Here is a 56,840-nt window from a genome sequence, read left to right as displayed (position 1 = left end):
GCGATTCCGCACGATCGGACGACGGCGGAGCACGGGTTGGGCTTCGAAAAGACGAGGAAAAGCCGGCTAAACAGCGACCAGGACTTTTAAGGTGACTGGCCCGCTAGGTGTGGTGAGACTGCGTGCGCGGGCAATACAAGGCGATGTTGCCGGAACGGCTTACCTTCAGCGTCGAGTGTCGAGTGCTTTCGGGCTGTCGGAAATCATGGCACGGATGGAGCGCGAGCGGAGATGGCATGGAGGCACTCCCTGATGAATAAGTCATCAAGCGTAGTGCGGACTGACTCACAAAGAATTACCTACGGATTACTGTATTTTTCTTGCGGTTTCATTTGGCGTACTTATGAATTGCGTTTCATGCATTAATTGCGCTAACCGAAAGACTCTATTGCGGGCGGCTGACTGCCATCCATACTACACCTGTTGTATGATATGTATACAGCGTATTCAAGCGGATGAAGAAGTGCCAACGCCGGCCAGCAAAACCGCGGATCTGATGCGTGAACAGCTGGCGGGCGAGTGCCGCGCTGCGCTCGACGTGCTGGACGACGCGAGTAAATAGCCTGAGGGATACATCATGATCAATACTCAAAGCGCCCGCATTCTTTCCCGGTACAAGTCTTGGGCCGACAGCGTGTTATTCGACGCGATCGAACAGCTGCCGCCTGGCGAAGCCGAGAAAACCCGCCAGACTCTGTTCAAGACAATGGTCGGCACGTTGAATCATAACTACGTGGTCGATCTCATCTGGAAAGCGCACCTGGAGCGCAAGGAGCACGGCTTCACGTCGCGCAATGTGATTGTGCACGCCGATCTGCGTGATCTGCGTCACGCGCAACGGCAAATCAATGAGTGGTTCGAAGGCTGGGCCGATGAGCAAACGGACGAGTCGCTAGACGAGCAGCTGTCGTTCGCATTCATTTCCGGCGAACGTTCGACGATGTCGCGCGGTGCCATGTTCATGCATCTCGTGAACCATGCGTCGTATCATCGCGGGTGGGTTTGTGAAATGTTCTTCGACGTTCCGGCCAGGCCGCCCACCACCGATCTGCCCGTCTTTCTTGCATCACACCCCGAGTCGAGCTTCACACGCGAAGCGGCAAATGTCAGGTGATGACGAAGCATCTGTTGCTGCCGATTTCTCGAAGTAACAAGACTGCGGTTCTATGCCGTGAGCACGTAGCGGACACTCGGTGGTGGGTCACATGACAGGTGTATGCAAATGATGCGGATCGGCCAGCATCTCTGCGACGCGCCGCAAGACGTCACGGCAATCATCTTTGTCCTGTGGCCCACCGAGGCAGAGACGGATGCTGTTCAACGGATTCCCATCCGTTGAAAAGGCCGCGCCGGCAACTGCGGCCACGCCCTGACTACGCAGCTGCAGCGCAAGCTCGGGCGCGCTCCAGCCGCACTGCGCAGGAACAGGCAGCCACAAATGGAAGCCATCGGGATGTGCATCGTATTGCCAGTCTGCGAGTTCCTGTGACGCTACTGCCTGACGCACATTCGCTTCCTTGCGGATCGCGTCTAGCATTTCGTGCGCGGTGCCGTCGTTGACCCATTGCGTGGCGAGCATGACGGTAAGCGGGCTGGGCATGACTGTCGTCGCGCGCAATGCGCCGGCAATACGTTGTGTTTGCCTCGCAGTGGGTGCCCGTAGATAGGCTATGCGCAGACCCGCGCCGAGGCACTTCGAGAAGCCCGTCACGTACCAGGTCAGTTCGGGTGCGAGTGAGGCCAGCGCGACGGGCGTGCTCATGGGCAACCAGCCATAGGCGTCGTCTTCGATGATGGGAACGCTGTAGCGCAGCGCGACATCGGCAAGCGCTTCGCGGCGCTGCGTGGACAGCGTCAGCGTGCTCGGGTTCTGCAAGGTCGGATTGCAGTAGAACGCACCGGGCTTTTCCGTCTTGCAGAGCGCTTCGAACGCATGCGGCAGCGGACCTTCTTCGTCGCGCGGCAACGGCTGCAGGCGCACGCCGAGTTGCGAAGCAATTGCCTTGATGCCGGGATACGCGAGCGTGTCGAGACAAATGGTTTCGCCCGGCCGCGCAAGCTGTGACACCAGTGCGACGAGCGCGCTGTGAATGCCCGGGCATACGAGCACGGTATCGTCTTCGCAATCGGGCAAGCGGTCCTTCAGCCAGGCGCGTGCGGCGGCGCGGTCATCGGGCATGCCGCCAAAATCCTGGTAGCGCAGCAGCCGATAAGGATCGGTTTGCGCAAAGAGATTTGCCGACGACTCTCTCAAACGCGCTGCAAGCTCGGGCGGCTCAGGCGGCATGTTCATGGACATCTCGACGCTGCTGCCACCCGCGAGCGGCAAGGTCTGCGTGCGTCCGCGCACGAACGTGCCGCTGCCGGCGCGCGCATCGAGCAGGCCGCGCTTGCGCGCTTCCGCATAGGCGCGCGCGACGGTCGTGTAATTCAGCTGTAATGCGCCCGCCAGATCACGAAGGCCGGGCAGACGGTCGCGTGGGCGCAAGCGGCCGCTGGCCAGATCTTCTTCGATCAGATCCGGTATCACGAGATACGCCGGTTTGCGGCTTGCAGTCAGCCGCTTGAGCCAGTGGTGCGTGAGACTGTCCATGCTGCTGTTTCCCATGCAAAAGCCTATGCGCTGATGTGAATGTCTTATTCAAAGTACCACGCGAATCGCGCGAGAAATTAATCGGTTTTCATGCAATCAGAAACTTGATCGCATTGATTGGATGAATGCACGCTTGCGGGGTATCGCGCACCATCCGCACGCAAAACGCGCTGCGTCGTTGTGCGAACGGGTGCGCGCGAATCGGTCGCAAATTGCCCAAAACCCATGTCGGACAAGGCTCACAAAGAAATTTTCGGGTCGCTCGAACAATCGCGGTTTGATTGATTGGAAGTTGATTGCATGAACCGGGCCGGAAATTGGCATACGTGTTGCGTTAAGTAACTCGCCAATTGGGTTATTTCCCGTTGAGCAATCCGATCAATTACGCCACTTATTGGAGAGCGATATGCCCGCCGTCAACAAACCGCTGCATCAGAAAGGCGATTACCTGGTCGACTACGAAGAGAAGGTGTTTCCTGACGTCAAGGCCGAACCCGGCGAGAAAGCGCTCGTCACCTTTCACACGGTCGCATTCGAAGGCTCGATCGGCTTCGTCAATCTGCTGCAAGCCACGCGTCTGCAGCGAAAAGGCTTCGATACGTCCGTGCTGCTGTACGGTCCCGGCGTCACGCTCGGTCTGCAACGCGGCTTTCCGACGCTCGGCGACGAAGCGTTCCCCGGCCATCTGAACTTCAACAAGCAGCTCGTCAAGTTCATGGAAGAGGGCGGCAAGGTCTACGCATGCCGCTTCGCATTGCAGGCGCTGTACGGTCATGGCGAGGCTTCGCTGATTGAAGGCATCCGGCCGATCAATCCGCTCGACGTGCTCGATCTGCAACTGCTTCATCGCAAGGAGAACGCGCTGATCATCCATACGTGGACCGTCTGAGCGCGCGGGTGCCCATCATGTCCGACCAGCGAGTCATCCGTGCAGCGGCGGCGCAGATTGCGCCCGACTTCGAGCGTCCCGGCGGCACGCTCGAGCGGGTCTGCGCCGCCATCGACGAAGCCGCGTCGAAAGGCGTGCAGCTGATCGTCTTCCCCGAGACGTTCGTGCCGTACTACCCGTACTTTTCGTTCGTGCGTCCGCCCGTCGCGTCCGGTGCCGATCATATGCGGCTCTATGAGCAGGCAGTCGTCGTGCCGGGCCCTGTCACGCAGGCGGTGAGCGAGCGCGCGCGACGTCATGCGATGGTGGTCGTGCTCGGCGTGAACGAACGCGATCACGGCAGCCTGTACAACACGCAACTCGTGTTCGACGTCGACGGACGCCTCGTGCTCAAGCGCCGCAAGATCACACCGACCTTCCATGAACGGATGATCTGGGGGCAAGGCGACGCGGCGGGACTCAAGGTCGCGCATACGGGCATCGCGCGAGTCGGCGCACTGGCGTGCTGGGAGCATTACAACCCGCTCGCTCGCTACGCGCTGATGACGCAGCACGAAGAGATTCATTGCAGTCAGTTTCCGGGCTCGCTCGTCGGTCCAATCTTCGCCGAGCAGATCGAAGTGACGATCCGTCATCACGCGCTGGAGTCCGGCTGCTTCGTCGTCAATTCGACAGGCTGGCTGAGCGACGCGCAAATCGAGTCCGTGACGGCTGACCCGAAGCTGCAAAAGGCGCTGCGCGGCGGTTGCATGACGGCGATCGTGTCGCCCGAAGGCCAGCATCTCGCCGAGCCGCTGCGCCAAGGCGAAGGCATGGTCGTCGCGGATCTCGACATGTCGCTGATCACGAAGCGCAAACGGATGATGGACTCCGTGGGCCACTACGCGCGGCCCGAACTGCTGAGTCTCGCGATCAACGATCGCCCCGCGACGCCTGTTGTGCCGATGTCGATGTCGTTCGAACGCGCGGGCGTGGACGTAGCGCCCGGAATCATCAATGGAGGTCAGGATGAATGCGAGCATGAGCCCGTTGCCGGCTGAGCCGCGTACGCCGCGTCAGATGACGGAACTGCGCACCGAGTTGCAATCGGCGGGGCTGCGCCTCGTCGATCCGAACGCGGGTGCAGCGAGCCGGCGCGGCGGTGCGGGTCCGTCGGATCACAAGGCCGTGACGGTGGACGGCGTGACCATCATGGTGCCCGTGCACACCAGTTCCGCATGGAATTCGCCGTTCGTCGCGGGCGTGCCGGATGAAACGGGTGCGAGTGCATTGCTGCGCGGGACGATCCCGATTGCCAGCATCAGCTTTCCGAAAGCGCCGCGCTTCACGCAATTGCAAACGCTCGACGGCGTGCCGTACTCGCACATTGCGACACTGCACAGCACCGACGTGCTCGCCACGACGGTGCTGCAAACCTGCATCCGCTACGAGAGCCGCAAGAAAACATGCAAGTTTTGCGCGATTGGTCAGTCGCTCGCGGCGGGCCGCACGATTGCGCGCAAGACACCGGAGCAACTCGCCGAGGTGGCCCGCGCTGCCGTGTTGCTCGACGGCGTGAAGCACATGGTGCTGACCACCGGCACGCCGCCGACGCCGGATCGCGGTGCGCAGATCCTTTGCGAAAGCGCGTTTGCGATCAAGGCCGCCGTCGATCTGCCGATTCAGGCGCAATGCGAGCCGCCCGACGACGATGCATGGTTCGAGCGCATGAAGGCGAGCGGCATCGATACGCTCGGCATGCATCTCGAAGTAGTGACACCGGAGGTGCGTGCGCGCGTGATGCCGGGCAAGGCGAGCGTGCCCATCGCACGCTATATGGAGGCGTTCCGCGCCGCTGTCGCCGTGTTCGGCAAGGGGCAGGTCAGCACCTACATCCTCGCGGGTCTCGGCGACACAGCGGCCGCGATCCTGTCGATGTCGCGTGAACTGATCGACATCGGCGTGTATCCGTTCGTCGTGCCGTTCGTGCCGATCAGCGGCACGCCGCTCGAAGATCATCCCGCGCCTGCGCCTGAATTCATGAAGTCGATTCTTGCACCATTGGGCGTCATGCTCCGCGACGCACAGATGCGCTCGGCCGACATCAAGGCCGGTTGCGGCAAATGCGGTGCGTGTTCGTCGCTGGCATCGTATGAGGCGTGATCATGTTCTGCGAAACCATTGATGAACTGGATGCCTTGCCGCTCACGTTCACGCCCGCCGAGTACCGCGTGAAATGGGCGACGCTGCCGTGGGAAAGCAAGGAAGCGTATGCGTTGCGGCGTGCGGTGTTCTGCGTCGAGCAAGGCATCTTCGTGGGAGACGACCGCGACGAAATAGACCGTGATGCGAAACTGCTGGTGGCACTCAGCTGCATCGCAGGCATGCCCGAGCAGGTGGTGGGCACGGTGCGCATACACGAAACGCAGCCGCGCACATGGCTCGGCTCGCGGCTCGCCGTGCATGCGGCGTTCCGTTCGCATGGCAAGCTGGGTTCGACGCTGATACGGCTTGCTGTGAGCAGTGCACACGCGTTGGGATGCGATACGTTCCTTGCTCACGTGCAAAGCCAGAATGCGCCGCTGTTCCGGCGGCTGCACTGGCAGACGGTCGCGGAGGAGACGCTGTTCGGGCGGCCACATCATTTGATGGAAGCTGACCTGGCGCATTATCCGCCGTGCTTTACGCCGGAAAGCGGATTTGTCACTTCGTCGCGAGGCCGCTCATGAGTCTGCGCGCGCTGGTCGAACGGCTGCGCGAAAGCAGGGGCTTTCGCCACAAGACGGATATTGCGGGCGTGGTTGCATCGCTTGCGTCGCGCTTGCCCAATGGCACACGCGATCTTGCGCAAGCGGTCGCCGTGGGCGACGACTGCGCCGCGCTCGCCGACGGCGACGGCTATCTGCTCTTCGCCATCGAAGGGCTGGTCAGCGACTTCGTCGAAACGATGCCCTGGTTCGCGGGCTACAGCAGCGTGATGGTCAATATCAGCGACGTGTATGCGATGGGCGGCCGACCGCTTGCCGTCGTCGATGCGCTGTGGAGTGATGGGCTCGAATCGGCGGAACAGATTCTGGCGGGCATGGCGGCGGCATCGAGTGCGTATGGCGTGCCTGTCGTAGGCGGTCATAGCAATACGCGCAGCACGGAACCGCAACTCGCAGTGTCGATACTGGGCCGCGCGCGGGCGTTGCTGTCCAGCTTCAACGCACGGCCGGGCGACAGCCTCGTGATGGCCGTCGATCTGCGCGGCCGTTTCGAAGACCCTTATCCGTTCTGGAATGCATCCGTTGGCGCACCGGCCGCACGTCTACGTAACGATCTCGAACTGTTGCCGCAACTCGCGGAAAGCGGCCTGTGCGATGCGGCCAAAGATATCAGCATGGCAGGCGTGCTCGGCACGTCGCTGATGCTGCTCGAATGCTCGGGCGTCGGCGCGCGTATCGATCTCGATGCGATTCCGCGCCCTGATGGTGTCGATTTCGAACGCTGGCTGAGCGCGTTTCCAAGCTACGGCTTTCTGCTTTCCGTGCGCGATCAGCATGTGCATGAGGTGCACGCGCATTTCGCGCAACGCGGACTCGCAAGCGCGACGATCGGCCGCGTGGATGCGTCTCGCGAAGTGGTGCTCACGCGGCAGGCCGACGCAGCGTTGCTATGGAGCTTCAAAGACAGTCCATTTATCGGCGCGCCAGTGGGAGCGCAGGAATGAACGGCACGCGGATGCGCATTGCGCTGTTCACCCATTCGGTGAATCCTCGCGGCGGCGTTGTGCATACGCTCGAACTCGGGCGCGCGCTGTATGAAGCGGGACAGGATGTGACGATCTTTGCACCCTCTGTCGGCGGTGCGCCGATGTTTCGCGCTTCACCTTGTCGCGTCGTACTCGCGCCCGCCGCGGCGCACGGCAACGATACCGTGACGATGGTGCAAACGCGCATCGATGCGCTCAAAGCAGCGTTGCTTGAAGAAGGCGGTGCGGCTTTCGACGTGCTGCATGCACAGGATGGCATCGGCGGCAACGCGCTGGCGGAATTGCGCGAAGCGGGTGTGATTCGCGGGTTCGTGCGCACGGTTCATCATCTCGATGCATTCGACAATCCGCGTCTGAGTGCATGGCAACGACGCGCATACGCGGAGGCCGACACAGTGCTGTGCGTCAGCGATACCTGGACGCGCAAACTGCGCGACGAGTTCGGCATCGCGGCATCGACGGTCAATAACGGCGTGGACATAGCGCGCTTTCAACATGTCGAAGGCGCGGATCTTTGCAACGGGCTCGGCCTCAATGGCGAACCGGTGGTGCTGGCAGTAGGCGGCATCGAGCAACGCAAGAACACATTGCAACTGCTGGAAGCATTCGCCTTGCTGCGGCAAACGCATGCCAGAGCGCAACTCGTGATCGCAGGCGGCGCGAGCCTGCTCGATCACGATGCCTATACGCAGCGCTTCGCTGCGCGTGCAACGGAACTGGGATTTCGTATCGGCAAGCACGCACCGATCGTCGTTACCGGTCCGCTCGAGGACGCAGCGATTCCTGCGCTGATGCAACGCGCGGACGTCATATCGATGATGTCGTTGTGCGAAGGCTTCGGCCTCGTCGTGCTCGAAGCGCTGGCGGCGGGCGCGCCTGTTGTCGTATCGCAGATCGAGCCGTTCACCGGCTACCTCGACGAACGTGTCTGCTGCTGGGCGCAACCCGCTGACGCCGCCAGTATCGCCGACGGGCTGCGCCGCGCGTTGCATGAACGCGGCGGCATCGACTTCGAACACGCAGTGCCCGACCTTCTCGCGCGCTTTAGCTGGCGCGAAAGCGCACACCGTCATATCGCGCTGTATGGAAATCACGTGCAGCGCATCATGCAGCCACTCGGTGCGTGAATCTCTCACTCAAAGGAAATGTGATGCCAGTCATGCACTTCAAGGTCCAGTGGCCGGACGGCACCGAGGCCAACTGCTATTCCCCTTCGACGGTGGTTGGCGAATTCTTCGTCGCCGGGCAACGCTACGCGCTCAGCGATTTCGTCGACAAGGCGCGCGAAGCGCTGCATATCGGCTCGGAGCGGGTACGCGAGAAATACGGCTTTGCGTGCTCGGCGGCGATGGATCAGCTCGCACAGATCGAAGAACTTGCGCAGCGTTTTGCCACCGACCCACACGCGGAAGTCAAGGTCGTCGAACTCATTTGAACCCCGAAAGCAGGAACGAATCATGTCGAACGCAAACACTGTCGCATCCGATGCGCTGAACGATGTCCCGCACCACACGGTGATCGTGGTGGGCGGCGGGCAAGCTGGCTTGTCGATCAGCTACTACCTCAAGGAGGCGGGCATCGATCATCTTGTGATCGAAAAGCATACGGTCACGCATACGTGGCGCTCGCAGCGCTGGGATGCGTTCTGCCTCGTCACGCCGAACTGGCAATGCGCGCTGCCGGGTCATCCGTATCGCGGCGACGATCCGCACGGCTTCATGAAGAAGGACGAGATCATCGCTTATCTGGACGGTTTCATTGCGATGGTCGATGCACCCGTGCTCGAACACACGGAAGTCCGCAAGGTCAGGCGCCTGCCGTCGGGCGGTTACTTCGTGTCGACGTCGAACGGCGACTTCACGGCCGATCACGTCGTGGTCGCCTCGGGTGGCTATCACACGCCCATCGTGCCGCGCATGGCGGAGCGTCTGCCTTCGAGGATCGTGCAGCTGCAGTCGTCGCATTACCGCAATCCGCAGGCGTTGCCGGAAGGCGCCGTGCTCGTGGTCGGTTCGGGGCAATCGGGTGCGCAGATCGCCGAAGACCTGCATCTGGCGGGTCGCAAGGTGTTTCTCGCGGTTGGGGAAGCGCCGCGCTGCGCGCGCTTCCATCGCGGCCGCGATGTGGTGGACTGGCTCGCGGACATGCGGTATTACGACATGCCCGTCGATCAACATCCGCTGCGCGAAGGCGTGCGCGACAACACGAACCATTATGTGACGGGGCGCGATGGCGGAAGGGATATCGATCTTCGACGCTTCGCGCTCGAGGGCATGGAACTGTACGGCAGGCTCGACGATCTCCGCGACGGCTGCCTGCGTTTCGCGCCGAACCTGACGAGCAGTCTCGATAGCGCCGACGACACGTACAACCGCATCAACGCGAGCATCGACGCATTCATCGACAAGCAGGGTATCGACGCTCCACCTGGCGTCCCCTATGAGCCGGTGTGGCGCCCGGAAGGCGAGCGCACGTCGCTGGATCTCGCGCAGAGCGGCATTACGTCGATCATCTGGTGCATTGGCTTTACGCCCGATTTCAGCTGGATCGATGCGCCCGTGTTCAATGGACGTGGCTATCCTGCACACAATCGCGGCATCACGCCGCAAGCAGGCTTGTATTTCATCGGGCTGCCGTGGCTGCATACGTGGGGATCCGGGCGTTTCTCCGGCATCGCGCGCGATGCCGAGCATGTCGTCGGCGCGATCCGGGTGGCGCTCGACCAGACATCGACGAGCCTCGCGGCGTGAGCATGATCCAACGTTATCGGGCGGGCATGCCGCAACTGAGCTACACGGGACTGTCGGAGAACTGGTTGCTCAAGGAGTGCGGGCATCGCCATTGGGAAGTGCTCGCCGCTCACGCGGGCCACGCGCAGCCCGACTTCCACGACGACAACGGCGGCCGCTCTTACGCGGCCTTCACGGCAATCCGCCTGCAGACCTGCGGTCTCGATTCGATCGCCGAAAACGACGCGTTCGAGATCCGCAGCACGCTTTGCAGAACGGGGCCTGTGCGCCATTTCAGCACGCACCATGTCGTGCGCGATGACCTGACAGTCGCGGAAATCGGGATGTCCTCTGCGTTCGTTACGCGCGGCGAAGCGCGCAGCAATCGTTCGGCGGCGCGGGCGGCGCTTGCGTCACTGGCGGGTGAAATCGTGCCGATGCCCGAAGAGGCATTGGACATGACACAGATCGGCAAGCGACTTCGAGCATACGACCGTGATGCAATTGCCGACCTCGCGCCGGCCACGCTCGAGCCGATCGAGTTCTTCCCATGCCCGAATAGCGATTTCAACGGCGCTGACTTCCTGTACTTCGCGAGCTTCCAAGCGTTCGTCGATCGCGCCGAGTGGCAATGGGGGCGCTTTGGCGAACCGCCTGTCGTCTCGAGCCGTTCGCTGTTCTATTACGGCAACGTCGATGTGGGCGATACGTTGACCGTGCATATGGTCGGACAGGCGGAAGACGCGCAGGGCATCCGGCACTGGACGGAACTGCGGCGCAACAGCGACGGCACGAAGATCGCCGACGTCACGACGGAAAAACGCTGGAGGCATCGATGAACATGCAGCGGCAGCGTCGGTCACGTCGCGTGAGGCTCAAGCGTGTCTACACGCGCGCGGATATCGACGGCATCGCGCATATCGACAGCATGCCCGGCGAGGCGCCGTTCGTGCGAGGTCCATTCGCGTCGATGTACACGGAAAAGCCGTGGACGATACGCCAATACGCGGGGTACGCGCAGGCCTCCGATACGAATCTCGCGTTTCGCACCGCGCTGGCGGAAGGCGCACAGGGTCTGTCCGTCGCCTTCGATCTGCCGACCCAGCGCGGCTACGATTCAGACGATCCCGCAGTGAGCGCGGACGTCGGCATGACGGGTGTCGCAATCGATACGGTGGAGGACATGACCCGCCTTTTCGAAGACATTGCACTCGACCGCGTATCTGTATCGATGACAATGAACGGCGCGGTTCTTCCTGTGCTTGCTGCTTTCATCGTCGCGGCGGAGGAAAGCGGCGTTAGCGCGTCGCAACTGAGGGGAACGATTCAGAACGACATCCTGAAAGAGTTTATGGTGCGGAATACGAGCATCTTCGCACCTGAGCCTTCATTGCGCATCGCCGCCGACGTCGTCGAGTATCTCAGCAAAAACGTGCCGCGGTTCAATGCACTCTCGGTGTCGGGATATCACTTTCAGGAAGCGGGTGCGGACCCGGTGCTTGAACTTGCGCTGACCATGGCGAATGCGCGCAAGTACATCACGACCCTTGTCGGACGGGGGATGCAGGCCGATGACGTCTGTCAACGGATGAGCTTCTTCTTCGGCGTCGGTATGGACTTTTACGTCGAAATCGCGAAGCTGAGAGCGGCACGAATTCTGTGGTCCGATATTGCTTCGGCAAGTGGCGCAACGTCGGATAGGGCGCGTGCGCTGCGGATGCACTGTCAGACATCAGGGTGGTCGCTAACGGCGCAGAAGCCGATGAACAACGTCGTGCGCACGACAGTTGAGGCGTTGGCTGCCGTGTTTGGCGGAACGCAATCGCTGCACACTAACGGCTACGACGAAGCGCTTTCGCTTCCCTGTGCAGAAGCGTCGAGGCTTGCCCGCGACACACAACTGGTGCTGCAGCACGAAACCGGCGTATGTGATGTCGTCGATCCTTGGGCCGGTTCGTACATGATGGAGAGCCTAACGGCGGAGATCTGTCAAAAGGCGCTAACGGTGATGGCCGAAATCGAACACCGTGGTGGCGTGGTTGATGTCGTCGAATCAGGGTGGGTTCGGGAACAGATCCACAGATCGGCTTCGAATATACAAGCGGAAATCGAGTCAGGAAAGCGCACGGTTGTGGGCGTCAACGATTTCACGACGGGATGCGATGAAGACCTTGGAGAGCCACAGGCTGTCGACGGCCGGCGGGTGCGCGTGCTGCAAACGCAAAGGCTTGCTCACATCAAAGCCAGGCGTGATCGGACGAGAGTACGCGACACGCTGTATGCGCTGACGCAGGCCGCCCTGAGCAGAGACGGAAATCTTCTTGAACTGACAGTGGCATGCATGCGAGCGCGTGCAACAGTCGGCGAGTGCACGCAGGCACTGGAAGCCGTATGGCCAAGATATCGAATCGGCTTGCCGCTATTGCGCGACCATTACGGCGCAAACCTCGAAAGCGACAAAGATTGGCAGGACGCATGCCGCGCCGTAGCCGACGCAACGAAGCGCCTGGGCCGTGCGCCACGCGTGCTGATTGCAAAGCTGGGACAAGACGGACATGACCGGGGCGCGCGTATCATCGCAGCAGCCTTAACCGATGCGGGCTTCGCGGTTTCCATGGGATCGATGTTCGCATCACCTTCCGATACCGTTCAGTTGGCTCAAGCGGAGCGGGTCGACGTTATCGGCGTGTCCTCTCTCGCGGGCGCGCAAAACGATCTGGTCTCCGCGTTGCGCGAGCAACTGACGGTACGCGGTTTGCGGATACCCGTCGTAGTGGGCGGGATCATCGACCGCGTGAGTCAACTGGTCCTTCAACGCTCCGGGGTGGCGGCTTGCTTTCCGGCGGGCACGCCGATCAAAGATATCGTGCCGCTATTGGCTGCGATCGCTGTGGCGTCCGCAGAACAACGCGTTGCAGGTGCGCATCCGTTACACGAGACAGCATAACGAAAGTCGCGATCTGCTGGCGGCGCGGTCGCCTGCGCGCCCTAGCCGCCGATCGTCTGGGCCCGCTTCGCGGCAAAGTCCCACAACTGCGCCTGATTCGTCTCCACGCGCGCGGGCAGCAGCCCATTCTTGTAGAACGTATCGGCGATGATTTGCTGCTCGCCGAAATTCTGCGCGGCAACCGCGCGCACCTGATAACTGCGCCTCGCATTCGCACGTTCGATCGTCGCGGCGTCGAGTCCCCACACGGGCGCGAGCGTCCTCGCCGCATCATCGGGATGCGCGCGCAGCCATTCGCCCGCTTCCTTCAGTTGATCGAATACGACCTGGACCACATCCGGATGCGCGTCCGCGAACGTGCGCGACGCGAGATAGTAGCGCTGATACGAGGCGAGCCCGTTGCCGTTCGCAAGAATGCGCACGTCGGCGTTTTTATCGACGGACGCCACGTACGGGTCCCAGGTGATCCACGCGTCGACGCTGCCGCGTTCGAATGCCGCGCGCCCGTCGGCGGGCGTGAGGTAGCTGATCTTCACGTCCGTCGCTGCGAGCCCCGCCTTGTTCAATGCGGCCAGCAACAGATAGTGGCTGCCCGCCGCTTTCGTCACGGCGATGCGTTTGCCCTTCAGATCGGCGAGCGTTTTGGGCGGACTGTCTTTCCTGACGATGATGGCCTGCGCGCCCGGCGAAGGCGCTTCCTGCGCCACGTACACGAAGCGCGCATGCGCGGCCTGCGCGAAGATCGGCACGGTGTCGGCCACATCGGCGCTGAAATCGACGGCATCGACGTTGAGGGCTTCCGTCAATGGCAAGCCGCTCGTGAACTCGTTCCATGTGACACGCACGTTCAGCGGCGCGAGCGCTTTTTCCAGCGATCCGCGCGCCTTGAGCAGCGTGATGAGCGTCGACGATTTCTGATAACCGATGCGCAGCGCAATCGGCGAAGCTGAAGCTTGCGCGAGACTGTGCGCCGACGTCAGCGCAAACAGCGAAGCGAGTGCGAGGCGCGCGAACGCACGCCGAGTGATGGACGCCATACGTGTATTCCGTTTTCCAGGTTGAACCGAGTGAAGCAATGGATCGGTTCGCCATCGTAGCAACGGTATCTCCGCTTGCTAAGCAACGCTTTCAGCTATAGATCGCATGCCTGACGATAAGCGTGCGCACGCTTTGAAAGATGCAAAACATAAATATTGCCGCGAGATAAACATATATAAATAGAATAATTCTCACTGTGGTCCTTCGTCGTTACGCTTGCCTGCATATCGACTGTGAGGGCCTATGAGCACTTCTGTTACAACGTCTTTTTCTGCGCGGCGGCGCGTGCTGCGCGCACTCGCGGCAGCGCCTGCCGTCGCGGCCGTTTCGCTAACGCCTGCGCGCGGCGCGCAGGCAGCCGACGCGGCGTCGACCACGCTCGTGCTGGGCGATCAGGCCGGTGGCACGCGCGCACTGACTGAGGCCGCCAAGGTACTCGACGGCACGCCATACGCGTTTCGCTGGGCCAACTTTCAGGGCGCCGCACCGCTGTTCGAAGCGCAGCGCGCGGGCGCCGTCGATCTTGCGCCCGCCGGCGATCTGCCCGTGCTCGCAGCAGCGGTTGGCGATCCGACCTTGAAGATCGTCGCGACGCGCGTCGGTTCCGGCGCGCAGCTCGGCATCCTCGTTGCGCAGGATTCGAAGATCCGCACGGTTGCGGATCTGAAGGGGCGCACGGTATTCGTCTCGTCGGCGCGCGGCAGCATTTCGCAGTTTCAGCTGTACGGCGCGCTCGCCGAAGCGGGCTTGTCGAAGGACGACGTGTCCGTGCGCTTCATCTTGCCCGTCGATGCGTTTGCCGCGTTCGCGTCCGGCTCGATCGAAGTCTGGGCGACCTTCGATCCGTACTACGGCATCGCCGTGCAACGCGGCGCACGCATTTTGCGCGACGGCACGGGCATCAACAGCGGCTTGGGCTTTATCACCGCATCGGGCGCGGCGCTCGCCGACACGCGCAAGCGCGCCGCGATCGCCGACGTGCTGCAGCGCTATCAGCGCGCGGGTGACTGGGCGGCCGCCAATCCCGATGCGTACGCGCAAATCTACGCGACGCTCACGCGCTCGCCGCTCGACGCCGCGAAGCAGATCACGAAGCGCGCGTCGTTGAAGCAGCACTTTGTGTCTGACGCGGATATCGCGGCTTTGCAAAAGGTTGCGGACGCCGCGTATCGCGATGCGATTCTGCCGCGCCGCATCGACGTGCGCGCGATCTCGGATACGACCATCGGCAGCGTCTGAGCCGCATTTCAAGGAGCGTATCGACATGTCTTCAAACACCCAGGCAATCGATCTCACCGGCCTGCACGCCGATAACGCCGCTGGGCCGCGTGACGCGACGCGGCTGATCGTCGCCGCGCTGGCGACCGTCGCGTGGCTCGGCGGGGCGGCCGTCACGCAATGGTGGCACGCGCTCGACGACTGGCCGTACACGCGCGAACTCACCGTCTTGAAGCTCGCGCTGGCGGGGCTGTCGGCGGCCATCGGCTTGCGAGCGTGGCGAGCGAACGGCCCGCTCAAGTCGCAAGCGGACGCGCAGTGGGCGCGCATCGACAGATGGCTCGCAGCCTCGCCGTGGCTGCTCGCGCTCGCGCTCGGCATCACTGCGTGGGAAGTCGTCACGGCGCAACTCGAATGGTTGCCGCGTCCGTTCTTCGCGCCGCCTCAGGCGTTGATCGCGGTGTACTTCGACGATCTGCCGCGGCTTGCATCGAGCGTCGCGCATTCATTCGTGCTGCTCGCGTATGGCTACCTGCTGGGTGCGCTGACGGGCTTTGTGGCCGGCGTGAGCATCGGCTGGTCCCGTGCGGTCGGTTACTGGCTGCACCCCGTGCTGCGGCTGATCGGGCCCTTGCCTGCCACCGCGTGGCTGCCGCTCGCGTTCTTCTTCTTTCCGTCGAGCTTCAGCGCCAGCGTCTTTCTGATCGCGCTCGCCAGCGCATTTCCCGTCGCCGTGCTGACGTGGTCCGGCGTGGCAGGCGTGAACTCCGCGTATTACGACGTGGCGCGCACGTTGGGCGCACGCGCATCGTTCCTGATCTTGCGCGTGGCGATTCCTGCCGCGTTGCCGTCGGTGTTCGTCGGCCTGTTTATGGCGCTGGGCGCGTCGTTCTCGGTGCTGATCGTCGCCGAGATGATGGGCGTGAAGGCGGGACTCGGCTGGTATCTGCAATGGGCGCAGGGCTGGGCAGCGTACTCGAACATGTACGCCGCGCTGCTCGTGATGGCGCTGATGTGTTCCGGTCTGATCACGCTGCTATTCAAGGTGCGCGACCGTCTGTTGGCCTGGCAACAGGGATTGCTCAAATGGTAGCCGCTACTCAAGCGTTGCACGCGCGTACGGACGCGCGGCAGGGCGCACGCATCGACGTGCGCAACGTCAGTCACCGGTTCACGCTGCGCGGCGAAGCGCTGGCCGTGCTCGACGACATCAGCCTGACTGTCGAGCCCGGCGAATTCGTCGCGCTGCTCGGGCCGAGCGGCTGCGGCAAGTCGACCTTGCTGCGTCTCGTGGCGGGACTGGATATGCCCGCGCGCGGCGCGCTGCATGCAAACGGCGAGCCGATTGCCGGGCCGGACCCGTCGCGCGTCGTGGTGTTTCAGGACCCGACGCTGTTCCCATGGCGCACGGTGCGCGACAACGTCGGGCTCGGCCCGCAGGCGCAGCGGGCGGAACGCGGCCGTGCAGCGCGCGAGGATGCGGCGGCGCGCATCGACGCCGCACTCGAGCTGGTCGGCCTCGGCGAATTCGGGCATGCGTTCCCGCATCAGCTGTCGGGCGGCATGGCGCAGCGCGCGGCGCTGGCGCGCGCGCTCGTCAACGATCCGCAACTGCTCGTGCTCGACGAGCCGTTCGGCAAGCTCGATTCGCTGACGCGCATCCGCATGCAAGGCGAGCTCGTGCGCCTGTGGCAGGCCGTGCGCTTCTCGGTGCTGCTCGTCACGCATGACGTCGAAGAGGCGCTGTATGTCGCGAACCGCGTGATCGTGCTGAGCGAGCGGCCGGCGCGCATCGTCGCAGAAGTGCGTAACGACGCGCCCTATCCGCGTCATCGCGACGATCCGAAACTTGTCGCGTTGCGCCGCGAAGTCCTCGCGCAACTCGGCCTCGATACCTGAATCCACGCACGACCACACTACGCATTGGAACAACAACGACATGAAACACGATCACAACGCTCATCCAATTGCCATCGATCCATCGCGCCGCGCCTGGCTGCGCAAGACCGCATGGACGGCGGGCGCGGCCGCGCTGGGCAGCGCATCATTCCTGCCCGGCCTGCGCGCGTCCGCCGACGAAGGCCTGAAGCCACTCAAGCTCTCGTGGAACGCGGGCGCGATCTGCACGGCGCCCGTGCCCGTGGCCGTCAAGCAAGGCTTCTTTCGCAAGCACGGACTCGATGTCGAGCTGATCAACTTTGCCGGTTCCACCGACCAGCTGCTCGAAGCCATCGCGACGGGTAAATCGGATGCGGGCGTCGGCATGGCGCTGCGCTGGATCAAGCCGTTGGAACAGGGTTTCGACGTGAAGCTGACGGCGGGCATCCACGGCGGCTGCATGCGGCTGCTTGCGACCAAAGCATCGGGCATCGTCGATCTGCAAGGGCTGAAAGGGCGCACGGTCGGCGTGAGCGACATGGCGAGCCCGGCGAAGAACTTCTTCGCGATCTCGCTGAAGAAGATCGGCGTCGATCCCGACAATGACGTTCACTGGCGGCAATATCCGGCAACGCTGCTCGGCGAGGCCCTGAAAAAAGGCGAAGTGCACGCGATTGCCGACGGCGACCCGACCATCTGGACGCTGCGCGAGTCCGATCAGCTGCAGGAGGTATCGAACAATCTGTGCGGCGAATACGCGAACCGCGTGTGCTGCGTGCTGGGCGTGCGCGGTTCGCTGATCCGCAAGGACCGCGCGACGGCGCAGGCGCTCACGCAGGCGCTGCTCGATGCGACGGAATGGACCGCGAACCATCCCGCCGAGGCCGCGGCGATCTTCGCGCCGAATGCGCCGGGCGCGAACGTTGCGCAACTGACGGCAATGCTGAAGAGCCACACGGACCACCATCACCCTGTCGGCGATGCGTTCAAGAAGGAGATCACGCTGTATGCCGACGATCTGAAATCGGTGGGTGTCATCAATGCTGGGACGGACTCGAGCCGCTTTGCGACGCGGGTGTTTTCGGATGTGCTTGCCTGATCGTTTCGGCTGTCCGTTCGGAAACTCGACGGGCGGCGGGGCTCGCGCGCGATAGGACGGCGGTGCTGATGGCTGCCGCTCCGTCGCTGATGCTGAAGGCGCACGTCAATCCCGGTGACCTGCCGCGTGCGATATTCGACGATACCCGCAACGCGTGATCGAAAACTGCACGGTCAGTTCGTCAACGAACTGGCCGTGCAGTGCTACGGTTCAACCGCGTGCCGCAAACGCCGCGCGCCCGAGATTGCCCAGCACCGTATCGTTCTGCGGCGTGTGAATACGCGCGCACAGTACATCCCGATAGTGGCGCTCGAGCGCGTTGTTGCGGCTCAACCCCGGGTTGCTGCTCGCTTCGAGCGCAAGCTCGACGGCATCGATTGCATGCTTGCTGACGAGATATTTGATTGTCGGCGCTTCCGTTGCGCTTACGTGACCGGCTGCACCGGCGTCGAGCAATACGCGATTGCTGAACAGCAACGCGTCGATGCGTCCCACCGTCTGCTGAAAACTGTCGAGCGTCGAGAGCGGCGCATTCAGACCGGATGGCGCGCGTCGCGCCGCCCATTGCAAGAACCAGTCGCGGGCCGCGCGCGCGACGCCGTCGTAGATCGACGGCAGCAACACGTTCATCCACTGGCTGGTAACGGGGTCCATGCCGTTCGCGGGCCCCGGTGTCTGTAAATCGACAGCCTGATCGGGCGGCACGCGCACGTTGTCGAAGATTACTTCGTGACTGCCCGTTGCGCGCATGCCGAGATGATTCCACGGTTCGCCGATGCGGATGCCGGGCGTGTCGCGATGCACGAGCCACGTGCCGACACGCGGCGATGCTTCATCGGTGCGGCCCCAGACGGCGAACCACGTCAGCCCGGGGCTGCCCGTCGAGTAAAGCTTGCGGCCGTTGAGCACCCAGTGTTCGCTTTGCCGTCTGCCGATCGTCGCAGGCAGGCCGCCGCGCGACGGCGAACCGAGTTCGGGCTCGACGCGCAGCGAGTTGATCAACGCGCCGCGCTCCACGGCGTCGCGCGCGATGCGCTGCTTGAGCGCCGGCGGCCAGTTCGGATTCGCTTGCAACCGCAGATGGTAAAGGTATTGCATCACGACGATCAGCGCCGTCGACGGCTCGCCGCGCGCAATGGCCCGTATCACTTTCAGCGTCTGCGCGAGCGTCGCTTCGCGGCCGCCTAGCGCGCGCGGCACGGTCAGCGAGAGCAGCCCGGCGCGCCGCAGCGTCGCCAGATTGTCGTGGGGGAAATGCGGACCGGCGTCGAGCGCCGCGGCGCCTTCGGCGAAGCCGTCCGTCAACGCGGCGAGCCAGGCATCGGCACGCGGGCTGTCGAGGTCCGCGAGCGCTTCGAGGGCATCGGCGTCGCGCGCGGTATCGATGAGCGCAGTGTCGGGGTGGCGGCGAGTCATATCGGGCTAACAGTATCGACTTGGCAAAAGAAGCGGCAGGAGGTCATTGCGCATCCAGTGGAAACTCGCGGTCGAAACTCGGCGCTACGTCGAGGCGCGTCTTGATGACATCGGCACGTAGATAGAGATCGGCGGTCTTCTGCTGTTCGGCGATCACATGATCGTCGATGGCAATGGGATGCAGCTGCGCGCGCTGATAGACCGTCTTCAACACATCGGGCGGCAGGCCCGTGACGCGCGACTGCATCGCGGCGACTTCATCGGGATGCGACAACGCCCAGCGCTGTCCCGCGGCGACGCGCTTGAGGAAATCAGCGATTTCCGCGCGCCTGGCCTTGATCGACTCTTCGGTTGCCGCCTGAAAGCTCAGCCCCGACGACAGATTCACGCCATTTGCGATGCTCCGGTCGTGATCGCGCTGTTCGGCGAGCGCGACATATGGGTCCCACGTGGACCACGCATCGACGTTGCCCGACGCGAGTGCGGCCTTGGCATCGGCGGGTTGCATGAAACGCAGCGATACATCCGACAGTTTGATGCCCGCGCGCTCCAGCGTCGCGATGGCAAGGTAGTGACCGATCGAGCCGCGTGTCGTGGCGATGCGCTTGCCTTTCAGATCGGCGGCGCTTTTGATCGGCGACTGATCGGGCACGATGATCGCGAGGTCGATGGGCTGCGAGCGCGTCACCGCGACCGCGCGCACCCTGGCGCCAGCCGCATAAGCAAAGATCAACGGCGCATCGCCCAGACCGCCGACGTCGATGGCGCCCGCGTTCAATGCTTCGCCGAGCGGCTGCGCAGCCGGAAAGTTGAACCATTCGATCTTGTACGGCACGTCTTTCAGTTGCCCGGACGCTTCGAGAATGCCGCGTGTCTGCAATTGCTGATCACCGACTTTCAAGGTCGTTTCAGCGTGAGCGGCGAGCGCCAATCCAGATAGCGCAATCAGAAGAAGACAGGCGAGCAGGCGGTGCATGATGGTGAGTATCGACGCAAGTGAACATGACCAGCACACGATACGCAGACGCTTTTTATAAGGCAAACGCATTGTTCTGCTTTACTAATATGCGAGATCGAATTGCGCGTTTGACCTTCAAGACGATGCGGCAGTCACGCTAAGCTCAGCACGTCGTGTCGTTCTCTCACTCTTCATCAAGCGGAAAGTACTCAATGAAACTCGATGAGATCGAGGCCTTTGTTGCTGTCGTGCGCAGCCAGTCGCTGAACCAGGCCGCGAATTTGCTGGCGCTCACGCAACCCGCGGTGACGCGCCGCATCCAGAACTTCGAAGAAGCGCTCGGCGTCGCGTTGCTCGACCGCAATACGAAGCCCTTGAAGACGACGCCGATGGGGCGCGCGGTGTACGGGCAATGCCGCGCGATCGTGCGCGAGGTCGAAGCGCTCAAACGCCTCGTCAGTGACAATGCGCCGCTAGCGGGCGTGCTGCGCATCGGCGTCGCGCAGACGGTCGCGGATGTGGCGATGCTCAAGGCGCTGCACGCGTTGCGCGAAGCGCATCCGGAATTGCAGGCGCGTGTGTCGACGGGTTGGGGCAATCCGCTGCTGCAAAAGGTGGACGAGGGCGAACTGGACGCCGCCGTGGTGCTGCTGCCCGCCAATCGCGCGCTGCCGGACACGCTGCTCGGCGAGTCGCTCGGGCCGCTGAAACTGGCCGTCGTCGCGCGCAAGGGCAGCATGAAGAAGCGCGTGCATACGCTCGCCGGGTGTCAGGCGCACGGCTGGGTATTGAATCCCGACGGCTGCGGCTTTCGCGCGGGCTTGCAGCATGCGCTCGCTGCGCAAGGCTACGGATTGAAACTGAATCTCGAGACGCTCGGTACCGAGCTGCAACTCGGCCTCGTCGCGGATGGCGTCGGCTTGGGGCTCGTACCGTTGCCATTGCTGCATGCAAGCCCCCATGCGGCGCAACTCGACGTCATTGCACTCAGCGACTTCAGGCCGGAAATCGCCGTGTGGATGGTGCGCTCGCGCGCGCTCGGCAAGATGCAGTCGGCCTTGACGGTACTGGCCGCGAGTATCGAAACGAGCTTCAAGGCCGCGCGTTTGTCCCGCGCGGCATGACGTGTTGCGCGACAAACGCGCAGATCAGATCACGAAGAAGCCATGCGTGCCGTCGCGCTCCAGTTGCGCGACAAGTCCGTATTCCCACTCCAGATACGCATTCATCGCTTCGCGCGCGTTGTCGGTGCCTTCATACGGACGCCGGTAGCGGTCGATGCGCGGCGACGCGAGATGCGTTTCGCCGCTCTCGACGGGTAGCCCCGCGCGTACCCATGCCGACGTTCCGCCATCGAGCACCTGCACGGGCTTACCCGTCAACGCCGCAATGTCCGGCGCGACATAGGGCGCGAGCGCACTCGTGCCGCAGGTCACCACATAGCGCTTCGCATCGGGCAACGCGCGCAGATCGTCGAAAGCGTTCGACAGCCGCGAGCGCACGATCCAGTGAGCGCCGGGTATATGCGCCTTCACGTGATTCGCGCTGGTCGTCACGTCGAGCACGACCGTTGCGCTCGTCGCATCGGCGAGCAGCGCGGCGAGTTGTTGCGGGGTGAGCGTCGGCGTCGAGGCGGGTTGCGGCCTCGCAGCCTGCCACGCTCCGCTCGCGGTCAGATCGTCTGCGGATGCGCCGTCCACCACGTAGGTGTCGATGTTCATTTGCGCAAGCCACGAAGCCGTCATGTTCGCGCGCACGCCATCGTCGTCGAACAGCACCACGCGCGCACCGCGCACGGGCGCGAACATGTCTGTCTCCTGCACCAGCTGGCCGCCCGGCGCGCCTTGGAATCCCGGTGCATGCGCGTGCTCGTATTCGGCCGGCGTGCGCACGTCGAAACGATACGTGGTGCGGGTGGAATCGGCGGCCCAGCGCGCGGCTTCGTCGAGCGTCGTGCGGCTCACGCCTGCGCGTTGCGCGAGTGCCAGCGACGCGCGCCGCGACGCGTCGAGCTGCGCGCCGTCGCGGCCCGCATGGAGATCGAAGCGCCGCTCGCTGCCATGTTCGAGCTGCTGGCCCGCCAGCGTCCAGCCTATCGTGCCGTTGCGCAGCGCCGCGACGGGATTCGGCAGCCCCGCATTCACGAGCGACTGCGTGCCGATGATGCTGCGCGTACGCCCCGCGCAATTGACGATCACCCGCGTGGTCGGCTCAGGCGCGAGCGCTCGCGCGCGCAGCACCAGTTCCGCGCCGGGCACGCTGATGCTGCCCGGAATGTTCATCGTTTGATATTCGTCGAAGCGGCGCGCGTCGAGCACGACGACGTCGTCGCCATTTTTCAGCAGCGCATCGACCGCTTCCGCCGACAGCGACGGCGTGTGCCGCTGCGCTTCGACGAATTCGCCGAACGCCTTGCTCGGCACGTTGACGTCGCGGAACACTTCGCCACCCGAGCTGATCCAGCCGCCGAGTCCGCCTGCGAGCAGAGCGACGTTCCTGTAGCCGAGCGACGTCAGCGTGTCGGCGGCACGTTGGGCGAAACCTTCGCCTGCATCGAACAGCACGATAGGCACGTCGCGGCAGGGCAGCCGCGTCCACGCGTCGAGTTCGATGCGCGATAGCGAGAGATTGGCCGCAAAAAGCGGATGGCACTGCGCATGCGGATCTTCTTCACGCACATCGAGCAGCGCGATCTCACGCTTTGCGAGCAGCGCGTCGCGCACCTCTTCGTACGTACGCACGGGATATGACTTCATGAGTGACGACGTTCCTTGCTGAGGTCCCACAGGTTGGGAATGGTTTCGTTCGAGTAGCCGGAGATGAAGCGCTTGCCGGGACCGTCGGGCGTATACGTCGAGCGCTCAACGGCGCCGATGTTCGCACCATACACGTGAATGCTGACGGATACGCGATCGTCGTACGCATTGCGGACGCGGTGAATATCGCCGATGCGCGGCGAAACGGCTTCGACAGCACCCGCTTCGAGTCGTATTTCTTCGCCCGATTGGCGCAGCCCGCCGTCGCTGTGCCGTTCGAACGACGCGGCGAGTTCAGCGCCGCGCAACACGCCGATCAACCCCCACACGGTGTGATCGTGAATCGGCGTTGCCTGTCCAGGTCCCCATACGAAGCTGACAACCGAGAAGCGTTGCTGTACGTCGGCATACAGCAGGTATTGCTGATAGCGTTCGGCGGACGGCTGCGCAAACGCATCGGGTAACCAGTCGTCGACGCAGATCAGCTTTTTCAATGCAGCGGCGCCGCGTTCGAGCAGCTCCGATTCGGCAGGCTTCGCGTCGACCAGCGCCGCGATCTCGCCGACAAAACGGCGCAGTGTGTGATTCGGCATCAGTCGAGCAGCTCCCGTTCCTTTTCGACCAGTCCTTCGTACAGGCTCTCGAACGCATGCTGCGCCCCGCCCGGGCGGCCGACCTGCTGATGCGTCAGGGCGGCCATGTCGTGCGGAATAGGTTGAGGCGTGCCGGCAGCCTGCGCAAGCAGTTGTGCATGGCAGGCGTTGTCGAGCGCGATGTACCACCATGCAGCCGCTTCGACGCTTGGACCGGCCGTCAGAATGCCGTGATTCTTCAGAATCACTGCCTTGTGCTGGCCGAGTGCGTGCGCAATGCGCGCGCCTTCGTCGGTATCGAGTACGACGCCGCGGAAGTCGTCGAACAATGCATGATCTTCATAGAACGAGCAGGCGTCCTGCGTCAGCGGATCGAGTTTGCGTCCTAACGTGGACCACGCCTTGCCGTACAGCGAATGCGTATGCGCGGCTGCGACAACGTCGGGCCGTGCTTCATGTATCGCGGCGTGAATCGCGAATGCAGCCTGATTCACGGGGCCTTCGCCGACGACGATTTCGCCATGTCGATTCACGAGCAGCAGATCCGACACGCGAATGCGGCCGAAATCCTTGCCGAGCGGATTGACCCAGAAGTGATCGGTCCATTCGGGGTCGCGTGCGGTGATGTGCCCCGCGAGCCCTTGCGCGAAGCCATAGCGCGCGAACAGACGGAACGCGCCTGCAAGGCGCTCCTGACGATGGCGGCGCTCTTCGGCAAACGTGCGCTGCGGCGCGTTGTCGTCGTCGAACCAGAATTTGCGGACGGGCGTGTCGCGCAACGTGAGCGCGGACGCGGACGCGGACGTATCGTGGAGTGCGGTGCTCATGCGTGAATGCGCTCCGTTCTCAGGCGGCGCGCCGCGCGCGTGCCGTCAGCTCGCGCGTCGCGGGAATCAGTTCGCGGCCGTAGTCGATTGCATCTTCGAGGGGATCGAAGCCGCGCACGAGGAACGTCGTCACGCCGATGTCGTAATACTCGGAGAGCGTTTGCGCGACCTGTGCGGGCGTGCCGACCAGCGCCGTCGAATTCGAGCGTCCGCCGATCTCTTTGGCGACTGCCGTCCACAAGCGGTCGTCGGCGCGCACGCCGTCTCCCGCTGCCGCAAGCAGGCGCTTTGCGCCTTCGCTCTGCTGCGGGCCGCCGCGCGAGAAGCCCTGTTCGACGCGCAGACGCCGCGTCTCTTCAAGAATATGCCCGGCGCGCTCCCATGCCGCCTTTTCGGTCGCGGCGAGGATCGGACGGAACGACACGGAGAAACGCACGGTGCGTCCATGTTTCGCCGCTTCGCCGCGCACGCGTGCGATCAGTTCCGCCACCTGCTGTTTCGATTCGCCCCACAATGCGTAGACGTCGGCATGCTTGCCCGCGACGGCAAGGGCCGCCCCGGACGCACCGCCGAAGTAGATCGGCACATGCGGTGTCTGCTTCGGCTTCACGTCGGAAAAGGCCTTTTCGAAGCGATAAAAACGGCCTTCGTGATCGAACGGTGCGTTCTCTGTCCAGACGCGCCGCAGAATCTGCAGGTACTCGTCGGTGCGGGCGTAGCGTTCGTCGTGTGCCAGAAAGTCGCCGTCGCGGCGTTGATCCTCGTCGCTGCCACCGGAGATGAAGTGCACGGCGAGTCGTCCGCCCGAGAAATGATCCAGCGTCGCCAGTTGGCGCGCGGCCAGTGTCGGCGCAACGAAGCCGGGACGATGCGCGAGCATGAAATGCACGCGCGAGGTCACGCTCGCGGCGTAGGCTATCGTGATCGTCGCATCGGGGCTGGTCGAACTGTGCGGCACGAGGATGCGGTCAAAGCCCGCGTTTTCGTGGGCCTGAGCGAGGGTGCGCACGTAATCGGTATCGATCGCGGGGCCTTCAGGAAGATGCGTTTCCGATACCTTGCGCTGCTGAATCATGCCGATGAATTCGACGCTCACGTTGGCTCCTTGCCGGATGTTCCGCTTCGACGGACGTTGAGATGTGAAAGCAGACGCGCTCGGCGTCTACGGGTCGAAATCAGGCTATCACCGCGTTATGCAGAATTTAAATAGTAAATTCAGATAAAGATATCGGATGCGCATGTTAGACGTGACGTGACATGCGCCGATGTCAACGCGTGCCGGGCAGTTGCGCCGGAAAGACCCGCGGGAAGATGCCGCGCTAGCGACCGCGGCTGAAAACGGCCAGTACAACCGGACACGGTCCCTGAAGTACTAGTAGCCTTTCGTATAAATCGTCAGATGGTTACTCACCGACTTGACACCCGGTACGCCCGTTGCCACTTCTGTGGCCTGCTGAATCTGATTCCCGTCCGGCACACTGCCGGACAACGTCACGACGCCGCCGCGCGCCCTGACGAATACGTTCGACACGCTGAAGTTGGGCGCTTTCGATAACGCCTTGCGTACATCGCGAGCCAGCGTTTTGTCCGAGGGTGTCGCCGTACCGGAAGTGGCAACCGGACCTGACGCCATCGGCATGGAGTTGGCGGCTTGCGCGTATGCGTTCGGCGTCACCGTCACGTATCCCATCAGGAGCGCACTGGCGATGGCAAATGTTTTCACGATTACCTCCATGGCTCGATTGAACGCGCCGGTGAATCGAGGATAGCCAACGTTTTGCTTTTAATAAAGCGTCTTGCGGGGAGGAAAAACCTGCGTGTTGTATGGGACCAAAGTCCAATACTCGCCTTAACAGGCAGTGCCTAGACTAAGGGCGAGAGCACTGGCCTTGGGCACTGTGTGGATGCGCGCGCATGATCGGTGCCGATTTCTCCAATCTGACTATGAGGGCGGAAATGAAAGCGAGTCGCATCGTTATCGCAATGGCTGTCCTGATGGCGGCGTGCCCTGCATTTGCGCAGCCGCAAACATCAGTCGATGTCATGAAAGCACCGGGCAGTGCCACCGTTGTCGGGACGTCCAAGGTGACGGCCACGATCGTCGCGATCGAGCCGGACACCCGCACCGTCACGCTCAAGGACAAAAAAGGCAAGATGATCGAGTTGCAGGTCGGTGAAGAAGCGCGCAATTTCGACCAACTCAAGGTCGGCGATATCGTCACGACCGAATATCAGGAAGCGATGTCGATCAGCTTGTCGAAAACCAACGGTCCGCGCTCGGCGACACAGCGGCTGATTGAAAAGCGCGCGGAGCCGGGTGCCAAACCGGGCGGCACGATCGGCCGGGAGATCACGGTGATGGCCGATGTCATCGCGGTCGACCCGAAGGCGAAGACGGTCACGCTGAAGGGACCTCATGGCAACCTCGTCGACGTGCATGTCGAGGACCCGGAGCAGATGAAAAACGTCCACAAGGGCGATCAGGTCCAGGTCGTCTACACCGAAGCCGTGGCGATCACCGTCACGCCTGGCGCGACGCAATAGCAGGCTGTCCGGAAAGATCGCGTGACGCCTGCTGACGCGGACGGCGAGCAGTGCGCAGACCCGTGTCAAGTCGAGGTAAATCGTGATGATGCTACGGGCAACAAGTCGGTTTCCTGCCGTCAGGAGCAAGCCGGTTCGAGGCAAGCGGGAATCGGGCGCGGGTGTCGCTTTCCGGCGCCTGTTGCTGATGGCCGCTTGCGGATCGCTGCTGTTCATGGAGGGTTGTCCCTACTACGCGGTGCCTGCTGGCACCGTCGTCACCACACCCGCGAGCTTCAATCGGTCTTTCGCCGCCGCAGCGGGTGCGATGCAGGACGAAGGCCTTGCGATTTCCGTGCAAGATCCCGGAACCGGCACGATTGTCGGCGGAATCGACGGTGGCGTCGTGCAGGCGAGCGTGCGGCAGCAAGCCGATGGCAGTGTCGTCGTACAGTTCGATTCGAAAAATGCGCGCGATCCGGCACTGCTCGATCGCATTTCGCGCAGCTATGACAGGCGGATGGGGCGCTGAACGCGGGCACGCGAAACGGGAAGGCGCGGGTCGAAGGTCTTTGCGGGAGGTCAGTGCGTGACAAAGCTACTCATCGACGTGGTCATCTTTCTCGCGGCGGCGCTCATCGCCGTGCCATTGACGGTTCGCCTCGGCTTTGGCTCGGTGCTTGGCTATCTCGTGGCGGGCATCATGATCGGACCTTGGGCACTGGGCTTCGTGACCGATGTGGACGCGATCCTTCATTTCTCCGAGTTGGGCATCGTGCTGATGATGTTCGTGATCGGACTCGAAATGCGCGTCGACACGCTATGGGCAATGCGCCGCACCATTTTCGGCTACGGCACGATGCAGATGACCGTATGCGCCGCCGCGCTGTCGTTGATTTTCATGGTGCTGGGACTGCCCTGGCGGATTGCGTTGGCGGGCGGGCTCGCGCTTTCGTTGTCGTCGACGGCAATGGTGATGTCGGAGCTTCAGCAGCGCAAGCTGATGGACATGCCGACGGGCCACGCCGGGTTCGGCATTCTGCTGTTCCAGGATATGGCGGCGATTCCGCTGATTGCGCTGCTGCCGCTGCTCGGACCGGCCGTGCCCGTCGCCGCAGCGGAGCCGGGCTGGCTCATCGCGCTGAAGGCGCTCGGTATGCTGGTCGTGGTGGCGCTGGTCGGCCGATACCTGTTGCAGATCGTGCTCAGGTTGATCACCAGCATTGGGATCCCGGAAATTTTCACCGCGTTTGCGCTGCTTTGGATCATCGGCATCGCGCTGCTGATGGAAAGCGTCCATCTGTCGATGTCGTTGGGCGCTTTTCTCGCAGGTGTACTGCTCGCCGATTCGGATTACCGCCACCAGGTCGAAGTCGACATGGCACCGTTCAAGGGATTGCTGCTGGGTCTGTTTTTCATCGCAGTGGGCACGTCGATCGACTTCGGCGTGCTGATGCGCGAGCCGTTGCGCGTCGCCGTCCTTGTGGTGGCCGTAGTGGGGATCAAGTCGCTTGCGCAGTGGTTCCTTGCAAGCAGATTTGGCGTGCCGGCATCGGAGCGCGGCTACTTTGCAATCCTGTTGTCGCAAGGTGGCGAGTTCGCTTTTGTGGTGATGGCCGCCTCATTGGCAGCACGCGTCATCGATCAGCGACAGTCGTCGCTCGTTACGCTGGTGGTCGCGCTGTCGATGGTCTCTACACCACTGCTGTTGCTGGTTCACCGCCGACTCGTGCAGCCTTTTGCAAGTCGTGAGCCTGGATAGCTGCATGCAGATCGATCAGCGGGTACGGACTGTGCGATGAACGTACGGACTGACCAGTTCGATAACGAAGTCAAGAAAAGCTCTCGTCTTTGCGGGCATGTGATGCCGCGACGGGTAGTAGGCGTAAAAGGGATACCGCTCGTCTGACCATTCGGGAAACAGATTGACCAATCGACCCTCGTCAATCAGATACTCGGCACCAAGCAGCAGCATCTGTGCAATCCCTGAACCGGCGAGACATGCATTGAGAAGCGCGCCGGGATCGTTGACCGTGAGGCGACCTCGGGTGTCGACGAGGATGCGTTTTCGCCTGCGATGGAATTCCCAGAGAAACGGCTTGCCCGTCTCCGGATTGCGAAATTCCAGACATCTGTGCTTTCCGCTTTCAAGTTCTTCGGGTTTGGTCGGGCGTCCCCAACGGGCGATATACGATGGCGCCGCGACCGTCACAATGCCACTATCGAGCAGTTTTCGCGCGACCAGGGTGGATGTCCTGGGCTCGCCGAATCGTAATGCGAGGTCGAAGCCGTCCATGACGAGGTCGCCCAGACTGTCTCGCGCAATGAACTCGATTTCGAGGTCGGGGTGCGCGTCCATGAACTCATCGAGCCTTTGCCCGAGAATGGTCCGGTAGAAAACCGGGTCCAGATTGACTCTCAACTTTCCGCGCACATCCGACGCGTCGCCTGCCGCGGCAGCGGCGGCTTCCTCCAGCCCTGCGAGGTGGGGCATGACCTGCTCGTAAAAACGGCGGCCTTCTTCTGTCAGCGAGACAGAGCGTGTCGTCCGGTTGAAGAGCCGGATCTTCAGTTTCTTTTCCAGCCTCGCAATCGCCCGACTGACGCCTGGCGGCGACATTCCCAACACTTCGGAAGCGGCGGCAAACGTCCCTGCATCGACTACCGCAGCGAATACGCTAATGCCGCCAGAGAGCTTCTCGCTACTGGATTTCATGGTCGCGCGTAAAAGGGGTGATGGATCGCAAGCGATCGACTTGAGAACAGCACAGCGTCATCGCACCGGACAGCCGTGCCGCATACATTTTTGGATCATGCCTGATTAGTGACTTTGTGTCACTTATCTAATGCCACCCCTGTCATTTCGTTTCGAGCGGCATTTGCGCAGAATGCATCTCACCGAAACATCATTCATTCGCAGAGGAACGACAAATGACTGCTCGACTGAACCGTCGTCAGCTTCTGAAGGACGCGTCGAGCCTGCTAGCCGTCGCGACGCTTGGCGGGTTCGCAAGCCGTAATACACAGGCGGCGCCACGCCGTTCAATCGGAGACGCGGCGCTGATCCATCACCCCGCCTACACGCCAATCGATCAATGCCTGCAAAGGGCAGTCGACGACGGCACGGTAGCGGGTGTTGTCGCCATGGGTGCAACGGAGCGCGGGCTCGTGTACGAGGGAGCGCGCGGTCGGGCGAATGTTCATAGCCAGGAGGCCATCGGTCCTGACACGATCTTCTGGCTCCTGTCGATGACCAAGGCGATTACTGCCACCGCGTGCATGCAACTCGTCGAACAGGGCAGGCTGCGACTGGATCAACCGGTTGGCGAATTCCTCCCGCAGTTGAAGGCTCCCCGGATTCTCGACGGGTTCGACGCTTCGGGGCAGCCGAAGCTGCGCCCCGCGCGCAACGCGATCACCGTGCGTCATCTGCTGACGCACACCTCTGGCTTCACATACAGCATCTGGAGCGAGAGGCTCAGCCAGTACGAGAAGGCGACGGGCATGCCCGACATCGGCTATTCGATGAACGGCGCATTCGCAGCGCCGCTCGAATTCGAGCCCGGTGAACGCTGGGAGTACGGCATCAGCATGGACTGGATCGGCAAGCTGGTCGAAGCGGTGACGGACCAGTCGCTGGAGGTCTACTTCCGCGAGCACATCTTCGAACCGCTGGGCATGCGCAACACGGGCTTCCTGATCGGCAGCGCACAGAAACAGCGCGTCGCCACCCTGCACAGGCGTCAGGGAGATGGGTCACTGGCGCCCGAGCCGTTCGAGATCAACCAGCGGCCTGAGTTCTTCATGGGCGGTGGTGGACTGTTCAGTACGCCGCGCGACTACATGGCGTTCCTGCAGATGCTGTTGAGCAGCGGCACGTATCGCGGCGAGCGCGTGCTGCGTGCCGACACAGTCGCGATGATGTTCCGTAACCACATCGGCGATCTGCAGGTTACCGAAATGGAGACGGCTCAACCGTCGTGGTCGAACAGCTTCGATCAGTTTCCAGGCGCGGCGCACAAGTGGGGATTGTCGTTTGACATCAACACAGAGCCCGGACCGCATGGACGCAGTGCGGGCAGCGCGAGCTGGGCGGGGCTGCTGAACACGTACTTCTGGATCGACCCCGTCAAGCGCGTCGCCGGATCGCTTTTTACGCAGATGCTGCCTTTCTACGATGCCCGCGTGGTGAATCTCTACGGGCAGTTCGAACGGGCGTTTTACGACGGTCTGCAGCGCGCCTGAACGCCTCGCGGCCGCTGCTTCGGCGCGGGCCACTTTATTTACCCATGTAAGGAGAATGAGCAATGTTTGCGATTACAGGAATCACGGGCAAGGTCGGCGGCGCAGTGGCCCGCCGGCTTCTCGCTGCAGGTCAACCGGTGCGTGCCGTTGTGCGCGACGTCAAACGGGCAGGTCCGTGGGCGGAGCGCGGCTGCGAACTCGCGACGGCTCGCATGGAAGACGCTGCGTCGCTCACCGCCGCGTTCGAAGGCGCAAAAGGCGTTTTCATCCTGCCGCCTTCCGAGTTCGATCCGGAGCCTGGATTTCCCGAGGCGCGGGCGGTGATCGACGCCGTGTCGAGCGCGATTGTGAAGGCAAGGCCCGATAGAGTGGTTTGCCTGTCGACGATCGGGGCCCAGGCGGACGAAAGCAATCTGCTCACGCAGCGCACGTTGATGGAGCAGGCGTTGCGCGAGATGCCGATGCCGGTCACATTTCTGCGGCCGGGCTGGTTCATGGAGAACGCGGCATGGGACGTCGCGTCCGCGCGTGACGATGGTGTGATCGCCAGTTACCTGCAGCCGCTCGACAAGCCGGTGCCGATGGTCGCTACGGCAGACGTCGGGCGAGTTGCGGCCGAACTTCTGCAGCAGACGTGGAGCGGCGTGCGCATCGTCGAGCTCGAAGGCCCGCGCCGGGTATCGCCCAACGATCTCGCGTCGAGTTTCGCTCGCGTGCTCGATCGCCAGGTCCGCGCCGAGGTTGTCGACAGGCAGACCTGGGAAGCGCTGTTCCGCTCACAGGGCATGAAACATCCGCTGCCACGGATGCGCATGCTGGATGGATTCAACGAAGGTTGGATCGATTTCGAAAGGCATCCAGACGAAATAGTCCGCGGTGATGTCGAGCTTGATACGGTTCTGGGCGAGCTTGTGTCACGTCCCGCCTGAACGGGACCGGTCGGCCGACGCGGGCAACTGCGCGTCGCCCGGCCATTGCATCACGTTGCCGTACACACAATGGATACACGATGGAATACAGCACACTAGGTAGGACCGGCCTGCGCGTCTCGCGGCTGAGCCTGGGCGCCATGACGTTCGGTGCCGGCTCGGGCATCTGGGGCAACATTGCCGGACTGGACAGCCGTCAGGCCGCCCGGCTGGTCGCGATGGCCGTGGAGCGCGGCGTCAACCTGATCGACACGGCGGACGCTTACTCGCAGGGCGCCTCCGAAGAAATTGTAGGGCAGGTGCTAAGCGCGCTGGGCCTCGACGAAAGCCGGATGCTCGTCGCGACCAAGGTCCGGCTGCGCACCGGCTCCCGCCATAACGACGTGGGCTTGGGCCGCTCGCATATCATGCGCACGGTGGAAACAGGCTTGAAGAGGATCGGCCGCGACCATATCGACCTGTTCCAACTGCATGATCGCGACGCACTTGTGCCGCTCGATGAAACGCTTCGTGTGCTCGATGACCTCGTCACACAGGGCAAGGTACGTCACGTCGGCGTATGCAATTTCAGCGCTGCTGATATCGAGCGAGCGTTCGGCATCACCGCCCGCACCGATCGCATATATCTTGCGAGCAATCAGGTTCACTATTCGCTGACGAGTCGCGACGTCGAGCACGAAATCATGCCTGTCGCCGCGACAAACAAGCTCGGCCTGCTGGTCTGGAGTCCGCTCGCAGGTGGTTACCTGAGCGGCAAGTACGCGCAGACGGGCGATACTGCCGGGCGTCGTACGAAACTCGACTTTCCGCCCGTTGATACGGTGAAGGCCGAGCCGATCCTTGAGGTATTGCGTGAGGTGGCCAACGAACTGGCGGCTACGCCAGCGCAAGTCGCATTGGCGTGGTTACTCGCGCGCGCACAGATTACTTCTGTCATCGTCGGAGCTCGCACGCCTGAGCAGCTCGCGGCAAATCTCGATGCGCAAAACCTTCTGCTGAGCTCGGAACAGCTCGCGCGCCTCGATAAGGTGTCTGCGACGCCAGTGCCGTATCCGCACTGGATGCAACATTTTCATGATCGGGACCGCGTTCTCTAGTGAGCAACAATGGGACGGTACAGATTTTGCCGCGTGGTTCCTGTGTTCGCTGGCGCGAAGTGCCGCGCCGTATCCAATGTGATTCTCATTGGCAAATGTTTGGTTAAACGAAAGCGGAAGGTCATATTGACGAAGCATTGAGTCCGCACAGTACCTCGCTGGAATAACAGAAGCTCGATAACAACACATCGGTGAGGTTAAAAAATGAATCGTCTCATGAGACAGGTGATGGCAAGTCTTGGATTAGCAGCTTTCGCAGTTCCGATAGCGGCTTACGCTGGCGAAGGCAACGCGCAAGATCAGCATCACAGCGCGAACGACAACGAAATCCGTCATGTACTTCTTATCAGTGTGGACGGACTCCATCAGCAAGATATCGCGCGGTGTATTGCTGCAAATACGTGTCCGAATATGGCATTGCTCGCAAGAAGCGGCGTGACGTATTCCAACGCCTATACGCCCGGACTTTCCGATTCGTTCCCTGGCCTGGCCGCGATGGTGACGGGTGGTTCCCCGAAGACGGCGGGGCTGTTCTATGACGTCTCATACGACCGCACGCTTTACGCGCCGAGCGACACGTCATGCTCGGGCAAGCAGGGCTGGAATGTCGTGTTCGACGAAACGACTGGCATCGACGCAGAGAATGGCGGTGCGCTCACCCATCTGGACGGAGGTGGCGCCTTCAATCCGCAAGCCATTCCGCACGCGAAGATCGACGGTGCGTGTGTGCCTGTTTATCCGCACAATTACGTGAAAACCAACACGATCTTCGAAGTAGTCAAGCAACGCGTCCACGGCGCGCGCACGGCGTGGGCGGACAAGCATGCATGGGGCTATGACTGGCTGAATGGTCCGTCAGGCAAGGGCGTGGACGATCTTTCGCGCACCGAGATCAATTCCATTGACGCTGCGACTGGCACCGACTATACCGACGTCTACACGCATACCGAGCAGTTCGATAATCTGCATGTCCAGTCGATCATCAACGAGATCGACGGCAAGGACTCCACCGGCAAGCAAAGTGCCGATGTGCCGACGCTGTTCGGTACGAACTTCCAGACGTTGAGCGTCGCACAGAAAGCACCTGTCGCATCCGGTGGCGGCTACCTCGACGCGAGCTTCACGCCGGGCAGGCAAGTATCGGACGCGATCGGCTACGTTGACAACGCGCTCGGAAAAATGGTCGATGCGTTGAAGTCGCGCAATCTCGCGGGGTCAACGATGGTCGTCGTGACGGCCAAGCACGGTCAGTCGCCGACCGATCACACCAAACTGGTCAAGAACGGTGACACACTGACCGCGCTGCTCGAAGCGAATAACTATCTAGACCCGAACGGACGGTTCGGTCAGGCCAGCACAGCGTCAGGCAATCTCAACGACGGGACAGGCCTTGTCGGAACAGGTCTTGTACAGACCGACGATGTCGGCCTGATCTGGCTTCGGGATCAGAGTCAGGTGCAGGATGCGGTCGCCACGCTCAAGGCAAACCTGAGTTGCAATGCGCCTGGTATCTGCGCAGACGGTCCGCAGGCGTACATCCTGTCCGGGCAGAAGCTGGCGGCAACGTTTGGAGATCCGGCGCTTGGACGTACGCCGGATATCATCGTGCAACCCAACCTGGGCGTGATCTACACGTCGAGCAAGAAGAAGGACGAAGAGCACGGAGGCAATGCGCCCGATGACAGCCACCTTGGCCTTATTGTCTCGTACCCTGACGGGCACCATCACGAGCGTCATGTGAATCGCCGCGTCAGCACTACGCAGGTTGCGCCGACTATCTTGCGCGCGCTCGGTCTCGATCCGCAATTGCTGCTATCGGTGCGTGCGGAAGGGACGAGGCCTTTGCCCGATCTGAACGAGAAGGACTGACCGGCCAACTCCGCGTCCGCCTGCATAGGCGCGGAAGAATCGCAAACTGCGCTTCGCGTGCACGTCGAAGACGCGGGCGACGCTTTCAGAGCGGGCGTGGCTTCGCCGGTTGTTCAACAGAAAAATCCCGGCATCGACCTGCCGACGTTGAAATTCAATGGTTGTGGCGTCGGAGGTCGTTGCATGGGCACAGAATGACGCCCGCCGTTCACAGCAAACTGGTGAGCCGAAAGATAGTTGCGCACGAGGGAAGAGCGCATCGTGACCCACGTGTTCGGCAACGCTGATGTTGGCAGAAATGTCTCTTCTGCAACTTTGACGGCGCACTGCGGGAGCTTTGAGATCCACATGATCTGAGCCTATGCCCGCGGTCAGCGCCAGTTCAATTTCTTTGCTTTCGCGATTCGGTCGGTTGTCGGATTCGCCGATCAGAACCGCTGTGAAATCACGACCTCGGCGTCGATCCAGTGTCGGATGACTCCCGTCATGTGATGCTCCACGCGACCAACGGCGAAGACGCGAGCGGCCAACCCATACGCGATGGCATCCGCCTGGCATTTGCTCGAGCCCGCGCCAGGTTCGAGACACGGCAACACCGCACAGCAGTTATCGATCACAAAGCCACGCACCGCGCTCAGCTGTTCCTGGCGGCTCTGTAGATCAGGCTGCGCCCGTACTCACCAGGCCGGCGCGCATCCATTCCTTCAGACGAAATGATTCGGCGATAAACGCACGGCGTCAAGCCGGACGGCCCACCACGCCCCGCATCTGGAACGCGCGCGGGCCGAGGCGGTGCGCGAGCGCGGCATGGGCGCGGCAAGGGCTCAGATCGCGAAATATCGCGCGCGAACACCCTTGACCGGAAACATCCGCTAATCGTCTTCTTGACGGATTGTATGACAGGAATATAATCCGTCTCACGAACCGGCTCGCTGAACGCCGGGCGCACTAGCGACACAAAATCAACACCACGGAGACATCAGCATGCAGATGGAAGCCGGTATCGGAGCGCGTCTCGACAGACTTCCGCTGTCGGGCTTCCATTGGCGTCTGCTGGGGCTGATCGCGGCCGGCATGTATTTCGATTCGTTCGATATCTATATCGCCGGCACCGTGCTCGCCGCGATGATCCACAGCGGCGAATCCACGCTCGGCCTGAACGCGACGTTCGTGTCCGTGACGTTCATCGGCATGATGACGGGCGCGTGGCTCTCGGGCCTGCTCGGCGACCGCTTCGGGCGCCGCTTCTGCTATCAGTTCAACCTCGGCATCTATGGCTTTGCGTCGATCGCCGCCGCACTGGCGCCGTCGATTTACTGGCTGATCTTCTTCCGTCTGGTGATGGGTGTCGGCATGGGCGCGGAGATCGTGGTCGGCTACGGCACGCTGAGCGAATTCATTCCCGCCGACTGGCGCGGCCGCTTCGGCACGATCCTGAATCTGATCATCAACACGTCGCTGTTTCTGTCGACCTTCCTCGGCTGGCTGATCGTTCCGCAATATGGCTGGCGCTGGATGTTCGCGATTGCAGGGTGCGGCGCGCTGTTCGTGTGGTTCCTGCGCAAATCGATGCCGGAGTCGCCGCGCTGGCTCGCCTCGCGCGGACGCAACGACGAGGCGACGGCGATCGTCGAGCGCATCGAGACGGCCTGCGGCGGCGCGGCGCCCCGGACGCAGCCGTCAGCGCCTGAAACGTCCACGCGCGAGTTCTATGCGAACGACACAGGCCGGCTCGGCGATCTGTTCTCGCGCCGTCTGCTGACGCGCACGATCACGGCCATCACCGTGCTCGTCGCGCTGTTCACCGTGAACTATGCTTTTGTCAGCTGGATTCCGACTTTCCTCGTCAAGCAGGGCCACAGCGTGTCGAACTCGCTCGGTCTGACAGCCGTGATGTTCGCGGGCGGTCCGATCGGCTCGCTGATTGCGTTCCTGCTCGCCGAGCGCGTCGGCCGGAAGTGGGGCATCGTATTGTTTTCGCTGATATGCGCGGCATTCGGCGTGGCGTACCCGTTCGCGCAGTCGGCGGTCGCGATCACGGCGCTCGGCTTCGCGATCACGAGCTGCATCTATGTGCTGTCGTCGTTCAGCGTCGCGACGTATGTGCCCGAACTGTTCCCGACGGAACTGCGTCTGCGCGGCTCGGGTCTCGCGAACACGGTGGGCCGCGCGGTCAGCATCGGCGTGCCGTACGCGGTGGCGGCTTCGTTCACGCGCTTCGGCATTGCGGGCGTGCTGACGCTGATCGTCGGCACGTTGTTGATCCAGGCGCTGATCGTCGGCGTGCTGGGTGCGGAAACGAAGCAGCGCTCGCTCGAATCGATTGCCGCCGATGCCGACGCCGATACCGCGGGCGCGCAAGCCATCGAACGCGGCGCGACAGCGGCGGTGAAATAAAGCGCCGCGCACGCGGACATGAAGCCGTCGCGATCATCGGACACCATCAAACAGGACACTCGAGACATGTCATCGCCCGTTGAGAACTACCGGATCTACGCAGTCAAGTACGCACATTTCGAACGCCGTTCGCGCGACAACTTCATCGGCGGCGATTCGCACGATGTGCCGATGCCGCTCGATTACTTCGTATGGGCCGTCGTGGGCGAGTCGCGCACCTTCATCGTCGATACGGGCTTCGATCAGGCCATGGCCGACAAGCGCGGGCGCACGATCACGAACACGGTGGAGCGCGGGCTGCAGCAGATTGGCATTCGCGCGAACGATGTCGAAGACGTCATCATCACGCACATGCACTACGACCACGCAGGCAATCATTCGCTGTTTCCGCGCGCGCGTTATCACCTTCAGGACCGCGAGATGGCGTACTGCACGGGGCGTTGCATGTGTCATCACGCGTTGAGTCATCCGTTCGAGCCGGAAGACGTGAAGTCGATGGTCGGCCGTCTGTTCGAAGGGCGCGTGCAGTTTCATGACGGTGCATCGGACATCACGCCGGGGCTGAGCGTGCATTGGGTCGGCGGACACACGAACGGCCTGCAGGTCGTGCGCGTGCATACCGCGCGCGGCTGGGTCGTGCTCGCGTCGGACGCATCGCATTTCTACGCGAACATGCAGGAGCACCGGCCGTTTCCCGTCGTCTACAACGTCGGCGACATGCTCGAAGGTTATGAGGCCGCGCATCGGCTCGCGAGTTCTCCCGAGCACGTCATTCCCGGCCATGATCCCGCCGTGCTGACGCGCTATCCGTCCCATGACCGCGAGACGGAAGGCTGGATCGTGCGGCTCGACGCCCAGGCGCGCTGAGGGAGCCATCGATGATGCTGAAAGGCAAGGGCGCGCTGGTTACCGGGTCGTCGAACGGTCTCGGGCTGGCGATGGCGCGAGCGCTCGCGGGCGCGGGCTGCAGCGTGGTGCTGCACGGGCTCGAAGCGCCCGAGGCGATGGCGCGCACGGTCGACGAACTCGCGAGCGCCTTCGATGCAAGCGTCGCGTATGTGCAGGCCGATCTCGCCACGCCGGCTGGCGTCGATACGCTGATCGACGCCGCACGCGAACGCGTGAAGACGCTCGACGTGCTGATCAACAATGCCGTGGTGCGGCACTTCGCGGGCATCGAATCGTTTGCGCTGGACCATTGGAACAACGCGCTCGCGGTGAACCTGACGGCCGCCTTTCGCGCGATCCAGTTGACGCTGCCAGGCATGCGCGAGCGCGGCTGGGGACGCATCTTCAACATGACGTCGGTGTACGGCGCGCGCGCTGTCGCCAATCGTGTCGACTACGTGACGACGAAAACGGCGCTGCTCGGCCTGACGCGCTCGGTTGCTATCGAGACGCTCAATCAGGGCATCACGTGCAATGCGATTTGTCCGGGCTCGGTGCTGACGCCGAACATCGACGGACGCATCCATGCGCTGATGGATGAGCGCGGCCTGGATCGCGGCGACGCCGTGCGCGAATTCCTGAAAGGCAAGCAGCCGACGGGCGAACTGGTCGATGCCGCGCATGTCGGCGACATGGTCGTGTTTCTGTGCGGGCCGTCGGCGAGTCAGATCACGGGCGCGATGATGCCGATAGAAGGAGGCTGGCTTGCAGGCTGATCCCGTCGACGCGAACGCGCTGCGCAGCGGCGTATTGACCCGTGCGCTGGCCCGCTTCGTTGCCGACACGCAGTGGCGCGACGTGCCCGCTGCCGTGCGCAACGAAGCGAAGCGCTCGCTCGTCAATTACTTCGCCGTTGCGCTGGCGGGCTCCCACGATCCGACGCTCGACAAGGCCGTCGGCGTGTATGGGCGCTTTCGCGCCGATCAAACGGCCACGCTCGTCGGGCGCAGCGAGCGCACGGACATGCTGAACGCCGCCGCGCTGAATGCGATGAGCGCGAACGTCTACGACTTCGACGACACGCATATCCCGACCATCATCCATCCCACCGCGCCTGTTGCCGCCGCGTTGTTCGCACTCGCTGAATCGCATCCGATGCGCGGCGACGCGTTGCTGCTCGCATTCGTGCTCGGCGTCGAAGTGGCGTGCCGCATCGGCAATGCGGTGTCGCCGGAACACTATCAGCGCGGCTGGCACATCACCTCGACGTGCGGCGTCTTCGGCGCCGCGGCCGCCGTGGCGAAGGCGCGAGCGCTCGACGAACAGCGCGTCGCATGGGCGCTCGGCAATGCGTCGGTGCAAACGGGCGGACTCGTCGAAACGCTCGGCACGATGTCGAAGAGCATCAGCGTCGGCAATGCCGCGCGCAACGGCGCGCTGTCGGCGCTGCTCGCCGAAGACGGCTTTTCCGGGCCGAACGCACCGCTCGAAGGCGAGCGTGGCTTTTTGCGCGTGGCGGCGGCGCAGCCGGACTGGACGGCGATCACGCGCGATCTCGGTCATGAATGGGAACTGCTCAAGAACACGTATAAGCCGTACCCGTGCGGCGTCGTGTTGAACCCGGTGATCGACGCTTGCCTCGATTTGCGCCGCGACGCGCGCTGGTCGCTCGACGACATCGAACAGATCGAATTGACGGGACATCCGTTGCTGCGCGAACGCACGGACCGGCCGGGCGTGCGCACCGGGCGCGAATCGCAGGTCAGCGCGCAGCATGCCGTGGCCGTCGTTCTCGCGCGCGGCAAGGCGGGCCTCGACGAATTCAGCGACGCCGCCGTCGCCGATCCATCGTTGCGCGCACTGGCCGGCAAGCTGCGTTTCATCGACGACGCGTCGTGGCCCGTCGAATCCGCGCAGGTGTCGATCGTGTTGCGCTCGGGCCAACGCGTTTCACAGCGCGTGCATGCGGCGCGCGGCAGCCTCGCCGCGCCGCTCGCGAACGTCGAACTGGCGGACAAGCTGCGCCAGCTCGCTGCTGATGGGTGCTCGGGCGTCGATGCGCAACCGCTGATCGACCGCTTGTGGAAGTTCGAGTCGGAAGACGACGCCGCGGCTGTGATGCGTCTCGCGCGTATCTGAACCGGGCTGGAAGGTTTTTAAATTTACGAGGATTGTCATGTCGAGTAGTCAGGCATCAAGTCAGCAAAGCGGTTCGTTGCTCGGTTTCGTCGGCGTCGGCACGATGGGCCGGCCCATGGCGCACCGGTTGATCGAGGCGGGTCATACGGTGATCGTGTATGACCGCGATGAAGCCGCCGTCGCGGAGCTGAAGGCAGCGGGCGCGCAAGCCGGGGCGTCGGTTCGCGACGTGGCCGACAAGGCGCGCATCGTGTTCACCAGTTTGCCCACGCCCGCCATCTTCAAGCAGGTCGCGCTCGGCGCGGACGGGCTCATCGAAGGCAGCGCGATCAGGATTCTGGTCGACCTGTCGACGGTCGGTTCGCGCATCGAAAAGGAAGTGGCGGACGGGCTGCTCGCCAAGGGGATCGAAACCGTCGATGCGCCCGTTAGCGGCGGCGCGGCCGGCGCGAAGAAAGGCACGCTCGCGATCATGGCGGCGGGCAAGCAGGTCGCGCTGGAAGAAGTGCGCGGGCTCTTCGAGGTGCTCGGCAAGGTGTTCGTCGTCGGCAACGAGGCCGGGCAAGGGCAACTGCTGAAGCTCCTGAACAACATGCTGTCGTCGACGGCGTTCGCGATCACGTCCGAAGCCTTCGTCGCGGGCGTGCGCGGCGGTCTCGATCCCGAGGTGATGATGTCGGTGATCAATGCGGGCAGCGGCAAGAACGGCGCCACGCTCGACAAGTTTCCGAAGCACGTGCTGCCCGCTACGTTCGACTTCGGTTTTCCCGTCGGCAGCGTCTGCAAGGACATCGGTCTTGCCGTCGACGAATGCCAGGCGCTCGGCGTGCCGATGTGGGTGGGCAGCGTCGCGCGCCAGATGTGGAATTACGCCGCGATGCAGGACGGCGCCGCGCGCGACATGACGGAACTCGTCAGGTACGTCGAGCGCTGGTCGTCACGCGACGGACTGGCCGACTGAAAACAAACTCACTCAATCACGGAGTTAACCATGATCGTCGAAATGCGCATCTATCACTGCGCGCCCACGCGCCTGCCGGCCTTGCTGGATCGCTTCACCACCCACACGCTCGGTTTCTTCGAGAAGCACGGCATCGAGCAGATCGGCTTCTGGACGACGTTGATCGGGCCGAGCAATCACGCACTGACGTATATGGTGAAGTGGGACAGCCTCGCGGAACGCGAGCAGAAGTGGAACGCGTTTCAGGCCGACGCGGACTGGATCAGGATTCGCGCCGCGTCGGAAGCGGAGAAGCCGATCATCGAGCGCATCGAGAACCACTTCCTCACGCCGACCTCGTTTTCCGCGCTGCGCTAGGAGACGGATGCCATGACAGACAACAAGCGCATTGGCTTCATCGGGCTCGGCATGATGGGCGCGCCGATGGTGCAATGCCTCGTCAACGCGGGCTTCGCGCTCTACATCGACGATGCCGATGCCTCGCGCGCCGACGCACTCGCCGCGCAAACGGGCGCGCAGCGCCTGTCGCGCGATAACGCCGCGTCGCTCGACGCGTTGATTACGATGCTGCCGAACTCGGCCGTCGTCGAAAGCGTGCTGCTTGGCGGCGGCGCGGATGGCTGGGCGAGCGCGCTCGCCAGGGGCGCCGTCGTGATCGACATGAGTTCGTCGGAACCGGAACGCTCGCGCCAGCTCGGCGCGGCGCTCGAAGAGCGCGGCCTCGCTTATCTGGACGCGCCCGTTTCGGGCGGCGTCAAAAAGGCGAAAGAAGGCACGCTGGCAATTCTCGTCGGCGGGCGTGAGGCGACGCTCACGCAGTGCAAGCCCGTGCTCGAAGCGATGGGCAAGAGCATTCTGCACATCGGCGGCGCGGGCGCGGGTCATGCCGCGAAGGCGCTGAACAACTACGTGTCGGCGGCAGGGCTCGCGGCGACCGTCGAGGCCCTGCTCGTCGCGCGGCGCTTCGGCATCGAGCCGGAAGTGATGACGGATGTGCTGAACGCGTCGTCGGGCCGCAGCAATACGTCGGAGAACAAGGTCAAGCAGTTCATGCTGAGCGGCACGTTCGCATCCGGGTTTGCGCTGCAACTGATGAACAAGGATCTGAAAATCGCACATGCGCTCGCGCAATCCGTCGGCTATCCGATGACGCTCGGCGACACGACGGTGGCGATCTGGAACGAAGCCGCGCAGCGTTCGACGCCCGCAACCGACCATACGGAAATGTATCGCCTGCTCGATCGCGATACGGAGTGATCCTTCACGGAGTCTGCCATGTCACATGCAGCACAGTTTTATATCGACGGACGTTGGGTCGAGCCCGCGTCGCCGCGCTGGTTCGATATCGTCGATCCATCGACTGAGACGCCGTTCGAGCGCCTCGCGCTCGGCAACGCGGACGATGTGGACCGCGCCGTCGCGGCAGCGCGCCGTGCGTTTCCCGTATGGTCGACAACGGACGTGACGGAGCGCGTCGCGTTGTTGCGCCGGGTCTTGCAGATCTATGAGCGCCGCTACGAAGAATTCGCCGAAGCGATGCGCCGCGAAATGGGCGCGCCGATCACGTTCGCCCGCAACGGCCAGGCCACCCGCGGACCCGCGCATCTGAACGCGCTGATCGACGTGCTGGAGCGCTTTGCGTTCGAGGAGCAGCGCGGCAGCACGCGTGTCGTGCTGGAAGCGATCGGTGTGTGCGGGCTGATCACGCCGTGGAACTGGCCCGTCAACCAGATCGTCGTGAAGATCGCGCCGGCGCTGGCGGCGGGTTGCACAATGGTGCTCAAGCCCAGCGAATATTCGCCGCTGAGCGCGCTGCTGTTCACCGAGGTACTCGACGAAGCGCAGGTGCCCGCGGGCGTGTTCAATCTCGTCAACGGCGACGGCCCAGGCGTTGGCGAGGCGATCGCGCGTCACCCGGACATCGACATGGTGTCGTTCACCGGTTCGACGCGTGCGGGCGTGCTCGTCGCCCAGGCCGCCGCGCCTACCGTCAAACGCGTCGCGCAGGAACTGGGCGGCAAGTCCGCGAACATTCTGCTCGACGACGTCGATCTCGAGGAAGCCGTCAAACGCGGCGTGGCCGCGTGCTTCACGAACTCCGGCCAGTCGTGCTCGATTCCGACGCGCATGCTGGTGCCGCGTCATCTGATGAACGATGCCGCGCAGATTGCGAAGCGCGCAGCGCAGACCTACCGCGTCGGACCGACCGACGACGAGTCCACGCAACTCGGCCCGCTTGTGAACCGCAACCAGTTCGAACGCGTGCAGGCGTTGATCCAGACAGGCATCGATGAAGGCGCGCGGCTCGTGGCGGGCGGCACGGGCCGGCCCGACGGCATCGACCAGGGCTATTACGCCCGGCCGACCGTCTTCGCCGATGTCACGCCCGATATGACGATCGCCCGGGAAGAGATCTTCGGCCCCGTGCTGTCGATGATTCCGTACGACAGCGAAGAGCAGGCCATCGCCATTGCCAACGGCACGGACTACGGCCTCGCCGCCTACGTGCAGTCCGCCGACATCGAGCGTGCTCGCAAGGTCGGTCGGGCATTGCGCGCAGGCGGCGTGCATCTGAACTATCCGCCCGCCGATTTTCACGCGCCGTTCGGCGGCTACAAGCGTTCGGGCAATGGCCGCGAATGGGGCGAAGCGGGCTTGCGCGAGTATCTGGAAACGAAGGCGATGGTCGGCTACGGCACGTAATCCTGCCGCACGCCATCGGCAAAAAAAAATTTGCGCGTTCAGATTGTCGGACAATCATTGAATCAGGCAGTCGGACCGCGCGACGCAACTCAACGGGTTGAGCAATAGAGAGGACCTCACGATGGATAGCAACGAACGTTTCGAAAAGGGCTTTGAAAACCGCAAGGAAGTGCTGGGCGCGGGCCACGTCGAGAGGTCATGGGCGAACGCCGATGACTTCAACCGGCCCATGCAGAAGTTTGTCACCGAGTGCTGCTGGGGCGACATCTGGGGCGACAGGACGCTGTCGTTCAAGACGCGCAGCATGTTGAACCTCGGCATGCTCACGGCGATGAGCCAGCATCATGAACTGGCCGTGCATGTGAAGGGCGCGCTGCGCAACGGCGTGACAAAGGACGAGATACGCGCCGTGCTGATGCAGGCCGCCGTGTATTGCGGTGCGCCGCTCGCGCTCGCCGCGTTTCGCGTCGCGTCGGAAGCGATCAAGGCCTACGAGGCGGAGGCGTCGGCGGCCTGATAGCGGGCATCGATCAGCAACGTCACCTGCACCGCGCGGTGCTCACATAGACAAGGATTGGAGACAACGATGAAAACCCTCACGGCGACCGACCTCGCTCAGTCCGAAGGCGAACAGTCGATCGAAACGAAAAGGCGCAACGCCATCAAAGGCGCGTTCTTTTCCGAATATATCGACATGTTCGATATTTACCTGCCCGTCGTGGTGCTGTCGCCGGTGCTGGCGTACTTCCAGCCGCCGCACCTGTCGAGCGGCATGGAAACGATTCTGGCGTCGCTCGTGTTCATCACGACACTGCTCGGGCGCCCCATCGGCGCGTTGCTGTTCGGCATGGTCGCGGACCGCATCGGGCGGCGCAAGGCGTCGATCTGGTCGGTGTCGGGCTTCGGCGTCGTCACGCTGCTGATCGCACTGCTGCCGGGGTACGAGAGTATCGGCATCGTGTCGTACTGGGCGCTGGTGTTGCTGCGGTTCGTCGACGGCATTTTTCTCGGCGGCGGTTATACGGGCGCGATGCCGCTCGCGATCGAGTACTCGAAGAAGACGCAGCGCGGGTTTGTGGGCGGCTTCATCATCGCGGGCTTTCCGGCAGCGTATGTGTCGATCAATCTCGTCGCGATGCTGATGTTCGCGCTCTTTCCGCTCAACGGCATGAATTCGCCGTATGCGCAGTGGGGCTGGCGCATTCCGTTCGTGCTGGGTGCCGTGCTCGCGGGCGTTCTTGCGCTGTACTACGTGCACAAGGTCGCTGAATCGGAAATCTGGAAGAGCGAGGCGGCCGACAAGGGCAAACAGCCCGACAAACTGCCCCTCACCGACCTGCTGCGCGGCAAGAGCGGACGCAATCTGCTGCAGGTGCTGGTGATGATGACGGGCTTCTGGCTCACGCAGAACATCATCACGATCTTTCTTCCGACCGGCCTGCTCGTGAAGACGCTGCATCTGACGGGCTTCCAGATGACGTCGACGCTGATGATCACGTACTTCGTGCTGTTCTTCAGCTACATCGCCTCGGGGATGATCGCGCAGGTGATCGGCCGCCGGCGTTTCTTTGTGATCGTCGGTCCGCTGATCGCGACGGTCGGTGCGGGTCTGCTGTATGTGCTGGCGAACGTCGACGGGCTGTCGCTGCCCACCATCATCGCGCTCGTCTGCGTGCTGGCCGTGCTGGTCACCTCGCCGTGGGGCGTGATCGTTACGTACATCAACGAACGCTTCGTGACGGATGTGCGGGCCACGGGCTTCGGCGTCGGCTTCAGTCTGTCGGTGATCATCCCGTCGTTCTACGCGTTCTATATGAACTGGCTCGGCGCGTATATGCCGTTGCGGCTGACGTCGGTGGTGCTGTTGTGCATCGGCGGCCTGATCGGCGCAGTCGGCGCGCTGATGGGACCGGAAACGAAGGATGTCGACTTCTGACGAATCACCTGACTTCAAGGAAATAGCGCAAATGAACAAGGAACGGATCGGGTTCATCGGTCTTGGCAACATGGGCGGCCGTATGACGCGGCGTCTCGTCGACGCGGGCATCGCGGTGCTCGGCTACGACACCGCGCCCGAGCGTGTGCAGGCGGCGGGCGCGCAGGCGGCGGCGTCGATCGCGGACGTGATGAAGTTCGCCGACGTCGTGATGATGTCGCTGCCGGACAGCAAGGTGGTCGAGGCGGTGGTCGAAGGGGACAGCGGCGTGCTCGCGCATTGCCGCGCGGGGCAGATCGTCGTCGATCTGAGCACGGCCGCCGCGAGTTCGACCATACGGCTCGCGCGGCGCTTCGCGCAAAGCGGCGCGCAGTATGTCGACGCGGGCATCTCCGGCGGCGCGGCGGCGGCGGAGAAAGGGTCGCTCACGCTGATGGTCGGCGGCGACGCGAGTGCCGTCGAAGCGCTCAAGTGGGCGTTCGAACCCATCGCCGCGAAGGTCGCGCATATGGGCGAAAGCGGCGCGGGGCATACCACCAAGCTGCTGAACAACTTCCTCAACGCCGTGAGCCTCGCGGCCAGCGCGGAAGTGATGGTGGCGGGCAAGAAAGCGGGGCTCGATCTGCACCTGCTGCTCGACGTGCTGAACAGCAGCAGCGGCGTGAACTTTGCGACGCTGAACCGCTTTCCGAAGATCGTCGATGGCGATTACCTGGAAGGCGGGCTGACGGGCAAGCTGATGACGAAGGACATTGTGCTGTACGTCGACCGCGCCCGCGAGCTGGGCGTGGTGTCGCTGAATGCGTCGGGGCCGCTCGCCAGCTTCGGGCTCGGCACGGCGCTCGGGTATGGCGACGTGATCAGCAATCGCGTGGTCGATGCGATCGGCGATGTGTCGGGCGGCGTGCGCCTGTTCGACGGAAAGGTTCGCAAAGAGGAGAAACAGGCATGAAGGTATTTCACGGCAGGGCAGAAGGGAAATTGTCGGAACAGCGCGGCGAGACGTTCTCGGGCACGGTGTGGGCCGACCCCGTCATGCCGCCGACAGACGGTGTGACCATCAACACGGTGTTCTTCGCGCCGCGCGGCCGCACCTACTGGCATACGCACGAGCAAGGGCAGGTGCTGCAGGTGACGGCGGGCAAGGGCTGGATCTGCAAGGAAGGTGAGCCGCCGCAGGAAATCCGCCAGGGCGATATCGTCTTCATCGGGCCAAACGAGCGCCACTGGCATGGCGCGAGTGACGGCAGCTACATGGTGCATATCGCGACGTCGATCGGCAAGGCGACGTGGCAGGAAGAAGTGGCGGAAGCGGACTATCCGTCAGGGCTCGGCGCGGGTTGAGCGGGCGCGCGGAATGCGGCTTGTTGTGTGGTGTCGCGTTCCGCATGCTTGCGTGAGATCGATCGTCATCGAACGGGAGTGCCAATGAAGCAGGGCGAGCAGCCGGCGCGCGCGCAACGCGAGCCGCAGCAGATCAAGGACGATTTCGTGCGCGTGCACGGCGTCTGGAACGCCGCATGGGACAGCATGCTGCGTCTCGATGCGGGTTTCGTCGATGCGTACGTGCAGTTTTCGGCCGTGCCGCAGCGCAGGAATCATCTGGACGACAAGACGCGCGCGTTCATCGCGCTCGCCGCCGATGCCTGCGCGACGCAGCTGTACGGCCCCGGCGTCGCGCATCATCTGGAACGTGCACTCGGCTTCGGCGCCACGCGCGAGGAGTTGATGGAAGTGCTCGAACTGATCAGCACGATCGGCATTCACACGAGCAACGTCGGCGTGCCCGTGCTGCTCGAAGTGCTCGAGGAGGAGGGCTTGCGCGCGGGCCCCGCGCCGCTCGACGAACGGCGTCGCGTTCTCAAAGAGGCGTTCGAGAAGAACCGCGGTTACTGGCATCCGACATGGGAGGGGTTGCTCGAACTCGATCCCGATCTGTTCGAAGCGTATGTGGAGTTTTCGTCGGTGCCGTGGCGTACGGGTGTGTTGAGCCCGAAGATCAAGGAGTTCATGTATTGCGCGTTCGATGCATCGTCGACGCATCTGTACGTGCCAGGCCTCAAGCTCCATATGCGCAACGCACTGCGCTATGGCGCGACGGCGGAGGAACTGATGGAACTGCTCGAAATCGTCAGCACGACGGGGATTCACGGCGCCGAACTCGGCGCGCCGCTGCTCGAAGCGGCACTGGCGAAACAGCGCGTGGCCGTCGATGCGTGAGATCGCAACCCCCGCCCACGACACCCGGCTTACGCACAGCGACGCGCCGGCACGCAACGCCGTCAAGCATGAGCAAGACGCGCATTCGGCATGCCGCGCGTTGCAGGTCGCGCCGCTCGCGCGGCTCGCATCGAACGGCGCGGAACATGCACATGTGAGGGCTGTCGCGATTCTCGGCTACAACTAGCGCGCTGACAGAGGCAACAATCGATTCGTTTTATGCGCAACGAACGGCGGACCAAGGCTTGCGGTGAAGTATCATAGCGGCTGTAACTTTGTCGGACGGGAAGACAATCATGTCGACTGATATCGGTTTGGTCCGGCCTGAGACGCTGCGTCATCAGGTCGAAAACGTGTTGCGCCAGGCCATCATGAGCGGGCGCTTCGCGCCGGGCGCGCGGCTGATCGAGCGCGAGCTGTGCGAATCGCTGGGGGTGAGCCGTACGTCGGTGCGCGAAGCATTGCGCAAGCTCGAAGCGGAAAAGCTCGTGCGCAGCGTGCCGCACAAGGGTCCCGTGGTCGCCGTGATCTCGCAGCAGGAAGCGAGCGAACTGTATGCGCTGCGCGGGCTGCTCGAAGGTTTTGCCGCGCACGAATTCGCGAGGCTCGCGAGCGACGCGGCCATCGCCCAGTTCGGCGAGGCCGCGAAAGAATTGCGCACGCAGGCAATGGCCCAGGACCAGGCGGGCGTGCTGAAGGCCAAGACCGCGCTCTACGACGTGCTGCTCGACAACTGCGGCAACGCGCTCGTGAAAGAAATCCTGAACAGCCTGTATTCGCGCGTGAACCTGTTGCGCGCCACGTCGCTGATGCATCCCGACCGGCTGCCGAGCAGCCTGCGCGAGATCGACAAGCTGTACAAGGCGCTCAAGGCGCGCGACGCCGACCAGGCCCAGGAGCTTGCGCGGCTGCACGTGGCCAATGCGGAGAAAGCGGCCATGCGCATGCTGGGCGAAGGCGACGACACGCAGGCTTGACACGCGTGGCGCGAAGACGCGCGGGCGCCGCTTGAAATATCTCCAGCATGACGATGGGCGTCTCGTCCGCTGCGTTGATCGTGAGTGCGTCATCAGTGCGTTTCAGTTCCACTTCGCGGAAGAGGGCCGTGCCGTCGATCGCCGTCGTCGAGTCCGCCAGAATCAAAGACGCGCCGTTCGTTAGCAGCGGCGGCGCCTTTTGCACCGTGGACAGCTGCCTTTCACGTTGCCGTCGAACGTGTGGTGATGCTGCGCCTCGGTGATCTCGCCGAGCGGCACCATCGAGCCGCCGCCTGCATTGGCGAACAGCACATCCAGCCGGCCGCGTTCGCCGCGAATGCGTTCGTACACAGCTTCCCGTTCCTCATGATTCGACGAATCGTCGCCGCCGCCGATGCTAAACGCCTCGGGATTATGAGCGGGCGTTGTAGGTGCTGGCTTGCTCAAGAAGCCAGGCTTTGAAGAGTTCCAGTGGTTTGCCCGTGCTCAGTTCGGTTGGATAAACCAGGTAATAGGCAGAGTCGGTCGCGGACGACGCCTCGAACGGTATGACAAGTCCGAGCTGTTTCAGCTGGCCTTCCACGAAAAATTCCGGAACCAGCGCGACGCCAAGCCCTGCCGCGGCAGCCGCAATGAGCATGGTGTACAACTCATAGCGCACCCCCTGCATTGTCGAAGTGTCTTCGACGCCAAGATCGGAGAACCATCGGCTCCATGCGTCGGGGCGCGTAGTCGAGTGAAGGAGCGGATAGCTGAGCAAATCGCGCGCCTTCCTGATCGGCTTCGAGAGCAGTGAAGGGGCACAAATGGGAACAACCTCCTCCCCGAACAGATAGTCGGACGAGGTGCCGGGCCAGGTCGGCTTGCCGTAGTGGATGGCCGCTTCGAAATGTGATTGCCTGAAGTCGAACATGGCAGTCTCCACACCCATATTCACTCGTACGTCCGGCGCGCGGTCGTTGAAGTCCTTCAGACGAGGAATCAGCCAGTGCGAGGCGAATGTCGGCAGCACGGCAAGTTCGAGGAAGCCACCGCCGCTGCCGTGCGCAATGATTGAAAGTGTGTCCCGGTCCAGGGTTTCAAGCGCCCGCCGAACCTGCAGGCCGTACAACCGGCCGGCGCGGGTCAGCACGACGCGCTGCTTGGCGCGGACAAAGAGGCGCACGCCCAGGTTGGATTCCAGCGTCGCGATCTGTCGGGATACCGCGCTTTCCGTCAGGAATAGCTCTTTCGCAGCGTGAGTGAAGCTTTCATGACGCGACGCGGCCTCGAAGGCCATCAGCGCGCCCATGTTCGGAATCTTGAATTTGCGCACGTTAGTTCCAAAAAGTCATCAAGTGACAATTTAATCTCGCTTTACAGGTTCCCGCAAGCGTTTGAATAATTCGACTCACGTCAGGCTGTCTGCAATTCGATGGCTGGAAAGATAACCGTCCTCCGCCAGACAGGTGGAGTTGTTCTGTGAGATAAGCGATGCGCAATGCGAACGTAGAAGGGCTGTTGACGAAGCTGCTCGGCCCGGAAAAGATCGAATTCCTGTTTTCGACGCTGAACTTCCCGTCGGTCCTGATGGACTGGGAAGACGGTACGGTGACTCGCGCCGAACTCGCTCAGGCAATGAATATGGCGCTCTTCGAAGATCTGCTGGAGCGTTCGCCGAACGGTCGCACGTACACGAATGATGCGATTGCCAAAGGCGACTCGGTGCACTTCGACCATGGCGCGCTGAGAACCGTCCGCTGGCCAGACAATGGAGCACTGCCGCCGGGCGAAGGTGCTTTCACGCGGATACTGCGCCCGCTGGGTTTCCGGCTCAACGGCCGCTATCCGTTGGACAAGCTTGGCATGACGGGCCGCGCCTACGTACACGAAGACGCGCCAGACGAAATCGCGCAATTCTTCCTCAGTGAGCTGCACCCCGAGCGCTTTTCAAAAGAGTTTCAGGCCGTAGTCACCAACGTCGTGGGTTCGTCGAGGGACCCGCTCACTCCGCTCGCCGTGTCGCAACTGTCGGAACTTGAACGCGATGGATCGCTGCCGCTCGAGACTGCTCAGGAATTGTTGCCGGTCATCGTCGGCGCGTTTGCGCGCCAGCACGACATTCCTTCCGAAGCCGACTATGAGGCGCTGCTCCAGGAGTCTGCCGAAATGGCATGGATCGCGACGGAAGGAAATGCGTTTAACCATGCAACCGACCGTGTGGCAGACGTCTTCGCGCTGTCGGACGAGGAGAAGGCGAAAGGCCGGCCAATGAAGCCTGAAGTCGAACGATCACGGTCGGGACGGATATTCCAGACGGCTTATCGTGCTGACACAGTCAACCGCGAGTTCAAGGCGCGGGACGGTAAGACTGTCACACGCGCGGTCCCGGGCTCGTTTTACGAGTTCATCACGCGCAAGCGGGCGTTTGACCAGGTGACGCGCAGCTGGAAAATGGATTTGCGCTTCGACGCCGGCAACGCGACCGGTATTTTCAAAATGACCGCCAACGCAGCCAAGTAACGTGAAAGCCGCCACTCCGTTTCAGGCAAGCAAGGGCCTGCTTGAGGAAGTCGAAGCCAGTCTTCGGAATTCGATCCGGGGAGAAGTCCGTTTCGATTCCAGTTCAAAGGCGCTCTACGCTTCCGATGCGTCTAACTATCGGCAGATTCCGCTCGGCGTGGTGGTGCCCGCCGACGTCGACGATCTCGTGGCAGCACTGGAGGTCTGCCGACGCCAGGACGTACCGTTTCTGACACGCGGCGGCGGAACGTCGCAAAACGGGCAGTGTGTGAACGTGGCGGTGGTCGCTGACGCAAGCAAGTACGTGAACCACGTCGTTTCCGTCGACCCGGAAAGCAGGACTGCGATCGTCGAGCCGGGCGTTGTGTGCGATACGCTGCGCGACGCTGCCGAGAAATATGGACTCACATTCGCGCCGGACCCTGCGACGCACAGCCGCTGCACGCTGGGTGGGATGATCGCCAACAACTCGTGTGGCGCGCATTCGGTGATGGCAGGCAAGACCGTCGAGAACATCGAAGCGCTACAAATTGCCACCTATGACGGCGCACGCTTCTGGGTCGGGCCGACCACCAATGAGGAACTCGAAAACATCATCGCGCAGGGGGGGGCGCCGCGGCGAGATTTACCGCAAACTTCGCGACCTCCGGGACCGGTACGCCCAGCGCATCCGCGACGAATTCCCTCAGATCAAACGGAGGGTGTCAGGTTTCAATCTTGACCAACTGCTGCCGGAGAACGGCTTTAACGTGGCACGGGCACTCGTGGGCACGGAAGGCACCTGCGCCGTCACCCTTCAGGCAAAGGTGCGACTCGTCCACAGCCCGTCGTGCCGCGTCCTGCTGATTCTCGGCTTCAACGATATCTACACGGCGGCGGACGCAGTCCCGCACTTCAACAAGTTCTCGCCGATTGCTATTGAGGGCCTCGATCGGGGCATCATCCGCGGACTGCAGGCGCGCGGCCTCAAGGCCGATGAAATCGCGCTGCTGCCCAACGGCGATGCGTGGGTCGTGCTGGAATTCGGAGCCGACTCGCATGCCGAAGCTGTCATGCAGGCAAAGCAGGCCGACGAATACTTCAAGGCGGGCCTCGGAGGGCCGGACGTCAGTGGCTTCGTGGTCGAAGATGGTGTCAGACAGCAGAAAATCTGGTCGATCCGGGAGACGGGTGCCTCGGCTGTTTCGCTGTCCATTGATCCTTCCAGACCCGACCCGATGGTCGGATGGGAAGATGCGGCTGTTGACCCCATGCGTCTCGGCGACTACCTGCGACAGTTTCAGACGCTCGTTGACCGCTATGGATACGAGACGTGTCTGTACGGTCACTTCGGCGATGGCTGTGTGCACGCGCGGATCACCTTCGATGTCCGCACCGCCGAAGGCGTGGTGACATGGCGCGGCTTTTTGCGCGAGGCTGCGCAGCTGGTGGTCGATTTTGGCGGGTCGCTCTCAGGCGAACATGGTGACGGCCAGGCAAAGGCGGAATTTCTTCCAATCATGTATGGCCCCGAGATCATGCGGGCGATGGCCGAATTCAAGGCGATCTGGGACCCGGCTAACCGGCTGAATCCCGGCAAGGTCGTGCACCCGTATCGCGCGGATGAAAATCTGCGTATGGGGCCGTCGTACAAACCGGTCACGCTGACCACCAGGCTGACATTCGCGAGCCCTGAGGGAGACGGCATGCAGCGTGCGGTCGAGCGTTGCATCGGGATGGGGAAATGCCGTTCGCTCGACGGCGGCACCATGTGTCCGAGTTTCCGCGCCACGAGAGAAGAAAAGTACTCGACGCGCGGGCGCGCGCATCTCTTTTGGGAAATGCTGCAGGGCGAAGTCATTACGGACGGTTGGAACAGCCGCGAAGTGAAGGAAGCGCTCGATGTCTGTCTCGCCTGCAAAGGCTGTAAGTCGGACTGCCCGACGCATACGGACATGGCTTCATACAAGGCAGAGTTTCTTTCACATTACTATGAAAACAATCGTCGGCCGAGGCAGGCGATGTTCATGGGAAGGATAGGACAGTGGGCACCTTTAGCGAGTCGTTTTCCGTGGCTTACGAATTTTTTGGTGTCGACCCCGCCATTGGCGCGTATCAGCAAATGGCTCGCGGGAGTCGCACCGCAGCGCAATCTGCCCATATTCGCGCCGAAGACGTTCAGGGCGCTGGCGAATCGCCGGGGACTGGGGAAGGGCCGCGACGCTTTACAGCCGGCGAAACGGGTCATCCTGTGGGTTGACACGTTCAACGAACATTTCTCGCCGGAAATTGCGACGGCGGCGTTTGATGTGCTGACCGGAATTGGCTATCACGTTATCTTGCCTCGCAAGCACCTTTGTTGCGGGCGACCACTCTATGACTACGGCTTGCTCGACGAAGCAAAGGCGTTGCTCCGCAGCGCTGTCGACGAGTTAGCCAACGATGTGCGGGCAGGGGTGCCAGTCGTCGGGCTCGAACCGGGCTGTCTTTCCGTCTTCAAGGATGAGTTGCTAAAGCAGTTGCCCGAAGACGCGATGGCCAGAAAGCTTTCGGCGCAGACTTTCCTCTTCTCTGACTTTGTCGCAAACGCCGAGTTTGAATGGCCCCAACTCGAAGCCGATGTGTTCGTCCACGGCCACTGTCATCAAAAGTCTTTGTTCGGAATGAAGGGCGAGACGGCGCTGCTGGACAAACTCGGGGTAAGGTGGAATCTGCTCGATACGGGATGTTGCGGAATGGCGGGTTCGTTCGGCTTCAACGCCGACCACTTCGACGTGTCGATGAAGATTGCGGAAGACAAGCTGCTACCGCTGATTCGCGACGTGCCTTCCAACGCTTTCATTGTGACGAATGGGTTTAGCTGCCGCGAACAGATCGAGCAGGGGGCGGACAGGTCGCCCATTCACATCGCTCAGCTTGCGTTAAAAGCGTTAGATGCCCAAGCCCCTCGTAACAGAGGTGTTGAGAAAACAGCATCACATAGTGCATAGATATCGTTTGATGCGTGGACATTGAGTGGCCACAATCGAGGCTCACATCACCAATAGATGCCGTGCGCATCGACGGGCGGCGATAAAAGCCTTGCGGTCTGATCGATGGTTCCAAAGCTCGCAATCGATGACGCCGCCGCCCGGCTTCCAGGCCAATAGAGACATGTACGAATTTACTGCGCCTTTTCAGACTCCATCTGGTTCGCCGATTCGAGAACTGTTCAGGTACCTGAGCGAACCAGGGATGATTTCATTTGCTGGCGGATACCCTGCCAGTGACCTGTTTGACGTCGAAGGCCTGGCGTCGGCGCAAGAACGCGCCTATCAGGCATCGAGCCGCTGCCTGCAGTATGGTCCGACGGATGGATTGCCTGAACTAAAGAACGAACTGCTCGCACTGATGGGCCGTCGCGGCGTCCTGTGCGCGCCGGAGCAGCTTCTCGTCACAACAGGTTCGCAACAGGGGCTGGACTTGCTGCTTCGCATCCTTGTTGCCCCGGGCGATGTAGTGATGACGGAACAGCCCGCTTATCCCGCAACCCTCCAGGCGATGAAGCTTCAACAGGCCAGCATCGTCACGGTACCCGTTGATGGCGACGGACTCGACGTCGGCAAGCTTGCTTCGTTGCTTGCTTCAGGCGTGGTCGGCCGCCCCAAGCTGCTCTACACAGTCCCGACTTTTGCCAACCCGACGGGTGCAACGCTTACCCGTGAGCGCCGGATCGAGCTGCTAAAGCTCGCTGTGAAGTACAGGTTTCTTGTCGTTGAAGACGACCCATATGGCGACCTGCGATTCAAGGGAGACACCATCCCCTCGATTTTGGCGCTCACAAACGAAGTGGAGGGTTCACGCGACTGGGTGGTGCATTTCGCGAGCCTTTCAAAGATCGTCGCGCCTGGCCTTCGTGTGGGCTGGACGATTGCGCCTGTGGAGATCGCGCGCCGTTGCGTCATCGCCAAGCAGACGGTAGACCTGTGTAGTAGCCCGTGGACGCAGGCAACGGCTGCTGAATATCTTGCTGATGGTGCACTCGAACGGCATCTTCCGCGGATCACGGCCATGTATAGGCGCAAATGTGATGCATTGTGTAGCGAACTTCGTTCGCAACTTGGCGATGCCGTGAAGTTTCATCAGCCCGAGGGTGGAATGTTTGTCTGGACGCGAGCAGAAGAGATCGATGCTTCACAGTTGCTGATGCGTGCCATCGAAAACAAGGTCATGTTCGTTCCGGGAAAGGCATTCTTTGCGGACAAGCTAGATCCGTCCGCGCTGCGTCTGTCGTTCGCGGCGCCCAATGTCGAAGAAATTGTCGAGGGCGTCAAGCGGCTCAAGCGCGCATACGACGAACTGCTTGCCGCCGGCATTTCAGCTGTTTAACCGTGCTATGCGTAAGTGCTGAAAACGAAAATGTTGGTCGCTGTAAAGCGGGGCGTTGTCTTGAATGTCAAGGCAGCTTGATTTCACCATCTAACGTATTGCCTGCTGAGTCTGACGCGCAAAGGATGGCTGCGTGCGCTCCTGCTCGTTGGCGGGCGTGACACTCATCGCGTGCGGAATGCCCACTGTGTCGGTGGCTATCACTGCTTCATTTCTCGACGTTGCAACCGTTAATTTCATTTCATAAAGCCGACATTGGAAGAGATAGCTGTGGGCGGTCTTCCAGGAAGAGCCGGCGGATTAGGTCTGAAGGAGACACTTTATGGATATTTTGATCCAGCAGATTCTCAACGGGCTGGTGCTTGGCAGTGTCTACGCCATCATTGCACTGGGCTACACGATGGTGTACGGCATTCTCGGCATCATCAACTTC

The 56,840-nt window shown here is 62.5% G+C and carries 51 protein-coding genes and 3 pseudogenes; 42 read left to right on the top strand and 12 right to left on the bottom strand.

Going from position 1 to position 56,840, the window contains the following annotated elements; translation table 11 throughout:
- The first annotated feature begins 577 nt into the window (after window positions 1-577).
- Window positions 578-1,114 carry a DinB family protein gene (locus H3V53_RS00270; RefSeq protein ID WP_336596176.1) on the top strand — a complete coding sequence of 179 codons (537 nt, stop codon included), beginning with the start codon at window positions 578-580 and terminating at the stop codon, window positions 1,112-1,114.
- Between the two features lie 87 nt (window positions 1,115-1,201).
- On the opposite strand, the gene H3V53_RS00265 is transcribed toward H3V53_RS00270, so the two are convergent.
- Entirely contained in the window at window positions 1,202-2,593 is a 1,392-nt protein-coding gene (locus H3V53_RS00265) for an aminotransferase-like domain-containing protein (RefSeq protein ID WP_336596175.1), read from the bottom strand.
- Window positions 2,594-2,999: 406 nt separating this feature from the next.
- On the opposite strand from H3V53_RS00265, the gene H3V53_RS00260 reads away from it, so the two are divergent.
- Genes H3V53_RS00260 through scpA form a run of 10 tightly spaced genes read left to right on the top strand, consistent with a single transcriptional unit; the run spans window position 3,000 to window position 12,891 of the window.
- On the top strand, window positions 3,000-3,482 hold the full coding sequence (locus H3V53_RS00260; protein WP_012403844.1) for an MSMEG_0572/Sll0783 family nitrogen starvation response protein: 483 nt from the start codon (window positions 3,000-3,002) through the stop codon (window positions 3,480-3,482).
- Window positions 3,483-3,499: 17 nt separating this feature from the next.
- Entirely contained in the window at window positions 3,500-4,522 is a 1,023-nt protein-coding gene (locus H3V53_RS00255; RefSeq protein ID WP_336596174.1) for a Nit6803 family nitrilase, read from the top strand.
- The gene (locus H3V53_RS00250; RefSeq protein ID WP_336596173.1) at window positions 4,491-5,624 is read left to right on the top strand and encodes an MSMEG_0568 family radical SAM protein; all 1,134 of its coding nucleotides are present in this window, start codon (window positions 4,491-4,493) and stop codon (window positions 5,622-5,624) included. The genes H3V53_RS00255 and H3V53_RS00250 overlap by 32 nt, the downstream gene beginning before the upstream one ends.
- A 2-nt stretch (window positions 5,625-5,626) precedes the next feature.
- Window positions 5,627-6,190: an MSMEG_0567/Sll0786 family nitrogen starvation N-acetyltransferase gene (locus H3V53_RS00245; RefSeq protein WP_336596172.1), complete on the top strand. Its 564-nt coding sequence runs from the start codon at window positions 5,627-5,629 to the stop codon at window positions 6,188-6,190.
- The gene (locus tag H3V53_RS00240) at window positions 6,187-7,173 is read left to right on the top strand and encodes a sll0787 family AIR synthase-like protein (RefSeq protein WP_336596171.1); all 987 of its coding nucleotides are present in this window, start codon (window positions 6,187-6,189) and stop codon (window positions 7,171-7,173) included. The genes H3V53_RS00245 and H3V53_RS00240 overlap by 4 nt, the downstream gene beginning before the upstream one ends.
- The gene (locus tag H3V53_RS00235; RefSeq protein WP_336596170.1) at window positions 7,170-8,342 is read left to right on the top strand and encodes an MSMEG_0565 family glycosyltransferase; all 1,173 of its coding nucleotides are present in this window, start codon (window positions 7,170-7,172) and stop codon (window positions 8,340-8,342) included. The genes H3V53_RS00240 and H3V53_RS00235 overlap by 4 nt, the downstream gene beginning before the upstream one ends.
- Before the next feature lie 23 nt (window positions 8,343-8,365).
- Window positions 8,366-8,650 carry an MSMEG_0570 family nitrogen starvation response protein gene (locus tag H3V53_RS00230; RefSeq protein WP_336596169.1) on the top strand — a complete coding sequence of 95 codons (285 nt, stop codon included), beginning with the start codon at window positions 8,366-8,368 and terminating at the stop codon, window positions 8,648-8,650.
- A gap of 22 nt (window positions 8,651-8,672) precedes the next feature.
- The gene (locus H3V53_RS00225; RefSeq protein ID WP_336596168.1) at window positions 8,673-9,965 is read left to right on the top strand and encodes an MSMEG_0569 family flavin-dependent oxidoreductase; all 1,293 of its coding nucleotides are present in this window, start codon (window positions 8,673-8,675) and stop codon (window positions 9,963-9,965) included.
- Between the two features lie 2 nt (window positions 9,966-9,967).
- Entirely contained in the window at window positions 9,968-10,783 is an 816-nt protein-coding gene (locus H3V53_RS00220; protein WP_336596399.1) for a Pnap_2097 family protein, read from the top strand.
- Window positions 10,780-12,891, top strand: coding sequence for a methylmalonyl-CoA mutase (gene scpA / locus H3V53_RS00215; RefSeq protein ID WP_336596398.1), 2,112 nt, complete (start codon window positions 10,780-10,782; stop codon window positions 12,889-12,891). The genes H3V53_RS00220 and scpA overlap by 4 nt, the downstream gene beginning before the upstream one ends.
- A 41-nt stretch (window positions 12,892-12,932) precedes the next feature.
- Here scpA and H3V53_RS00210 read toward each other — a convergent pair whose 3' ends face one another.
- Complete coding sequence (locus tag H3V53_RS00210) at window positions 12,933-13,928, bottom strand: aliphatic sulfonate ABC transporter substrate-binding protein (RefSeq protein ID WP_336596167.1); 996 nt, start codon at window positions 13,926-13,928, stop codon at window positions 12,933-12,935.
- A gap of 244 nt (window positions 13,929-14,172) precedes the next feature.
- Here H3V53_RS00210 and H3V53_RS00205 point away from each other — a divergent pair, with 244 nt between their 5' ends.
- From H3V53_RS00205 to H3V53_RS00190, 4 genes are read left to right on the top strand one after another with little or no spacing between them, the layout of a single operon-like run.
- Window positions 14,173-15,168: an ABC transporter substrate-binding protein gene (locus H3V53_RS00205; RefSeq protein WP_336596166.1), complete on the top strand. Its 996-nt coding sequence runs from the start codon at window positions 14,173-14,175 to the stop codon at window positions 15,166-15,168.
- A 25-nt stretch (window positions 15,169-15,193) separates the two neighbouring features.
- Entirely contained in the window at window positions 15,194-16,240 is a 1,047-nt protein-coding gene (locus tag H3V53_RS00200; RefSeq protein ID WP_336596165.1) for an ABC transporter permease, read from the top strand.
- Window positions 16,234-17,046 carry an ABC transporter ATP-binding protein gene (locus tag H3V53_RS00195; protein ID WP_336596164.1) on the top strand — a complete coding sequence of 271 codons (813 nt, stop codon included), beginning with the start codon at window positions 16,234-16,236 and terminating at the stop codon, window positions 17,044-17,046. The genes H3V53_RS00200 and H3V53_RS00195 overlap by 7 nt, the downstream gene beginning before the upstream one ends.
- Window positions 17,047-17,086: 40 nt before the next feature.
- Entirely contained in the window at window positions 17,087-18,124 is a 1,038-nt protein-coding gene (locus tag H3V53_RS00190; protein ID WP_336596163.1) for an ABC transporter substrate-binding protein, read from the top strand.
- A gap of 210 nt (window positions 18,125-18,334) precedes the next feature.
- On the opposite strand, the gene H3V53_RS00185 is transcribed toward H3V53_RS00190, so the two are convergent.
- Together H3V53_RS00185 and H3V53_RS00180 are read right to left on the bottom strand one after the other, a co-directional pair.
- The gene (locus H3V53_RS00185) at window positions 18,335-19,540 is read right to left on the bottom strand and encodes an acyl-CoA dehydrogenase family protein (protein WP_336596162.1); all 1,206 of its coding nucleotides are present in this window, start codon (window positions 19,538-19,540) and stop codon (window positions 18,335-18,337) included.
- Between the two features lie 43 nt (window positions 19,541-19,583).
- Window positions 19,584-20,516 (bottom strand): ABC transporter substrate-binding protein, encoded by a 933-nt coding sequence (locus tag H3V53_RS00180; RefSeq protein WP_336596397.1) that lies wholly within the window; start codon window positions 20,514-20,516, stop codon window positions 19,584-19,586.
- Window positions 20,517-20,710: 194 nt separating this feature from the next.
- On the opposite strand from H3V53_RS00180, the gene H3V53_RS00175 reads away from it, so the two are divergent.
- Window positions 20,711-21,622 (top strand): LysR family transcriptional regulator, encoded by a 912-nt coding sequence (locus H3V53_RS00175; RefSeq protein ID WP_336596161.1) that lies wholly within the window; start codon window positions 20,711-20,713, stop codon window positions 21,620-21,622.
- Window positions 21,623-21,646: 24 nt separating this feature from the next.
- On the opposite strand, the gene H3V53_RS00170 is transcribed toward H3V53_RS00175, so the two are convergent.
- The 5 genes from H3V53_RS00170 to H3V53_RS00150 all read right to left on the bottom strand — a co-directional run bounded on the left by H3V53_RS00170 (window position 21,647) and on the right by H3V53_RS00150 (window position 26,364).
- A complete protein-coding gene (locus H3V53_RS00170) occupies window positions 21,647-23,254 on the bottom strand; it encodes a rhodanese homology domain-containing protein (protein WP_336596160.1) in 1,608 nt (535 codons plus the stop codon).
- Entirely contained in the window at window positions 23,251-23,847 is a 597-nt protein-coding gene (locus H3V53_RS00165) for a cysteine dioxygenase family protein (protein WP_336596159.1), read from the bottom strand. The genes H3V53_RS00170 and H3V53_RS00165 overlap by 4 nt, the downstream gene beginning before the upstream one ends.
- On the bottom strand, window positions 23,847-24,674 hold the full coding sequence (locus H3V53_RS00160) for a class II aldolase/adducin family protein (RefSeq protein WP_336596158.1): 828 nt from the start codon (window positions 24,672-24,674) through the stop codon (window positions 23,847-23,849). The genes H3V53_RS00165 and H3V53_RS00160 overlap by 1 nt, the downstream gene beginning before the upstream one ends.
- 19 nt (window positions 24,675-24,693) lie before the next feature.
- Window positions 24,694-25,770 carry an LLM class flavin-dependent oxidoreductase gene (locus H3V53_RS00155; RefSeq protein WP_336596157.1) on the bottom strand — a complete coding sequence of 359 codons (1,077 nt, stop codon included), beginning with the start codon at window positions 25,768-25,770 and terminating at the stop codon, window positions 24,694-24,696.
- Between the two features lie 276 nt (window positions 25,771-26,046).
- A complete protein-coding gene (locus tag H3V53_RS00150) occupies window positions 26,047-26,364 on the bottom strand; it encodes a BON domain-containing protein (protein WP_419539391.1) in 318 nt (105 codons plus the stop codon).
- A gap of 266 nt (window positions 26,365-26,630) precedes the next feature.
- On the opposite strand from H3V53_RS00150, the gene H3V53_RS00145 reads away from it, so the two are divergent.
- The 3 genes from H3V53_RS00145 (at window position 26,631) to H3V53_RS00135 (ending at window position 28,959) form a co-directional block, all read left to right on the top strand.
- On the top strand, window positions 26,631-27,218 hold the full coding sequence (locus H3V53_RS00145; RefSeq protein WP_336596155.1) for a hypothetical protein: 588 nt from the start codon (window positions 26,631-26,633) through the stop codon (window positions 27,216-27,218).
- Window positions 27,219-27,303: 85 nt separating this feature from the next.
- Window positions 27,304-27,729, top strand: a complete 426-nt coding sequence (locus H3V53_RS00140; protein WP_336596396.1) for a hypothetical protein — start codon at window positions 27,304-27,306, stop codon at window positions 27,727-27,729.
- A gap of 57 nt (window positions 27,730-27,786) precedes the next feature.
- Window positions 27,787-28,959, top strand: a complete 1,173-nt coding sequence (locus tag H3V53_RS00135) for a monovalent cation:proton antiporter-2 (CPA2) family protein (RefSeq protein WP_336596154.1) — start codon at window positions 27,787-27,789, stop codon at window positions 28,957-28,959.
- Between the two features lie 15 nt (window positions 28,960-28,974).
- On the opposite strand, the gene H3V53_RS00130 is transcribed toward H3V53_RS00135, so the two are convergent.
- Window positions 28,975-29,913: a LysR family transcriptional regulator gene (locus H3V53_RS00130; RefSeq protein ID WP_336596153.1), complete on the bottom strand. Its 939-nt coding sequence runs from the start codon at window positions 29,911-29,913 to the stop codon at window positions 28,975-28,977.
- Between the two features lie 215 nt (window positions 29,914-30,128).
- On the opposite strand from H3V53_RS00130, the gene H3V53_RS00125 reads away from it, so the two are divergent.
- The 19 genes from H3V53_RS00125 to H3V53_RS00035 all read left to right on the top strand — a co-directional run bounded on the left by H3V53_RS00125 (window position 30,129) and on the right by H3V53_RS00035 (window position 49,558).
- Window positions 30,129-31,442, top strand: coding sequence for a serine hydrolase domain-containing protein (locus H3V53_RS00125; RefSeq protein WP_336596152.1), 1,314 nt, complete (start codon window positions 30,129-30,131; stop codon window positions 31,440-31,442).
- 62 nt (window positions 31,443-31,504) lie between these two features.
- The gene (locus H3V53_RS00120; RefSeq protein ID WP_336596151.1) at window positions 31,505-32,371 is read left to right on the top strand and encodes an NmrA family NAD(P)-binding protein; all 867 of its coding nucleotides are present in this window, start codon (window positions 31,505-31,507) and stop codon (window positions 32,369-32,371) included.
- A gap of 80 nt (window positions 32,372-32,451) precedes the next feature.
- Window positions 32,452-33,468, top strand: a complete 1,017-nt coding sequence (locus H3V53_RS00115; protein WP_336596150.1) for an aldo/keto reductase — start codon at window positions 32,452-32,454, stop codon at window positions 33,466-33,468.
- Between the two features lie 204 nt (window positions 33,469-33,672).
- Window positions 33,673-35,337, top strand: coding sequence for an alkaline phosphatase family protein (locus H3V53_RS00110; protein WP_419539375.1), 1,665 nt, complete (start codon window positions 33,673-33,675; stop codon window positions 35,335-35,337).
- Window positions 35,338-36,321: 984 nt separating this feature from the next.
- A complete protein-coding gene (locus tag H3V53_RS00105; protein ID WP_336596148.1) occupies window positions 36,322-37,734 on the top strand; it encodes an MFS transporter in 1,413 nt (470 codons plus the stop codon).
- A gap of 66 nt (window positions 37,735-37,800) precedes the next feature.
- Entirely contained in the window at window positions 37,801-38,601 is an 801-nt protein-coding gene (locus H3V53_RS00100; protein ID WP_054922348.1) for an MBL fold metallo-hydrolase, read from the top strand.
- An 11-nt stretch (window positions 38,602-38,612) separates the two neighbouring features.
- Window positions 38,613-39,398, top strand: coding sequence for an SDR family oxidoreductase (locus H3V53_RS00095; RefSeq protein WP_336596147.1), 786 nt, complete (start codon window positions 38,613-38,615; stop codon window positions 39,396-39,398).
- The gene (locus H3V53_RS00090; protein ID WP_336596146.1) at window positions 39,388-40,761 is read left to right on the top strand and encodes an MmgE/PrpD family protein; all 1,374 of its coding nucleotides are present in this window, start codon (window positions 39,388-39,390) and stop codon (window positions 40,759-40,761) included. Before H3V53_RS00095 ends, H3V53_RS00090 begins: the two co-directional genes overlap by 11 nt.
- A 37-nt stretch (window positions 40,762-40,798) precedes the next feature.
- Window positions 40,799-41,722 (top strand): NAD(P)-dependent oxidoreductase, encoded by a 924-nt coding sequence (locus H3V53_RS00085; protein WP_336596145.1) that lies wholly within the window; start codon window positions 40,799-40,801, stop codon window positions 41,720-41,722.
- 30 nt (window positions 41,723-41,752) lie between these two features.
- Window positions 41,753-42,079 (top strand): NIPSNAP family protein, encoded by a 327-nt coding sequence (locus tag H3V53_RS00080; RefSeq protein ID WP_336596144.1) that lies wholly within the window; start codon window positions 41,753-41,755, stop codon window positions 42,077-42,079.
- A gap of 12 nt (window positions 42,080-42,091) precedes the next feature.
- Complete coding sequence (locus tag H3V53_RS00075) at window positions 42,092-42,979, top strand: NAD(P)-dependent oxidoreductase (RefSeq protein ID WP_336596143.1); 888 nt, start codon at window positions 42,092-42,094, stop codon at window positions 42,977-42,979.
- A gap of 18 nt (window positions 42,980-42,997) precedes the next feature.
- Window positions 42,998-44,425, top strand: a complete 1,428-nt coding sequence (locus H3V53_RS00070; protein WP_336596142.1) for an aldehyde dehydrogenase family protein — start codon at window positions 42,998-43,000, stop codon at window positions 44,423-44,425.
- Between the two features lie 121 nt (window positions 44,426-44,546).
- Window positions 44,547-44,942, top strand: a complete 396-nt coding sequence (locus H3V53_RS00065; protein ID WP_336596141.1) for a carboxymuconolactone decarboxylase family protein — start codon at window positions 44,547-44,549, stop codon at window positions 44,940-44,942.
- A 69-nt stretch (window positions 44,943-45,011) separates the two neighbouring features.
- Window positions 45,012-46,361, top strand: coding sequence for an MFS transporter (locus H3V53_RS00060; protein WP_336596140.1), 1,350 nt, complete (start codon window positions 45,012-45,014; stop codon window positions 46,359-46,361).
- Window positions 46,348-47,313: an NAD(P)-dependent oxidoreductase gene (locus tag H3V53_RS00055; protein ID WP_336596139.1), complete on the top strand. Its 966-nt coding sequence runs from the start codon at window positions 46,348-46,350 to the stop codon at window positions 47,311-47,313. Before H3V53_RS00060 ends, H3V53_RS00055 begins: the two co-directional genes overlap by 14 nt.
- Window positions 47,310-47,705: a cupin domain-containing protein gene (locus H3V53_RS00050; RefSeq protein ID WP_054922332.1), complete on the top strand. Its 396-nt coding sequence runs from the start codon at window positions 47,310-47,312 to the stop codon at window positions 47,703-47,705. Before H3V53_RS00055 ends, H3V53_RS00050 begins: the two co-directional genes overlap by 4 nt.
- 84 nt (window positions 47,706-47,789) lie before the next feature.
- Entirely contained in the window at window positions 47,790-48,581 is a 792-nt protein-coding gene (locus H3V53_RS00045; protein WP_054922330.1) for a carboxymuconolactone decarboxylase family protein, read from the top strand.
- Complete coding sequence (locus H3V53_RS00040) at window positions 48,574-48,768, top strand: hypothetical protein (RefSeq protein ID WP_336596138.1); 195 nt, start codon at window positions 48,574-48,576, stop codon at window positions 48,766-48,768. Before H3V53_RS00045 ends, H3V53_RS00040 begins: the two co-directional genes overlap by 8 nt.
- 109 nt (window positions 48,769-48,877) lie before the next feature.
- A complete protein-coding gene (locus tag H3V53_RS00035; RefSeq protein WP_336596137.1) occupies window positions 48,878-49,558 on the top strand; it encodes a GntR family transcriptional regulator in 681 nt (226 codons plus the stop codon).
- 118 nt (window positions 49,559-49,676) lie between these two features.
- Here the strand turns inward: H3V53_RS00035 and H3V53_RS00030 are convergent.
- Together H3V53_RS00030 and H3V53_RS00025 are read right to left on the bottom strand one after the other, a co-directional pair.
- A pseudogene (locus H3V53_RS00030) lies at window positions 49,677-49,939 on the bottom strand (SDR family NAD(P)-dependent oxidoreductase); the annotation flags it as partial.
- Between the two features lie 31 nt (window positions 49,940-49,970).
- Window positions 49,971-50,873 (bottom strand): LysR substrate-binding domain-containing protein, encoded by a 903-nt coding sequence (locus H3V53_RS00025; RefSeq protein ID WP_336596136.1) that lies wholly within the window; start codon window positions 50,871-50,873, stop codon window positions 49,971-49,973.
- A gap of 158 nt (window positions 50,874-51,031) precedes the next feature.
- Here H3V53_RS00025 and H3V53_RS00020 point away from each other — a divergent pair, with 158 nt between their 5' ends.
- The 4 genes and pseudogenes from H3V53_RS00020 to H3V53_RS00005 form a co-directional block, all read left to right on the top strand.
- Window positions 51,032-52,060, top strand: coding sequence for a DUF1338 domain-containing protein (locus tag H3V53_RS00020; RefSeq protein ID WP_336596135.1), 1,029 nt, complete (start codon window positions 51,032-51,034; stop codon window positions 52,058-52,060).
- 1 nt (window position 52,061) lies between these two features.
- Window positions 52,062-55,029: pseudogene (locus H3V53_RS00015) on the top strand (FAD-binding and (Fe-S)-binding domain-containing protein).
- 163 nt (window positions 55,030-55,192) lie between these two features.
- Window positions 55,193-56,407: an aminotransferase-like domain-containing protein gene (locus tag H3V53_RS00010; RefSeq protein ID WP_336596134.1), complete on the top strand. Its 1,215-nt coding sequence runs from the start codon at window positions 55,193-55,195 to the stop codon at window positions 56,405-56,407.
- A gap of 322 nt (window positions 56,408-56,729) precedes the next feature.
- Window positions 56,730-56,840, top strand: a pseudogene (locus H3V53_RS00005) (branched-chain amino acid ABC transporter permease); the annotation flags it as partial.

It is taken from the genome of Paraburkholderia bengalensis (assembly GCF_037126505.1).
Classification (GTDB): Bacteria; Pseudomonadota; Gammaproteobacteria; order Burkholderiales; family Burkholderiaceae; genus Paraburkholderia; species Paraburkholderia bengalensis.
Note: the sequence above shows the minus strand (reverse complement) of the source record. Positions and strands in the feature narration are given on the sequence as shown.

What these genes read in the sequence shown, in the direction of transcription:
- H3V53_RS00080 (WP_336596144.1), top strand. Translation starts at nt 41,753, where the DNA reads ATGATCGTCGAAATGCGCATCTATCACTGCGCGCCCACGCGCCTGCCG.
- H3V53_RS00195 (WP_336596164.1), top strand. Translation starts at nt 16,234, where the DNA reads ATGGTAGCCGCTACTCAAGCGTTGCACGCGCGTACGGACGCGCGGCAG.
- H3V53_RS00050 (WP_054922332.1), top strand. Translation starts at nt 47,310, where the DNA reads ATGAAGGTATTTCACGGCAGGGCAGAAGGGAAATTGTCGGAACAGCGC.
- H3V53_RS00225 (WP_336596168.1), top strand. Translation starts at nt 8,673, where the DNA reads ATGTCGAACGCAAACACTGTCGCATCCGATGCGCTGAACGATGTCCCG.
- H3V53_RS00045 (WP_054922330.1), top strand. Translation starts at nt 47,790, where the DNA reads ATGAAGCAGGGCGAGCAGCCGGCGCGCGCGCAACGCGAGCCGCAGCAG.
- H3V53_RS00085 (WP_336596145.1), top strand. Translation starts at nt 40,799, where the DNA reads ATGTCGAGTAGTCAGGCATCAAGTCAGCAAAGCGGTTCGTTGCTCGGT.
- H3V53_RS00035 (WP_336596137.1), top strand. Translation starts at nt 48,878, where the DNA reads ATGTCGACTGATATCGGTTTGGTCCGGCCTGAGACGCTGCGTCATCAG.
- H3V53_RS00120 (WP_336596151.1), top strand. Translation starts at nt 31,505, where the DNA reads ATGTTTGCGATTACAGGAATCACGGGCAAGGTCGGCGGCGCAGTGGCC.
- H3V53_RS00200 (WP_336596165.1), top strand. Translation starts at nt 15,194, where the DNA reads ATGTCTTCAAACACCCAGGCAATCGATCTCACCGGCCTGCACGCCGAT.
- H3V53_RS00255 (WP_336596174.1), top strand. Translation starts at nt 3,500, where the DNA reads ATGTCCGACCAGCGAGTCATCCGTGCAGCGGCGGCGCAGATTGCGCCC.
- H3V53_RS00185 (WP_336596162.1), bottom strand. Translation starts at nt 19,540, where the DNA reads ATGACTCGCCGCCACCCCGACACTGCGCTCATCGATACCGCGCGCGAC.
- H3V53_RS00070 (WP_336596142.1), top strand. Translation starts at nt 42,998, where the DNA reads ATGTCACATGCAGCACAGTTTTATATCGACGGACGTTGGGTCGAGCCC.
- H3V53_RS00270 (WP_336596176.1), top strand. Translation starts at nt 578, where the DNA reads ATGATCAATACTCAAAGCGCCCGCATTCTTTCCCGGTACAAGTCTTGG.
- H3V53_RS00060 (WP_336596140.1), top strand. Translation starts at nt 45,012, where the DNA reads ATGAAAACCCTCACGGCGACCGACCTCGCTCAGTCCGAAGGCGAACAG.
- scpA (WP_336596398.1), top strand. Translation starts at nt 10,780, where the DNA reads ATGAACATGCAGCGGCAGCGTCGGTCACGTCGCGTGAGGCTCAAGCGT.
- H3V53_RS00160 (WP_336596158.1), bottom strand. Translation starts at nt 24,674, where the DNA reads ATGAGCACCGCACTCCACGATACGTCCGCGTCCGCGTCCGCGCTCACG.
- H3V53_RS00065 (WP_336596141.1), top strand. Translation starts at nt 44,547, where the DNA reads ATGGATAGCAACGAACGTTTCGAAAAGGGCTTTGAAAACCGCAAGGAA.
- H3V53_RS00175 (WP_336596161.1), top strand. Translation starts at nt 20,711, where the DNA reads ATGAAACTCGATGAGATCGAGGCCTTTGTTGCTGTCGTGCGCAGCCAG.
- H3V53_RS00020 (WP_336596135.1), top strand. Translation starts at nt 51,032, where the DNA reads ATGCGCAATGCGAACGTAGAAGGGCTGTTGACGAAGCTGCTCGGCCCG.
- H3V53_RS00095 (WP_336596147.1), top strand. Translation starts at nt 38,613, where the DNA reads ATGATGCTGAAAGGCAAGGGCGCGCTGGTTACCGGGTCGTCGAACGGT.
- H3V53_RS00165 (WP_336596159.1), bottom strand. Translation starts at nt 23,847, where the DNA reads ATGCCGAATCACACACTGCGCCGTTTTGTCGGCGAGATCGCGGCGCTG.
- H3V53_RS00250 (WP_336596173.1), top strand. Translation starts at nt 4,491, where the DNA reads ATGAATGCGAGCATGAGCCCGTTGCCGGCTGAGCCGCGTACGCCGCGT.
- H3V53_RS00055 (WP_336596139.1), top strand. Translation starts at nt 46,348, where the DNA reads ATGTCGACTTCTGACGAATCACCTGACTTCAAGGAAATAGCGCAAATG.
- H3V53_RS00110 (WP_419539375.1), top strand. Translation starts at nt 33,673, where the DNA reads ATGAATCGTCTCATGAGACAGGTGATGGCAAGTCTTGGATTAGCAGCT.
- H3V53_RS00105 (WP_336596148.1), top strand. Translation starts at nt 36,322, where the DNA reads ATGCAGATGGAAGCCGGTATCGGAGCGCGTCTCGACAGACTTCCGCTG.
- H3V53_RS00180 (WP_336596397.1), bottom strand. Translation starts at nt 20,516, where the DNA reads ATGCACCGCCTGCTCGCCTGTCTTCTTCTGATTGCGCTATCTGGATTG.
- H3V53_RS00220 (WP_336596399.1), top strand. Translation starts at nt 9,968, where the DNA reads ATGATCCAACGTTATCGGGCGGGCATGCCGCAACTGAGCTACACGGGA.
- H3V53_RS00125 (WP_336596152.1), top strand. Translation starts at nt 30,129, where the DNA reads ATGACTGCTCGACTGAACCGTCGTCAGCTTCTGAAGGACGCGTCGAGC.
- H3V53_RS00115 (WP_336596150.1), top strand. Translation starts at nt 32,452, where the DNA reads ATGGAATACAGCACACTAGGTAGGACCGGCCTGCGCGTCTCGCGGCTG.
- H3V53_RS00260 (WP_012403844.1), top strand. Translation starts at nt 3,000, where the DNA reads ATGCCCGCCGTCAACAAACCGCTGCATCAGAAAGGCGATTACCTGGTC.
- H3V53_RS00240 (WP_336596171.1), top strand. Translation starts at nt 6,187, where the DNA reads ATGAGTCTGCGCGCGCTGGTCGAACGGCTGCGCGAAAGCAGGGGCTTT.
- H3V53_RS00190 (WP_336596163.1), top strand. Translation starts at nt 17,087, where the DNA reads ATGAAACACGATCACAACGCTCATCCAATTGCCATCGATCCATCGCGC.
- H3V53_RS00265 (WP_336596175.1), bottom strand. Translation starts at nt 2,593, where the DNA reads ATGGACAGTCTCACGCACCACTGGCTCAAGCGGCTGACTGCAAGCCGC.
- H3V53_RS00230 (WP_336596169.1), top strand. Translation starts at nt 8,366, where the DNA reads ATGCCAGTCATGCACTTCAAGGTCCAGTGGCCGGACGGCACCGAGGCC.
- H3V53_RS00210 (WP_336596167.1), bottom strand. Translation starts at nt 13,928, where the DNA reads ATGGCGTCCATCACTCGGCGTGCGTTCGCGCGCCTCGCACTCGCTTCG.
- H3V53_RS00150 (WP_419539391.1), bottom strand. Translation starts at nt 26,364, where the DNA reads ATGGGATACGTGACGGTGACGCCGAACGCATACGCGCAAGCCGCCAAC.
- H3V53_RS00170 (WP_336596160.1), bottom strand. Translation starts at nt 23,254, where the DNA reads ATGAAGTCATATCCCGTGCGTACGTACGAAGAGGTGCGCGACGCGCTG.
- H3V53_RS00100 (WP_054922348.1), top strand. Translation starts at nt 37,801, where the DNA reads ATGTCATCGCCCGTTGAGAACTACCGGATCTACGCAGTCAAGTACGCA.
- H3V53_RS00235 (WP_336596170.1), top strand. Translation starts at nt 7,170, where the DNA reads ATGAACGGCACGCGGATGCGCATTGCGCTGTTCACCCATTCGGTGAAT.
- H3V53_RS00075 (WP_336596143.1), top strand. Translation starts at nt 42,092, where the DNA reads ATGACAGACAACAAGCGCATTGGCTTCATCGGGCTCGGCATGATGGGC.
- H3V53_RS00145 (WP_336596155.1), top strand. Translation starts at nt 26,631, where the DNA reads ATGAAAGCGAGTCGCATCGTTATCGCAATGGCTGTCCTGATGGCGGCG.
- H3V53_RS00040 (WP_336596138.1), top strand. Translation starts at nt 48,574, where the DNA reads ATGCGTGAGATCGCAACCCCCGCCCACGACACCCGGCTTACGCACAGC.
- H3V53_RS00140 (WP_336596396.1), top strand. Translation starts at nt 27,304, where the DNA reads ATGATGCTACGGGCAACAAGTCGGTTTCCTGCCGTCAGGAGCAAGCCG.
- H3V53_RS00205 (WP_336596166.1), top strand. Translation starts at nt 14,173, where the DNA reads ATGAGCACTTCTGTTACAACGTCTTTTTCTGCGCGGCGGCGCGTGCTG.
- H3V53_RS00010 (WP_336596134.1), top strand. Translation starts at nt 55,193, where the DNA reads ATGTACGAATTTACTGCGCCTTTTCAGACTCCATCTGGTTCGCCGATT.
- H3V53_RS00130 (WP_336596153.1), bottom strand. Translation starts at nt 29,913, where the DNA reads ATGAAATCCAGTAGCGAGAAGCTCTCTGGCGGCATTAGCGTATTCGCT.
- H3V53_RS00245 (WP_336596172.1), top strand. Translation starts at nt 5,627, where the DNA reads ATGTTCTGCGAAACCATTGATGAACTGGATGCCTTGCCGCTCACGTTC.